General features: G+C 45.1%; 44 protein-coding genes and 1 pseudogene. 27 read left to right on the top strand and 18 right to left on the bottom strand.

The features are described from left to right. Positions 1-310: 310 nt before the first annotated feature. Positions 311-1717 carry a TldD/PmbA family protein gene (locus QUB61_RS07685; protein ID WP_333125818.1) on the bottom strand — a complete coding sequence of 469 codons (1407 nt, stop codon included), beginning with the start codon at positions 1715-1717 and terminating at the stop codon, positions 311-313. A gap of 271 nt (positions 1718-1988) precedes the next feature. On the opposite strand from QUB61_RS07685, the gene QUB61_RS07680 reads away from it, so the two are divergent. Next, positions 1989-3605 (top strand): HAMP domain-containing sensor histidine kinase, encoded by a 1617-nt coding sequence (locus QUB61_RS07680; RefSeq protein ID WP_333125711.1) that lies wholly within the window; start codon positions 1989-1991, stop codon positions 3603-3605. Positions 3606-4781: 1176 nt separating this feature from the next. Beyond that, on the top strand, positions 4782-5984 hold the full coding sequence (locus QUB61_RS07675; protein WP_333125713.1) for a glycosyltransferase family 4 protein: 1203 nt from the start codon (positions 4782-4784) through the stop codon (positions 5982-5984). Positions 5985-5986: 2 nt separating this feature from the next. Here the strand turns inward: QUB61_RS07675 and QUB61_RS07670 are convergent, their stop codons facing one another. The 5 genes from QUB61_RS07670 to QUB61_RS07650 all read right to left on the bottom strand — a co-directional run bounded on the left by QUB61_RS07670 (position 5987) and on the right by QUB61_RS07650 (position 11513). Next, positions 5987-6628, bottom strand: coding sequence for a histidine phosphatase family protein (locus QUB61_RS07670; RefSeq protein WP_333125715.1), 642 nt, complete (start codon positions 6626-6628; stop codon positions 5987-5989). A 165-nt stretch (positions 6629-6793) separates the two neighbouring features. Beyond that, positions 6794-7483: a TylF/MycF/NovP-related O-methyltransferase gene (locus QUB61_RS07665; protein WP_333125717.1), complete on the bottom strand. Its 690-nt coding sequence runs from the start codon at positions 7481-7483 to the stop codon at positions 6794-6796. Between the two features lie 140 nt (positions 7484-7623). Continuing rightward, positions 7624-8307, bottom strand: coding sequence for a TylF/MycF/NovP-related O-methyltransferase (locus tag QUB61_RS07660; RefSeq protein WP_333189890.1), 684 nt, complete (start codon positions 8305-8307; stop codon positions 7624-7626). 243 nt (positions 8308-8550) lie between these two features. Continuing rightward, positions 8551-10197: an alpha-amylase family glycosyl hydrolase gene (locus QUB61_RS07655; protein ID WP_333125721.1), complete on the bottom strand. Its 1647-nt coding sequence runs from the start codon at positions 10195-10197 to the stop codon at positions 8551-8553. A gap of 161 nt (positions 10198-10358) precedes the next feature. Further along, positions 10359-11513 carry a transposase gene (locus QUB61_RS07650; protein WP_333125724.1) on the bottom strand — a complete coding sequence of 385 codons (1155 nt, stop codon included), beginning with the start codon at positions 11511-11513 and terminating at the stop codon, positions 10359-10361. 54 nt (positions 11514-11567) lie between these two features. Between QUB61_RS07650 and QUB61_RS07645 the strand changes: the two genes are divergently transcribed. The 4 genes from QUB61_RS07645 (at position 11568) to QUB61_RS07630 (ending at position 14903) form a co-directional block, all read left to right on the top strand. Continuing rightward, entirely contained in the window at positions 11568-11714 is a 147-nt protein-coding gene (locus QUB61_RS07645) for a CopG family transcriptional regulator (RefSeq protein WP_333125726.1), read from the top strand. A gap of 513 nt (positions 11715-12227) precedes the next feature. Next, on the top strand, positions 12228-13337 hold the full coding sequence (locus QUB61_RS07640) for a DegT/DnrJ/EryC1/StrS family aminotransferase (protein ID WP_333125728.1): 1110 nt from the start codon (positions 12228-12230) through the stop codon (positions 13335-13337). Further along, entirely contained in the window at positions 13330-14301 is a 972-nt protein-coding gene (locus QUB61_RS07635) for a hypothetical protein (RefSeq protein ID WP_333125731.1), read from the top strand. The genes QUB61_RS07640 and QUB61_RS07635 overlap by 8 nt, the downstream gene beginning before the upstream one ends. Before the next feature lie 62 nt (positions 14302-14363). Further along, positions 14364-14903 (top strand): DUF1349 domain-containing protein, encoded by a 540-nt coding sequence (locus QUB61_RS07630; RefSeq protein WP_333125734.1) that lies wholly within the window; start codon positions 14364-14366, stop codon positions 14901-14903. Positions 14904-14998: 95 nt separating this feature from the next. Here QUB61_RS07630 and QUB61_RS07625 read toward each other — a convergent pair whose 3' ends face one another. Beyond that, on the bottom strand, positions 14999-16648 hold the full coding sequence (locus QUB61_RS07625) for a glycosyltransferase family 39 protein (protein ID WP_333125737.1): 1650 nt from the start codon (positions 16646-16648) through the stop codon (positions 14999-15001). Positions 16649-16692: 44 nt separating this feature from the next. Then, complete coding sequence (locus QUB61_RS07620) at positions 16693-17103, bottom strand: ester cyclase (RefSeq protein ID WP_333125740.1); 411 nt, start codon at positions 17101-17103, stop codon at positions 16693-16695. Positions 17104-17416: 313 nt separating this feature from the next. On the opposite strand from QUB61_RS07620, the pseudogene QUB61_RS07615 reads away from it, so the two are divergent. From QUB61_RS07615 to QUB61_RS07585, 7 genes and pseudogenes are all read left to right on the top strand, one after another. Further along, positions 17417-17728: pseudogene (locus QUB61_RS07615) on the top strand (helix-turn-helix domain-containing protein); the annotation flags it as partial. Positions 17729-18071: 343 nt separating this feature from the next. After that, complete coding sequence (locus tag QUB61_RS07610) at positions 18072-19253, top strand: transposase (protein ID WP_333125744.1); 1182 nt, start codon at positions 18072-18074, stop codon at positions 19251-19253. A 138-nt stretch (positions 19254-19391) separates the two neighbouring features. Then, positions 19392-21230, top strand: coding sequence for a carbamoyltransferase (locus tag QUB61_RS07605; protein ID WP_333125747.1), 1839 nt, complete (start codon positions 19392-19394; stop codon positions 21228-21230). Between the two features lies 1 nt (position 21231). Continuing rightward, the gene (locus QUB61_RS07600; RefSeq protein WP_333125749.1) at positions 21232-21636 is read left to right on the top strand and encodes an SxtJ family membrane protein; all 405 of its coding nucleotides are present in this window, start codon (positions 21232-21234) and stop codon (positions 21634-21636) included. After that, positions 21636-21800, top strand: coding sequence for a DUF5989 family protein (locus tag QUB61_RS07595; protein WP_333125752.1), 165 nt, complete (start codon positions 21636-21638; stop codon positions 21798-21800). Before QUB61_RS07600 ends, QUB61_RS07595 begins: the two co-directional genes overlap by 1 nt. A 15-nt stretch (positions 21801-21815) precedes the next feature. Then, a complete protein-coding gene (locus QUB61_RS07590; RefSeq protein ID WP_333125754.1) occupies positions 21816-22934 on the top strand; it encodes an alginate O-acetyltransferase AlgX-related protein in 1119 nt (372 codons plus the stop codon). A gap of 151 nt (positions 22935-23085) precedes the next feature. Next, entirely contained in the window at positions 23086-24576 is a 1491-nt protein-coding gene (locus QUB61_RS07585) for a transposase (RefSeq protein ID WP_333125756.1), read from the top strand. On the opposite strand, the gene QUB61_RS07580 is transcribed toward QUB61_RS07585, so the two are convergent. From QUB61_RS07580 to QUB61_RS07550, 7 genes are all read right to left on the bottom strand, one after another. Further along, positions 24463-25224 (bottom strand): transposase, encoded by a 762-nt coding sequence (locus QUB61_RS07580; protein ID WP_333125759.1) that lies wholly within the window; start codon positions 25222-25224, stop codon positions 24463-24465. The genes QUB61_RS07585 and QUB61_RS07580 overlap by 114 nt on opposite strands. Continuing rightward, positions 25178-25657, bottom strand: coding sequence for a transposase (locus tag QUB61_RS07575; protein WP_333125761.1), 480 nt, complete (start codon positions 25655-25657; stop codon positions 25178-25180). Before QUB61_RS07575 ends, QUB61_RS07580 begins: the two co-directional genes overlap by 47 nt. A 171-nt stretch (positions 25658-25828) precedes the next feature. Continuing rightward, entirely contained in the window at positions 25829-26776 is a 948-nt protein-coding gene (locus QUB61_RS07570) for an aldo/keto reductase family protein (protein WP_333125764.1), read from the bottom strand. A 133-nt stretch (positions 26777-26909) separates the two neighbouring features. Next, a complete protein-coding gene (gene gntT / locus QUB61_RS07565) occupies positions 26910-28247 on the bottom strand; it encodes a guanitoxin biosynthesis MATE family efflux transporter GntT (RefSeq protein WP_333189888.1) in 1338 nt (445 codons plus the stop codon). A gap of 387 nt (positions 28248-28634) precedes the next feature. Further along, the gene (locus QUB61_RS07560; protein WP_333125769.1) at positions 28635-34163 is read right to left on the bottom strand and encodes an AAA family ATPase; all 5529 of its coding nucleotides are present in this window, start codon (positions 34161-34163) and stop codon (positions 28635-28637) included. 194 nt (positions 34164-34357) lie between these two features. After that, positions 34358-35917, bottom strand: a complete 1560-nt coding sequence (locus QUB61_RS07555) for a UDP-N-acetylmuramoyl-L-alanyl-D-glutamate--2,6-diaminopimelate ligase (RefSeq protein ID WP_333125771.1) — start codon at positions 35915-35917, stop codon at positions 34358-34360. Positions 35918-36117: 200 nt separating this feature from the next. Beyond that, positions 36118-36423 (bottom strand): glutaredoxin family protein, encoded by a 306-nt coding sequence (locus QUB61_RS07550; protein WP_333125820.1) that lies wholly within the window; start codon positions 36421-36423, stop codon positions 36118-36120. Between the two features lie 594 nt (positions 36424-37017). Between QUB61_RS07550 and QUB61_RS07545 the strand changes: the two genes are divergently transcribed. From QUB61_RS07545 to QUB61_RS07520, 6 genes are all read left to right on the top strand, one after another. Further along, the gene (locus QUB61_RS07545) at positions 37018-38295 is read left to right on the top strand and encodes an ATP-dependent DNA ligase (RefSeq protein WP_333125773.1); all 1278 of its coding nucleotides are present in this window, start codon (positions 37018-37020) and stop codon (positions 38293-38295) included. Between the two features lie 88 nt (positions 38296-38383). After that, positions 38384-38959: a Uma2 family endonuclease gene (locus QUB61_RS07540; RefSeq protein WP_333125776.1), complete on the top strand. Its 576-nt coding sequence runs from the start codon at positions 38384-38386 to the stop codon at positions 38957-38959. 3 nt (positions 38960-38962) lie between these two features. Further along, on the top strand, positions 38963-39601 hold the full coding sequence (locus QUB61_RS07535; RefSeq protein ID WP_333125779.1) for an SMI1/KNR4 family protein: 639 nt from the start codon (positions 38963-38965) through the stop codon (positions 39599-39601). A 73-nt stretch (positions 39602-39674) separates the two neighbouring features. Continuing rightward, positions 39675-40916, top strand: coding sequence for an exonuclease SbcCD subunit D (locus QUB61_RS07530; protein WP_333125782.1), 1242 nt, complete (start codon positions 39675-39677; stop codon positions 40914-40916). Positions 40917-41073: 157 nt separating this feature from the next. Then, positions 41074-42390 carry an AAA family ATPase gene (locus tag QUB61_RS07525; RefSeq protein WP_333125784.1) on the top strand — a complete coding sequence of 439 codons (1317 nt, stop codon included), beginning with the start codon at positions 41074-41076 and terminating at the stop codon, positions 42388-42390. Then, the gene (locus QUB61_RS07520) at positions 42387-43274 is read left to right on the top strand and encodes a DUF4435 domain-containing protein (RefSeq protein ID WP_333125786.1); all 888 of its coding nucleotides are present in this window, start codon (positions 42387-42389) and stop codon (positions 43272-43274) included. The genes QUB61_RS07525 and QUB61_RS07520 overlap by 4 nt, the downstream gene beginning before the upstream one ends. On the opposite strand, the gene fmt is transcribed toward QUB61_RS07520, so the two are convergent. Both fmt and QUB61_RS07510 read right to left on the bottom strand, forming a co-directional pair. After that, a complete protein-coding gene (gene fmt, locus QUB61_RS07515) occupies positions 43264-44277 on the bottom strand; it encodes a methionyl-tRNA formyltransferase (RefSeq protein ID WP_333125788.1) in 1014 nt (337 codons plus the stop codon). The genes QUB61_RS07520 and fmt overlap by 11 nt on opposite strands. Before the next feature lie 37 nt (positions 44278-44314). Next, a complete protein-coding gene (locus tag QUB61_RS07510; protein WP_333125790.1) occupies positions 44315-44893 on the bottom strand; it encodes a Uma2 family endonuclease in 579 nt (192 codons plus the stop codon). A 189-nt stretch (positions 44894-45082) separates the two neighbouring features. Here QUB61_RS07510 and QUB61_RS07505 point away from each other — a divergent pair, with 189 nt between their 5' ends. After that, the gene (locus QUB61_RS07505; RefSeq protein ID WP_333125792.1) at positions 45083-46033 is read left to right on the top strand and encodes an RsmB/NOP family class I SAM-dependent RNA methyltransferase; all 951 of its coding nucleotides are present in this window, start codon (positions 45083-45085) and stop codon (positions 46031-46033) included. 56 nt (positions 46034-46089) lie between these two features. Beyond that, on the top strand, positions 46090-47430 hold the full coding sequence (locus tag QUB61_RS07500; protein WP_333125794.1) for an ABC transporter substrate-binding protein: 1341 nt from the start codon (positions 46090-46092) through the stop codon (positions 47428-47430). Positions 47431-47897: 467 nt separating this feature from the next. Here QUB61_RS07500 and QUB61_RS07495 read toward each other — a convergent pair whose 3' ends face one another. Then, positions 47898-48083, bottom strand: coding sequence for a hypothetical protein (locus QUB61_RS07495; protein ID WP_333125826.1), 186 nt, complete (start codon positions 48081-48083; stop codon positions 47898-47900). Here QUB61_RS07495 and QUB61_RS07490 point away from each other — a divergent pair. From QUB61_RS07490 to QUB61_RS07465, 6 genes are all read left to right on the top strand, one after another. Then, a complete protein-coding gene (locus QUB61_RS07490; RefSeq protein ID WP_333125823.1) occupies positions 48012-50126 on the top strand; it encodes an MASE1 domain-containing protein in 2115 nt (704 codons plus the stop codon). The genes QUB61_RS07495 and QUB61_RS07490 overlap by 72 nt on opposite strands. 545 nt (positions 50127-50671) lie before the next feature. Next, complete coding sequence (locus tag QUB61_RS07485; RefSeq protein WP_333125796.1) at positions 50672-50842, top strand: hypothetical protein; 171 nt, start codon at positions 50672-50674, stop codon at positions 50840-50842. Between the two features lie 583 nt (positions 50843-51425). After that, entirely contained in the window at positions 51426-55160 is a 3735-nt protein-coding gene (locus tag QUB61_RS07480; RefSeq protein WP_333125799.1) for a response regulator, read from the top strand. Next, positions 55153-55527 carry a response regulator gene (locus QUB61_RS07475; RefSeq protein ID WP_332953312.1) on the top strand — a complete coding sequence of 125 codons (375 nt, stop codon included), beginning with the start codon at positions 55153-55155 and terminating at the stop codon, positions 55525-55527. The genes QUB61_RS07480 and QUB61_RS07475 overlap by 8 nt, the downstream gene beginning before the upstream one ends. Then, on the top strand, positions 55524-56582 hold the full coding sequence (locus tag QUB61_RS07470; protein ID WP_333125802.1) for an adenylate/guanylate cyclase domain-containing protein: 1059 nt from the start codon (positions 55524-55526) through the stop codon (positions 56580-56582). The genes QUB61_RS07475 and QUB61_RS07470 overlap by 4 nt, the downstream gene beginning before the upstream one ends. 153 nt (positions 56583-56735) lie before the next feature. Beyond that, positions 56736-57254: a Ycf51 family protein gene (locus QUB61_RS07465; protein WP_333125805.1), complete on the top strand. Its 519-nt coding sequence runs from the start codon at positions 56736-56738 to the stop codon at positions 57252-57254. Positions 57255-57671 lie beyond the last annotated feature (417 nt).

Genomic DNA, 57671 nt, shown 5'->3' with positions numbered 1-57671 from the left:
AATCGATAGTTGTCTGTTGCGAATTAGGGAGAGGGTGAGAGAATGGCAGAATCGAAAATTGTGATAGGAGGAGAAAAGTTGAGGATTTCGATCCATTAATGGCGGACTTACGTACTGCGTACCAAAAAACCGATTTTTTAGCGGTATTGGACGACTCAACAAATAAATTTTGGCGATCGGGGTTTTTTCGCCAAGGGTCCTCAAGATATCAGATGCCACAAACGGGCGCTCCATGTTGCACTCAAAAAATAAAGGTAAAGCGCGAGTAGGAATCTGGCGCTTTACCTTTATTTTTTAAACTTTTGGAGCTTTAATCTTCTTCCGCAGCTTCACCGCCAACAACGACATTGCGAATCCGCAAACTGGGGCCGCCGCAGCCCACGGGCAAACCGCTTTGTCCTGCCTTGCCACAGCCGCCGGATTCATCCCAGTAGAAATCGTCGCCGATCGCCTCAATATCGGCTAAAGTGCTGAAAACATTACCCGAAAGAGTAACATCCCGCACCGGATTGTCTAGTTTTCCGTCGCGGATCATCCAAGCTTCGCCGGCACTGAAAGTAAACATTTCGCCGTTAGTCATGCCGCCTTGCCAATTGCGCGCATAAACTCCTTCTTTGATACCAGAAAATAGGTCAGCAACTGGCGTGTCACCCCGTTCGATCCAAGTATTCGTCATACGGACGATCGGCGGATAGTGATAATTCAAACAGCGAGCATTGCCAGTAGGCGTTTCTCCCAATTTGCCCGCAGTTTCCCGCGAGTGCAGCCGCCCGACTAAAGCGCCGTCTTTAATTAACTGAGTAGTAGTCGCGGGAGTACCTTCGTCGTCGTAGAAATAGCTGCCCCGGTGTCCCTCGGGCGCTGCACCGTCGAAAATTTGCAAGTTTTCTGGGCCGAACTGGCGGCCGAGGGTCATAATTTCCAAAATGTCGGGATTTTCGTAGGCCATGTCGGCTTCGGAAAGATGCCCGAAGGCTTCGTGGACGAACAATCCGGTCAGAATTGGGTCGATGACGACGGTGTAGCTGTTGCCTTGGACGGGGGGTAAGGCTAAGGAATCTACGGCGCGCTGGGCAGCGCTGCGAACTTGAACATCGAGCTCGGTTAAGTCTTCGTAGGCTTTGCGCGAACCGGTGGTTTCGCGGCCGGTTTGTACGGTTTCTCCGCTGCGGGCTGTGGCGGCAAAGCGCATTTCCATGTCTGCCCAACCTTGTTCGAGCATGGTGCCTTCGGAGGTGGCGAGGATGATGCGCTGGGTGCTGTCGCCGTAGCGCACGGAGATGGTGGCGATGCGGGGGTCAATGCTGCGGAGAATGGCCGCGTACCGATCGCACAATTGCTTTTTGTCAATTAGGGGAACCAGACGCGGGTCTGTTCCTGTCAGCGGCAGCAAGCAAATGTCTTGTACTGGGGTAACAGGTGCCAGGATCGTTTCTTCTTCGCCAATGAGTTTAGCCGCGGCGATGGCTTCTTCGATTCTTTCGGCGAGGGTGGAAAGTCGGTTAAAACTGGCAAAGCCCCAGCCGCCTTTGTGACAAGCTCGGACTTGACCACCAATAGAGACTCCTTCGCTGAGGGTTTCAATTTTTTCGCCTCGCAGCAGGATGTCGGTGCCTTCGGCTTCTTCGAGTCGAATTGCCAGATAATCTACTTGGTTGCGATAGCGTGCCATTAAGTCTGACAGCAGATTTTTCGAGTCGGCGATCGAGGTAGGCATAAGGAAAGCACGGTGTTTAACTGACTTCATTTTGCACTTTTGTCAGGGCGATCGTGTAAAATATCGCCCCAAGCGCGGAGATTGCGGCTTATTGGTACGGTTCTGCCAATATCGTTAGTTGACAAATGTGGCTATCCTGTGAGTTAGGAGGAAGGCGCCAGAAATTATGCGGGATTTTTTCATCTTGCTGGTGCTTGACTCCTAGCTCCTGAACTTTCCTATACATAAATACTTCATCCTTCATGCCTGTGAAGGTTGGTTTATAACTACTATGAATACTTACTTTTTACCGACAATAAGCGACATTTTAGCCTCCGAAGGCCAAGAAAATGACCTGAGTCTGTTTGATGCTAAGTTGGCCGGAGAAAACAACCGCCCGAGGTGTCCTGGCAGCCGTGGGGCTTCTCGGCTGAAAGCTGAACAGGAATGGTACGGGGCGATCGCAACTTTGAATCAAATGCTCGACCGGCAAAAACCCGGACAAAAAACAGATGCCGATCGAGCAAATTCCCGATCCACATTCCCCAATTCCTGTCAGGGATTGGTTTTGTCCGGCCCATCTTCCGTTTTGACTGACCCTGCTTTAGCCAACGGCTTTGCCAATTGGATTTTTACCAGTATTCCCGACAACGATGCAGCTTTGTGGTCTTTTCGTGCTAGACAAACTTTAGCTCTACTGCCGGCGGCCCAGGGGCAAACATCAGCGCCTGCGGCGGCCCCGGCTTTGGCTTTGGCGATCGGCGATCCTTTGGCGAACGAGCAGTTTTGTTTGGTTTTAACTGCTAGTTTTAGCCTGGTGATGGTTTTGGGTGAAAATTCTGCGGGAATTCCGGCTTTTCTATTTTCTTTCGACCCGCAAGTAGTCGCCAAAGCTTGGGAAGTTTTGCGGCGCCGGGTGACTGAAAGCGACTGTTTGCTTGCTCATTCTGACGGCGGCTTCAATTTGCCAGTTAACCAATTAACTAATAATTCTACTAAATTAGACGCGCTGTTCCAGCAGTTTTCGCCTGTGGCTCCAAACTATCAAACAGTGATGCAGTTCAGCCGCTTGCTGTTGCATAATTTGCCGCTCAAGATCGAGGAACCCGGTCGGGTGAAAGATGAAAGAATTGATGAGGGTTTGAACCAGAGACATCACAAGTTATCGGCTACAGATATCAACTGCAAATCTCCAATTCCTCTGGCTACTAAAGAGGTGGAATTGCTACAGGCGATCGCCCACGAAGTCCGCACACCTTTGGCTACCATTCGCACGCTGACTCGATTGTTGCTGAAACGTCCCAAACTAGATCCGGTGGTAGTCAAGCGTTTGGAAATGATTGATGCTGAGTGTACCGCTCAGATCGATCGCTTCGGTTTAATTTTCCGCGCCGTAGAATTGGAAATGTCGCAAGCTAAAAATTCTGGGGTGCAGCTAACAGCAATGTCTCTCGGTGAAGTGCTGCAAAATAGCATTCCCCGCTGGCAAAAACAGGCCGCTGTTCGCAACCACACTTTGGAAGTTATTGTGCCGAAAAAATTGCCTGCTGTAGTCAGCGATCCGACGATGTTGGATCAGGTTTTAACTAATTTGATTGAGAATTTTACTCGAACATTGCCCTCGGGGAGTCGCATTCAGGTGGAGGTGACATTGGCCGGCGATCAGTTAAAGTTGCAGTTGGAATCGGAACACCTACCTGAAGATAATGGCGGATCGGCTTGTGCAGCTAAGGCGAATGGTCCTTTGCGCTCGATCGGGCCTTTGTTGATGGTGCAGCCGGAGACCGGAAGTTTGAGTTTAAATTTGAGCGTCACTAAGAATTTATTTCGGGCGGCTGGCGGGAAGTTGGTAATTAGGCAGCGGCCCCAAAAGGGCGAGGTGATGACGGTATTTTTGCCCCTGCAATAGTTATTAATTATTGGCCAAATCTGTAGGGGCGGGTTTAACCAACCATCTATGTCAGAAACAAACAATATAATAAACCCGCCCCAGCCCAATGACAAATCCGAATTGATATTTTTTGAATGGGCTCGAACCTCATGTTAATCTGGGTTATTGGTTGGGTGGGGGCGGGTTTTTATAGATTGTTTGTGAGCCTCAAATATTGTTGGTAAAACCCGCCCCTACAGCACGGTCGCATTAATCAATTAAAATCTCGCTGAGGGGGGGGCGGGTTTTTATAGATTGTTTGTGAGCCTCAAATATTATTGGTAAAACCCGCCCCTACTTAATAATTGCCTCATCGACCCTTCACAAATCAAACATCGTATCGGCTTGATATAACTTTCCCCAAATAAACTGCCGCAAAAACGACCGTTTTTGCAACACCCCATCCAACCAGAAACAGGCTTAACGCCACCACAAAATGTTACAAAACTTATCTCAAAATCTGTGTCTCAAAAACGTACACTGATAGTTGTTGGACTTTGGATAAGAATGAAACTAAAAAAGGATGAACGCGAAGTAAGAAGGGATAATTACGGTTTCAATAACGATACAGGTCATCATCCCAAAATTAATTATGCCAATAATTATAACCGAGACTGAATTCCAAAAGTTCCGAGGTGAGTTGCACAGCCAGTTCAAAAAACGAGCAGACAGGACAATGGACTTGTTGGATGCGCTGTGTAGCAATAATCATGCGCCAAGTGTAGCCAATTTAAGCCTCAATCCCTTGTTTAGGGGGAAGTACAGTAGGGAATCTACACATCTCTAAGCTTGATTCGCAGCAGCACAAAGATTGGATCGCTTCTATCTGTACCTCAAGAGAGGGAGTCGATCCCAAATCCTCCTGGAACCCTTCAATTATTCTACCTGAATACCCGGCAGATATTCTTTTACTATTTCCCAAGATGCCGAAAATATATTTCTTTTAAACAACAATGTCGATTTCAATGGAAATTTAACTTCACATTGTGCATCTTTTGGTAAAATTCAGTATAACTAGATTGTCCCGTGACTGAACGGCTTCCGTAGATTGCAAGAGGAAGACTTTGGCTAGATATCGCTCCTATTTCCGCCTGAGTTCGCTAGAGAATCCCAATATACCTAATCCCCTATACAAAGACTACCAGTTCCACAGTTATGACCAGAGCCGAGCAGAGAATTAAAATTACCTATATCTTCACGCACCATATTCGTTGGGTTCCCTTTGAATTGGTCGCCAAATGTATCGATAAGAGTAAATTCGCAATTGACTATATCATTCTTAATGAAGGCGATCCTATGATCTCCTTTTTAAGCCAGATTGATGTTCCTTGCACTGTTGCTTCCTATCAGGATTATAGCAATACCCCAGAGATCGTCAAATTTATCTATGAACACTTGATAAAAAATCAGACCGATATTGTTCAAACTCATTGGTTCGCGGGAAGCTTAGCTGGAATGCAAGCTGCTTATTACGCCCATGTTCCAGTACGAATCTTCTCTAGAGAACATCCTTCAATTAAATACTACTCGCGTCATGCTCCAAGCAAGCATCGCTTGATATGGGAATGTGCCACCAATATTATTGGTGCTACCAACTCATGCAAGCAAGGGATGATAGAAGACGGCATCCCCGAGCATAAAATCAAAGTTATACCGCTGGGATTTGATATCAGTGAATTTGAGAATGTAGAGACTTCGCGTATTGAGCAATTGCGCTCTAAGTATCTAGCAAATCATCACGGCCCTGTTATTGGTGTAGCTGCGAGGTATGTCAGATGGAAAGGAGTTGAATACGTCATTGAAGCACACAAGAAGGTTCTCGAAGTTTATCCCAATGCAATCTTAGTTCTTTCAGGGACACATACAAATCGTCCCAACCTGGAAAAGCAAATTCTTAATGCGCGTAAAGAAGACATCGTTGCGCCTCAATACCAGGATATTATCAGCATCACAGACAAGCTCTCGCAATTACCCGAGCATAGCTATGTTGAAATCCCATTTGAAGACGATCTTTTTGCTCTGTTCAAATTGTTTGATGTTTTTGTCCATGTGCCTACGGATCCTTTTCAAGAGACCTTCGGCCTGGTCTATGTAGAAGCAATGCTTTCTAGAGTTCCATCTGTGATTACGCTTGCAGGTTGTGCTCTGGATCGTGCTGTACACAAAAAGAATGCCTGGGTTGTTGATTACAAGAACAGCGATCAAATTGCCCAGGGGATATTAGCACTCTTAAGCAATTCGTGCCTTAGAGAAACGATCGTTAACAACGCTTTTCTCTGTGCCCAACGATACGACATAAAGAATCAGATCCAACAACTTGAGGAGTTTTACATCCGCGAGCTTCAAAACCGATTATAAAGTCAAACAAGACTAATGCTGGTGTTTTTGAGGGTTTCCATATTTTCGAGATGACTCAGATCGTTCCAGACAACAAGGCTCCATTGCTCACCAACATACTCAAAAGTACAGAAGTTCCCATGATCTACCTTAAAGGGACAAGTATTTCCTGTGGGAAGGCCAAGCACTTCTTGAAAAAAAACCGTCAAGACAGTACCATGAGTGACCACCACAACATTGTCCTCTAAATGTAGTTTGGCGATCGCAGTAAGAACACGAAAACTTCTTTGTCTAAGTTGCCTTAAACTTTCTCCTTCAGGGATGGTATATTCAAAGCAAATCCGTTCGTAATCTTGGCGCTCCTTGGGAAACTTTTCGTGCATTTCCGAAACTGTCAATCCTTGAAAGACTCCCATATTCCATTCTCGTAATTCTGAGTCAAAAATAACTTTCTTTCCACAGATTGAAGCAATGATATTGGCTGTTTGAGCAGCACGACCCAGGTCACTGCTGTATAAAGTGGTGAATGAAAGACGCCGTAAGCGATCGGCAATGGCATAGGCTTGCCAGATTCCTTTGGGTGTCAAAGGACTATCTAGTTGCCCTATTGCCCTGTTCTGTAAATTCCACTCGGTTTCTCCATGACGTATAATAATAAGTTTCATTGTTTGTTATCCTTTGAATGCAGTTTTAAATGATTATTTACAAATAATGGTTTAATATTGTGTTGAACACTAAAAGCCTTTTTTAACGCTCCTAAGTCTGGTATATCGATGACTAAGGTTTATATTGTAGCAAGTTGGTTTTGATTATTTTCTTGAGACATCAGTCTAAATCTTGATTCCAAGGCGCACTTCCTTATCAATGCGTTTCAGCATTGGTGCTGGCACCTGGCTAAAGTATTCATCAGTGGCTTTGCGCGATCCAGCCCAAGCACCATAGTCATCAATAATCAGCACACCTCCTGTCGATAGCCGAGGGTAGAAATGCTGCAATTCAGCGGCTGTGGATTCATACCAGTCGGTATCTAGACGCAGCACAGAGATAGTTTCGGGCTTACTCGTTTTCGATGTCTCAACAACATCGCCTTGAACAAAATGAATCTCAAACTCAAAATTATGGACGGAGAAAGTAGCTTGAACCTCTTCCAATAAAGCGTAGCACCAGCCAATGTCGTCCGCATATTTCTCCATCATTTCAAAGCCGGTATTTCCACGTTTGTCCACATCAAATTCGGTGGGGGCTGGCATACCCTGAAACGTGTCATACAGATATAGCTTACGATCGCTGACTTTTCGCGCCTTCATAATCAAGGCTGCAAGTAAAGAGCTTCCTCCTCTCCAAACTCCGCACTCCACAAGATCGCCAGGTATCTCGCGATCGAGGACATAGTTCACCGATGTGTAAAGTGCAAAGAGTGCTTCTTTACTGGTCATTGTGTAAGGCAAGACTTGCTCAAATAGAGCCATGAAGACCGGATCTTTGTCAATATCTGGTGTGACCCGATCTTTTATGGTCATTTGATGCTTTGTGGAGAAAACGATCGTGCGCTCAATACTCATGACAATAAGGAGGAGTGGGAATAGTTTGGCAGGATGATGGGGGCTGCAAAGCTTTTAGAGTTCACTAAATCCCCAGGATTTAGTGGGAAATCATCAGTCTAGATCTTAATCCCAAGGCGCACTTCCTTATCAATACGTGTCAGCATTGGCCCAGGCACCTCACGGAAGTAGTCATCCGTCGCTTTGCGCGATCCAGCCCAACAACCATAGTCATCAACGATCAGAACGCCCCCTGTCGAGAGCCGAGGGTAGAGCAGCTGAAACTCAACGGCTGTGGATTCATACCAATCGGTATCTAGACGCAGAACAGAGATGGTTTCTGGCTTAATTCTTTCCAATGTCTCAATGACATCTCCTTGAACAAAATGAATCTCAAAATCAAAATTATGGACCCAGAAAGCTGCTTGAACATCTTCCAATGAAGCGTAACACCAACCAGTGTCGTCCCCATATTGCTCCATCATTTCAAAGCCGGTACGTCCATATTTGTCCACATCAAATTCAGTGGGGGTTGGCATACCCTGAAATGTGTCGTACAGATATAGCTGGCGATCGCTAACGTTTCGCGCTTTCATAATCAAGGCAGCAAGTAAAGCACTTCCTCCTCTCCAAACTCCGCACTCCAGAATATCACCGGGGATCTCGCGATCGAGTACATAGTTCACCGATGTATAAAGCGCAAAGAGTGCCTCTACGCTGGTCATTGTGTAGGGTTTTACCTGCTCAAATAAATCCATGAACACCGAATCTTTGCCAATATCTGGCGTGACCTGATCTTTCATGGTCACTTGATGCTTTGTGGAGAAAACGATCGTGCGCTCAGTATTCATGATCACAAGGAGGAGTGGGGATAGTTTAGGTGGATGGGAGCTGCAAAGCTTTGATGATTATACATTAGCAATACATTAATATAGCCTTTCTCAGTAACATGTTCCGACGTGCATAGGCCTCCGTGGCCTCCGTGGCCTCCGTGGCCTCCGTGGCCTCCGTGGGCATACCTCACCACGCGATCGAACCGCTATAGATCATCTTTTCTCCTCGGTATGAGGTGATTGCGATTGGTGGCTGCGCTGGACGATCAGACCTTCATTTCCTCGTAGCTCAAGGGTGTGTCCCAGTTGCCCTCCCTGGCGATCCATGAATGTAGAGAGGAGAACTTTTGACTGGTTGCGAAACTCGATCGGTAATGTCCATTCCCGGTATTCAGAACTGAAGTTCAAGGCCACAAGGAGATCCGATTCCTCGTCAAAGCGTCGATAGCAGAAAAGCTGTGAAGGTGAGTATAAAGAAATGTAGTCACCAAGCTGCAGTGCCGGTTGTTGCCGACGCAAGCGCAACAGTGCGCGGGTCAGTGAGAGACATGACCGAGAGTCATGCTTCTGTGCCTTGACATTGATATTGCTGTAGTCATGAGTGATGGGTAACCAGGGCTGGACTGATTCTGAACAGAAGCCCGCATTAGCAGAGCCATCCCAGAGCATCGGTGTGCGCTCAGGATCGCGTCCAACCCCAATACCGGGAGATTTTTTTTCCCAAGGATCTTGGATATGCTCGGAGGGAATCCAGCCGTCCTCCATTCCCAGTTCTTCACCGTAGTAGATCGTTGGTGTACCGCGAAGGGTGAGCAATAACATCATGCCGATTTTGGCTTGAGAAATCCCAATTCTGCTGGCGACGCGATGCTTGTCATGATTGCCCAATGTCCAATTGGGCCATGCACCTTCGGGCAGCAGTCTCTCGTAACGAGAGACAACTTCTCGGACGGACTCTGCGTTCCACTGACATGACATCAATTCCGAATTGAGCGGTAAATGAAGTTCGTCATTTAGTCCATAGTGCTTGACAATTTCTTCTAGTGACTTATACAGTTCACCAATCAAAAGACGATCGTCATACCCATCTACAAGCGTCCGCAGTATGCGATTGAAATCGTGAATTTCCGGTATATTCTTACTGAAGACTTCAAACAGGCGATCCGATGGTTCCATGCCGGGATGCCAGTCGGGATTCACCGGATTATCTCGAAACTGCAAATCCTTGAAGGCGCGATAGGCGGCATCAACTCGAATTCCATCCACGCCTCGCTGCAACCAAAAATGTAGTACATCCAACATCGCCTGTTTAGCATCGGGGTTGCGCCAATTTATATCTGGCTGCTCCTTGAGAAACGAGTGTAGATAGTATTGCTCTGTTAGATCGTCCCATTCCCAGCCAGAAAGCCCATCAAAACGTCCTAGCCAATTATTGGGAGGACTACCGTCTGGCTTTGGATCTTTCCAAATGTACCAGTCTCGCTTGGGATGAGAACGCGAACTGCGGGATTCAATAAACCACTGATGCCGATCGGAACTATGCGCGGCAACAAAGTCAATCAAGACCTTGAGATTGCGATCGTGCAAATGTCCTATCAAGCTATCTATATCTGAAAGGGTTCCAAAGACAGGGTCAATATTTGTATGGTCGCTAACATCATAACCAAAATCGGCCATGGGAGAGGGATAGTATGGTGTCACCCAGATGGCATCTATCCCAAGCCATTCTAAATAATCCAGTCGCTGGATAATGCCAGGGATATCACCGATGCCATCTCCGTTCGAGTCCTGAAAGCTGCGTAGATAAGTCTGATAAATAACAGCAGACTTCCACCAAGGAGAATGAGACTTTACGGTCATTGGTAATTAGAATCAATAAAAAGAGGAAGATTTCGTCGCTCGGGAATTGGTATAGTACCTAAACCACCACGCTCCCGGCGTATCGTGAAAAGACTTGCCAGGATGGATGGATGCTACTTTGACATACTCACCGCTCTAAAGAGACGGTGATTCTTGACACTTCACTGACTGACGCGACCGTTGCTAGTCTTACTCTGTCTCTGCGTCCGTTTAGAGTCGTGGCAATGCCCTATCCCGACTTTGTTTATATTTTTGGCCGCGTTCTCGTCTCGATCGTGTTCTGTTCCACAATTCAAGCATTTAACCGTCCGAACCTTTAGATCGAGTTTTCCCCACCTATAGCCACACTCAGAACACACTTGGCTGGTTGGTTCCCATGGGCTTATAACGTGAAAATCTCTTCCTAATTTTTCCGATTTTCCTTCACACAAAATTCTAAACTGTCTCCAACCTTGCAAGCCGATCGCTCTTGACAGTTTGCGGTTTTTAACCATACCTGAGACGTTTAAATCTTCTAAGACGATAGTTTGGTTTTCACTAAGGACTTTAGTTGATAGCTTGTGCAGAAAGTCTTGACGGGTATCTGCGATTCGATTGTGTAGCTTAGCAATTTGTAGTCGAGTTTTATTTCTGCGTTTTGAGTCTTTTTGTTGCCGTGCTAGCTTCTTTTGAAGTTTGCGAACTTTCTTGTCTAACCTTGAATAATCAGGACTTTCAACTTGGTCGCCATTGCTCATCACAGCAAAAGTCTTAATACCCAAATCAATCCCGATGCTTGGGTTTTTAGCTTCAACATTGACAGGTTCAATATCTACTACAAAAGTTAGGAAATATCTATCTGCACAGTCTTTAATTACTGTTACAGAGCTAGGTGCTGATGGCAAGTCTCTAGACCAAATTGGTTTAACATTGCCAATTTTTGCTAAATAAACCTCTTTCCCTTTAAGGGAAAATCCACCAATCCTAAACCTTGCTGCCTGTCGATTAACTTTTTTTTTGAACTTCGGACTGCCTACTTTTTTCCCATTTCTCTTCCCTTTGAGTGAGTCGAAAAAATTCTTGTAGGCAATACCTAGATCGGCGACAGACTGCTGTAATGGAATGTTAGAGACTTCGGACAGCCATTGACGCTCTAAGGTTTTCTTTGCTTGGGTAATGACTAACTTTTGCAACTCATTACTACTTGGCAACTTCTCAGATTGCTTGCAAATAGCTAGCGCATCATTCCAGACTACCCGACAGCAGCCAAACAACTGAGCTAAACTCTGTTGCTGTTGATTAGTTGGGTAAAATCTGTACTGATATCTAGCTTTCATTTGCTTACCTCCTTTATCTATTATACTAGATGTATTGCCATTTGACCGGACAAAATGAAAACAAAAAGAATTGATATTCGGATGACTGAGTATGAATTTAGACAGTTAGAAAAGGAGGCAGAACGCAGAGGAATGACTCGAACGGAATTGATTGGAAGCATAGTTGCTAGGCTGCCAGAGTTAAATATAAAGCCGTCCTAAAAGGACGGGGCTTGTACCCAAGTTTTCGGTCAGTGTGGAACGGCTGATGAGATAATAGCATAATCCCTAGTATGTCACTTCGATCGTAAAAAAAGGCTTTCGCCTTGCGGGTTCGGGATTTTAGCCATTCTCAATAATTTATTCTTCGCCAGGCGAAAGCCTTACAAACGAATAGTCCGGACAAAATCTTGGGGGGTTTTAGGGGCCCAAAGCCAGAGCCTTCATAACTGCAACCATTTTAATCAAAGTCTGCTCAGGAGCTAACAAGCAAATAAATCGGCGAATACTAGGATTACCGCCCTGTAAGGCTTACGGCTTCGTAGGACCAACATTTGGGAGTACATATCAACCATTAGTTCCAAAAAAACATCTACCGAAAGTGACAAAAGAGGGATTATGATTGCCTAAATGATTTAGCGTAGATCCCTTCTCGCATATCCCTGTTTCATCCTTTAAGGAAGTAGGACTGAGAAGATTTACTTCAAAAAATATACTCTCAAGAGAGACAAGTGTATGATCCCTCAAATTCAACCTTGGATTGACGATAGTGAATGGCAAGAAGTTAAGCGGGTGATGGAATCAACCTACTTAACCGAGAATCAGGTGACAGAGGAGTTTGAAGCTGGCATTAAAGCTTTAACGGGGGCAAAGCACGCAATTGCTGTTTGCAACGGTACTGCTGCCTTATACTGCATTCTCAAGGCTTTGAATATTGGTCATGGAGATGAGGTGATTGTTCCCAACCTGACCTTTGTTGCTTCCTCGAATGCGGTGATTATGGCAGGGGCTAAGCCCGTCTTTTGCCCAGTTAGACCAGATACCCTGTGCATTGATGTAGAAGCAGCCGCAGCGCTGGTCAATGACAGGACCAAAGGGATTATGCCTGTCCATTTGTACGGTCAAAGTGCAGATATGGATGCGGTACTCGCCTTTGCTAAGCGCTTTGAGTTGAAGGTGATTGAAGATGCAGCACAGGCGATTGGAGTGGAGTTTAACGATCGTCATGTCGGCTATTACGGAGACGCAGGTGCCATTTCCTTCTATGGCAACAAAACGATTACCTGTGGTGAAGGTGGGATTATTCTCACCGACTGTGATATTATTGCCCAGACTTGCCGTCGGCTTAAGAATCATGGGCGATCGCGTCGCGGCACCTTTGTCCACGAACATATTGGCTTTAATTTTTCCATGACAGAAATGCAGGCAGCCATTGGTGTTGCCCAGCTCAGAAAGCTACCTGCAATTATTAAGCGCAAACAGCAAATTTATGAAGCTTACATCGCTGGTTTAGCAGATGTGCCCGAGTTGAAGCCGATCTTTATGGACCCGCGGTGTAAGCCCGTCCACTGGTTTACCTCTTTCTTTGCGGAAAACAGGGCTGAACTGGCTGACTATTTAGCAAATCGGGGAATTCAAACCCGACTATTTTTCTGTCCGCTTCATCTTCAACCTTGCTATCAAGACTGGATCGATCCCAGCATGAGCTATCCCGTCAGTACATCTGCTTATGAGCGAGGAATTTCTTTGCCATCATCTTATAGTTTGACTGATGAAGAACTAGATTTTATCATCGGCGAAATTCACCAGTTTTATCAGCTTTGCGAGCGATTGGAAAGTGCTTGAATCTCCCCTCTCCCAAACCTCCGAATATCTTGCCTGCCGTGAGGAGGTAATTGCGGCTATAGCAGATTTGCCCCAGGGTAAAGCCTTATCTGAGGCGCTCATTGCAGGTCGCGACTTTCTTCACTGGATCCATCCCGATGAGGTTGCAGGCGTAACCAGAATTAAGGTGCGGGAGGGGCACGGTCCTCAAAATCTCAATGATGAGCCGCTTGACACGCAGTTCCATGCTTATTTGGAAGCGGTGATTAATCCCCAGATTCGTCTTGGTCTACTCGCAGATGGCACTAAACCCAGCAGCTATGACGATCGCAAAGTCCGCTGGTCTGGGGTTGGAGTGGCTGGATTCTGGTCTCTGTGTCAAGACACGCTCACCCTGGAAGTTGGGCCCACTAGCTACCCGCGCTGTCGTCTGGATTTGACTCGTCCTTCGTTGGAATCGCTAAAGCTGATGATGCGCGGACTGACAACTTACCAAGATCCCTACGCCTATTTTGCTAGGGGAATTGGGGTTGCGGTGGTTCCTCTGACGGAGGATGGTAATGTCTACATTGGTAAGCGATCGACTTCATTGGATTACACAGGCGTTCTCAATTTTGTGGCGGGTTGGGCTACATTTTCTCCTAGAGTTCAAGACATCAATTTTTATCAAGATGCTCAACGGGAATTGTGGGAAGAAGTGAATGTTGCCATGACCTTAAATGACACGAATACTCGGTTTATTGGCATCTCTGGCAACCCGCTCACGGGGGAAGTTGATTTGGTCTTTGTGGTGCAAACAGAAATGCCCGATCGCCATTTTCTATCTGGTCAGTGGGACGAGCATTCTTGTTTGGTTGGCATTTGCAGTAAAGCTGAAGCTGAAGTTCTGCTGGAACATGGACTGTTACCCGGAGAGCAAGAACCTTGCGCTCTGATGTTTTCCTCTCGCTTGGGCTTAGAATACTTAGTTCAACACCATTGGTGAACGGTAGATAGAAAACACCTGACACCGCTGGCCATCAAATATTTTGAACAGGATGAAACTCTATGCAATGGCTCAATGAACCCTCCCAATGGACTGACTCAGGCGATCGCTTGACTGTCAAAACTTCTCCCAAAACAGATTTCTGGCGAATTACCCATTATGGGTTTATTCGTGACACCGGACATTTTTACTTTGATTCCATCAGCACTGATTTTGTTGTGGATGTCAAAATACGCGGCAATTACAAGGATCTCTACGACCAGGCCGGCCTCATGCTGCGTGTCGATGAAAAGCATTGGATCAAGACAGGCATTGAATATGTTGATGGCGTACAAAATCTGAGTGCTGTCGTTACCCATGACTATTCAGATTGGTCAATCATTCCCTTGCCGAATCCCCCTGATGTTTTACACTTGCGCGTTGAACGCTCTAAAGAAGCTATCCAAATTTTCTACTTAAATGAAGCTTCTAACTATGCAATGCTCAGAATGACGTATTTACCCTATGAAACGCTTCAAGTAGGGGTTATGTGTGCCTCCCCAGACGGAGATGGATTCGAGGTGACGTTTGAGGATTATCAGGTCACTGCTAGAGCGTCATAATCTTCCTTTTACTTCTATAATTTCACTCCCCTGATGTTCTTGACACATTTAACTTACTTCTCCAAGTTCAAAAACATTTTCTATTCTTTCTGTTTCTATTCTTTCTGAATTTTTTCGACTTGCCACAGTTCTGTGAGTGGCTCGTCAATTAACCTAACTGAATAGGTTTTATTTTCCTTAAATCGAGCAAGCAAGTTTTGGCTATGCGTCATATCAGAATCAAACAAAAAGATATTGCCGATTTCTTGGGGAAGCCGTGGCAGGCGGTCATCTTGCACAATTAGTAAATTGATGTTTGAATTGAGAAGATGGTTTAAGATTAGCAAGCTTCCGATATTATAAATGTGGTTGCTACTTAATAATAAAGAATTCTCAAATTTATTGATGTATCTAGCCGTTGCCATAGAATACTGATTACCGATTTGTAGCCACCAAGTATCAGCTTTAAAGAGCATTACATCTGATCCTAGTCCAGCCAACAGAAATCCAACCATTAAACATTGCCAGATTTTTTTCTGCCAGTGCTTCTCCGAGAATATATAGACAGCTAAAACGTAAGCAACAGCAATTTGAATGCTGAGGTATAAAGGCAACTGATACCGAAAAACAGTGGAGCGAATTCCTCCCAAAATCAGATCTGGTAACAGCAAGCAGACAGATGGGACTACCCCTAAAAGAATTAGAAAAAAACTAAATTTAGTAAACCTTTCTTTGCCCAAAAAATACAAAATATAAAATATTAAAATTGCAGAAAATATTCCAGCTATTATATTGTAATTTACATGACCTATTTCCCAAAAAGATTTATTCACTAAAGGGGTATAACTACTATAGTTAAAGTCAAAAAATATTCGAGCAATTTGAGTCAGTAAAATGACAATTAAATCGAATGGATTATCTAATTTGTAGAAGGATAAATGAGACGTTAGTTGTTTGGCTGTGCTGATATGAGCGATAAATACAAATATCCAAGGAAGAAAAATAAATAGCCCAACTGTAGTTCCGAACAGATAATTGGCAAGAGTTTTGTTAAAGCGAAAGCGTTGTTGAGAAGCCACGTAAATGCCATGAGCTATTGCTACTAAAGCAGTAAATAAATGAGTATACAGTCCCACAGCTAGGGTCAAGCCATATATTGCCCAGTTCAAGAAAGTTTCCCGTCGGAGAGTCCTCAACAAGGCAGCACTGCATACTAGAATTGTTACCATCCACAAACCGTACTGGCGTGCATCTTGAGCTAAGAAAATCTGCAAGGGAGAAACAGCCATTAGAGCGATCGCCACCCATCCCACAGCTTTTGACTCGAATAACTCTAAACACAGCCAATACACGCTGGGAAATATCAATAGACTCATCGCCGCTGAGAAACTCCTCACCCCAGCTGTTGAATCCCCAAATACTTGCGCCCACAATCTCACCATCGTATAGTACAAGGGAGGATGCTGTGGGTCTGAGGTCATTAGATAGCGAACAGTATTACTGACGCCTCGGTCTGCGTTAATGTGTTGATATCTATCCAAGGCCGCCACAGGAACTACGCCCTCATTAAGAACTTCTTGTTGTACTTCAGTGACAGTATGACCAGAAATCGCTAGGAGGGTAAAAGCTTCATCGTACCAGATCGCCTTTCGATCCAAATGGGCAAAGCGAAAGAAGATCCCTACCCCAATTAGGAAAATTACTAATACTTTTAACCAAATTGGGGGATCTTGCTTAGCTATGGGAGTTTGTTTTTCTAAATTCATTCTCAAGCTTCCGAATCAAATGTATTACACACATAGAATTACGGCTAAAACTTCTCAGAAGCCCGAATCTGGCTTACAATTGCCGAAAGGGGCCAATATCCCCAAGATTCCGTAATCTTCTGGTTCTCAATCTTGAAGATCTCTAACGCCTCAAATTCTACTTTCACTCTACTGGAAGCCATACCAACAAACTCACCTAGGTGCGTACCTGTAAAGTGACCTCGAAATACAACTTTGTCATTTTCCTCAATCAGATCGTCAATCACCACTTTGATATCTGGAAAGGCTTTGTGAGTTGCCTTCAATATCTCAATCGCATCCTCGACGCTTCGCACTTGAGGTAGCCCACGATCTATATAATTCGGCGCAATATATTTGTACGCCGCTTCGTAATCTTGATTGTTATAGATTTCAAAAAACTGTCTAACCACTTCCTTATTAGTCAGGCTATCCATAGAAGCTCATTTCTATCTTGACGAGTAAATCATACACGAACGCTATTACATTGTAAACTTGTCTAAGTAGGTAGGCGGTGTAAAAAGCAACTATGTAAACGATTGTAAAGTCTCCTTAGCCCTAAGCGTGGCTGACAGAGGAATATTTACATACTGTTACATGGTTCAGTTTAATCCCGCCTACCTACTTATCTTCTTGAGTTTCCAGGGAGAACGCCTAAGTCTAAAATAGTTCTTAAGTAGGTCGGGCTGAAAAGACTGAAGTATGTAAAGATAGGTAAACTAGGCAACAGTTGTAGCTAGGTAATGAGTCATGGGTGCGCGACTGAGAATTTTCCTCAAAGCAGAAGAAGACAGAACGTTATTTGAGATGAGGAAGGCGAGTACAGTACCGCAAAGGGTAAAAGATAGAGCCGGAGCACTAAGGCTCATTGCTCAAGGATGGTACGTGGAGAAAATCGTCAACTACTTCAATTGGCATCCGCAAACGGTGCGCGAGGCGATTCATCGGTGGGAAAAGAAGGGACTCGGAGGATTATGGGAGGATCCAGGGCGTGGAGGAAAAGCGCGTTGGCAAGCCGTTGATATTGAGTACCTGGAAACGTGCCTGCCGCAAGAGAATCGTATTGGTGATTGGCTCTTTTACCAGTGAAAGCTACATCAAAATCATAGATAAGCAAGCTCGTCTTGTTGCACAAGAGTTTGCCAAGACTCGACGGATTCGTGTCCGAGTCCAAGATAACGGAGCGATTCATAAGCTGTTAGTCATTTAAATTTATTGCCTCAACCCCTTGCAGTATGGGGTCTGGCCCACAAATAGTGCAGTTTGAATGTCGAACAGCTTACCAAGAAACTGGGTCTAAAGCCCCGTCCTTCTAGGACGGCTTTAATTTCCTTTATAACTGTAAAAATTTATTAAATAAACACATAAATAAGAAAAGCATTCGTAGGTGTGGTAAACTAATTGCATGATAACACTAGAGTTCAAATTGACAGGCAAAGTAGAGCAATATCGGGTCATCGACGAGATGATCCGAACAGCTCAATTTGTCCGAAATAAAACTCTTAGATATTGGATGGACAATCAAGGAGTTAAACTCGTTGATTTGTACAAACAATGTGCTGTTATGGCGAAGGAGTTTGAGTGGGCAGGCAAGCTTAACTCGATGGCACGTCAAGCGATGGCCCAGCGTGCCATTTTTGCTATCCAACGTTTCTTTGCTAATTGCAAGGCGAAGAAGCCAGGAAAAAAGGGATACCTGCAGTTTAAAAAACACACTAGATCCGTCGAATACAAAACTTCTGGTTGGGCGCTTTCTGCCGATAAAAGATGTTTGACTCTCAAAGACGGTTTCGCAGCGGGAAAGTTTAAACTAATCGGCAATCGGGATTTGCATTTTTATGCACCCGATGAGATAAAACGGATCAGAATTGTGTGTCGTGCTGATGGATACTACGCCCAATTTTGTATCAACGTGGAGCGAAAAGAGGAACCTATTATTACTGGTAAAGCTATTGGAATAGACGTGGGACTCAACCATTTTTATACCGATAGCGATGGTGAAACGGTTACAAACCCTCGGCATTTCCGAAAAAGCGAAAAAGCTTTGAAAAGATTGCAGAGACGAGTTTCTCGAAAAAAGAAAGGCTCTAGCAATCGGAAAAAAGCTATCAACAAGTTAGGAAGAAAGTACCTGAAGGTCGCTAGGCAGCGTAAAGACTTCGCCATTAAGACGGCGCTGTGCGCGGTAAAATCTAACGATTTTGTAGCCTACGAAGACCTTCAGGTTAAGAATATGGTCAAGAACCACAAGCTTGCTAAATCAATTAGCGATGCAGCTTGGAATCAGTTTGCTCAGTGGCTGGAATATTTTGGGAAAATATACGGAAAAACAGTAATTGCTGTTGCACCTCAGTACACTTCTCAAATGTGTTCAAATTGTGGCAATTTGGTTAAAAAAACGCTGTCAACTCGCACTCATATTTGTGGTTGCGGTACAACGTTAGATCGCGATCGTAATGCTGGAATCAATATTTTGCAGAAAGGATTAAAGCAGGCAGGAATCCTTTTAAATACGGCGGGGCACGCCGAAATAAACGCTTGGGGACAGACCGATCTCTACTCGCTGGTGGTGACAAAACAGAGATAAGTTCGACTGGCCGATCCAAGAATCCTCCCGCCTTCAGGCGCCCGGAGTGTCAACTACTTAAATCATTACCATTTCAGCAACGCCTTTATTTTTTCCCTGTCCACCTACTTAGACTTGTTTAAATTTAAAGTTATTGAGATGCACATTTTAGGAATTTCAGCTTACTATCACGACAGCGCCGCCGCTTTAGTGGTTGATGGAGAAATTGTTGCCGCTGCTCAACAAGAACGCTTTTCGCGAAAAAAGCATGATGCTGGTTTTCCTGGACAGGCGATCGCCTACTGTTTAAAACAGGCAGCGCTCTCCTTAAAAGAGGTAGAGCAAATTGTTTTTTATGACAAGCCATTAATCAAGTTTGAGCGTCTGTTGGAAACCTATTTAGCCTATGCGCCAGAGGGGATAGGCTCTTTTATTACTGCGATGCCAATTTGGCTCAAAGAAAAGCTGTATCTCAAGATAGTCCTCAAAAAAGAGTTAGCAAAACTAGCAGGATGCACAAGCGCTGAATTACCCCCTCTCTTGTTTACCGAACACCATCAAGCCCATGCGGCTTCAGCATTTTTTCCCAGTCCATATCAACGTGCTGGTGTACTTTGCTTGGACGGTGTAGGTGAGTGGGCAACTACCTCGGTTTGGTTGGGTGAAGGAAATCAACTCACACCCCAATGGGAAATTCGTTTTCCTCACTCCCTTGGTTTGCTCTATTCAGCCTTCACGTACTACACAGGTTTTAAAGTTAATTCAGGAGAGTACAAACTCATGGGTTTAGCTCCCTACGGTGAACCAAAATATGTAGACCACATCTTGAACAATCTAATAGATATCAAAGATAATGGTACTTTTCGGTTGAATATGGATTACTTCAACTACACAGTTGGATTAACCATGACTAATCATAAGTTTCATACTCTATTTGGCGCACCACCCCGTCAACCCGAGGGCAAAATTACTCAAAAAGAAATGGATTTGGCCAGTTCCATTCAACGAGTAACTGAAGAAGTGGTTCTCCGTCTAGCCAGAAATATTAAACAAGAACTAAATACTGATTATCTCTGTTTAGCCGGTGGTGTTGCCCTGAATTGCGTCGCTAACGGACGAATTTTGCGAGAAACGCACTACAAAGATATTTGGATTCAACCGGCGGCTGGAGACGCCGGTGGTGCAGTAGGAGCCGCCTTAGCTGTTTGGCATCAGTACCATGAAAAAGCACGCCTCCCCAAAGATGGTGATTCCATGCGGGGTAGCTATCTCGGTCCTAGCTTTAGTGAAGCCGAGATTCTTTCGTATCTCAATTCAGTTAATGCGCGTTATCAACAACTTGACGATCGCGAACTCATGCCTCACCTAGCCACAATTTTAGAGCAGGGTAAGGTCGTCGGTTGGTTCTCTGGACGGATGGAGTTTGGACCCCGTGCTTTGGGGAGTCGTTCGATTATTGGCGATCCTCGCAATCCTAAAATGCAGTCTGTGATGAACCTGAAAATTAAATATCGAGAATCTTTCCGTCCTTTTGCTCCTTCAGTCTTAGCCGAAAAAGTAGGATACTACTTTAACATTGACCGTCCTAGCCCCTATATGTTGCTGGTAGCACCAATCAAAGAAGAATTTCGTTTTCCCATGACCCAACAGCAGGAACAACTGTTTGGGATCGATAAGTTAAACATCAAGCGTTCTCAGATTCCAGCAGTTACTCACGTTGATTATTCGGCTCGGATTCAAACAGTTCACCAGGAAACGAATCCCCGTTACTACGAGTTAATTCGCCATTTTCAGGCACGAACTGGGTGTGGTATGCTCATAAACACTTCTTTTAATATTCGTGGTGAGCCGATTGTTTGTACTCCAGAAGATGCCTATCGGTGTTTTCTGAGAACTGAGATGGACTATTTAGTTCTAGAAAATTTCTTATTAGCCAAATCAGAACAGCCAACTCAGACACAGGATGATTCTTGGAAAAAGGAGTTTGAATTAGATTAATATGGAGCAAATCAAAGAACTTGACAACAAAGGATTACGTGAATTTGGACTTATTGGGGGTGCAATTGTAGCGGTTATATTTGGTCTTATCTTACCCGTTTTCCGCCATCATTCTCTGCCAGTATTGCCGTGGATTATTGGTATATTTCTCGGTATTTGGGCTATCGTGGCCCCAGCAACTTTAAATTTTGTTTACCAAATCTGGATGAGGATTGGACTGGTTTTAGGATGGATACAAACGCGGTTGATTCTTGGCATAGTTTTCTATGTGATTATCTGCCCTATGGCACTAATCAAGCGGCTGCTCAATCAAGACACAATGAGGCGGAGTTTCGAGCCGAACTTATCTAGTTATGCGTTGACCAGCCAAATCAAAACTAAAGAAAGTATGGAGAAGCCCTTCTAATGCTAAAAGACACTTTGGATTTTCTCAAAGACTTGGGTGGATTTCTCAACCAGCAAAGAAATTACTGGCTAATCCCCTTGATTGTCACCTTAGTTTCCTTAGGAGCATTGATTGTTTTTGCTCAATCTTCTGCGATCGCACCATTTATCTACACCTTGTTCTAAATCCGGGAGCAATTCATGAAAAGGCTCAAGTCTTGGTTGCAAAACCTGCTACTCATTCTAGCTGGAGTTCTAGTTGGGCTGTTGATAGTTGAAGGGTTTGCTGTTGCCACAGGAGTTGCTGTTCCTAAAACTCTTGTTTTTATGCATGATTTTCATCATGGTTTTTTGGAGCCTGATGCACAGCTTGGTTTCAAAGCTAAACCAAACAATTTGCGAAGTATGCATAATTTTTGGGAGGAAGGAGGTGGAGCAAATGTAGCCATTAATACCGATAAATATGGGTTTCGTAATCGCAACAAAGATTATGCTGAGTCTGATATTTATTTTTTGGGAGATTCCTTTACTTGGGGGCTATTCTTAGAACAAGAAAAAACTTTTCCTTCACTTGTAGAAGCAGGACTTGAGCAATCTGTAATTAATTTAGGAATACCTGGTTATGGAATTGAACAATACGAAATATTGTTTCGCAACTGGGTGATAAAATATCAACCTAAGATGGCAATTTTATCTTTATATTCTAATGATTTTAAAAATTTAAATTCTTCAGAAGAATTGAAAAATTTCTATGAGCTTAGTGGTGTGAATAAATATGAGTCATTAGCATGGTATAAGAAAACATTTTTATATCAACTTATAGGTTTTTATAAAGAAACGAGAAATAAATCTAACAATCAATCCGACGGAAAAATGTCTGAAAAAGGTTTCTTTTTTTACAATCCGGAGAGACTTGGTTTAGAGGGTTATTACATGGGTGGTATTGGTGTGAGTAGCGACTATCTGACATCAACGGCTAAAACCCAGGTGGAGTCAGCGATTTTACGGTTGATAGAAATCGCAAATTCAACTAACACTCAACTCTTTATTTTTTTGATTCCTACAAAAGAATCAGCTAATATCAAGGAGTACATAAAACTATTTCCCAGCGGCATTGACTATCTTGATATAGAACACAATGCTTATCAGCAATTATGTCAACTAGCAAAGTCAAAGAATACTGTCTGTGTCGATTTAACGGAAGCATTTAGACATCACAGTGAAAATGAGAAACTCTATTTTGATATAGATTCTCATTGGAATGTTGCTGGACACAAGCTGGCGGCTCAATTAATTATGGAGACGCTAGTAAAAGAATAAAACCTATCGAAACATCGCAGAAGTTGAGAACCCCTGTGCTTTTAGCTAGGGGATGAAAATGACTTATAGGCTTTAGCCTAATGTCTCCATTATTTGCTACGTTGATTTTCAATAGCAGATCAGATACTTAACTACAGGAGGTGATGACAGGTTGTATAGAACAATTCCAATCGAAGCTAAGTTCAACGAAGAAGAAAAAGCCTTTTGGGTTGACCAGTGCGAACACGCTAACAGCCTAATCAATTGTGCTGTTTACCATACCCGTCAAAGCCACTACGCACAACTCGAACAACAAGAGAATGCGTTCAGGACTTACTGGCGTGAAGACGAACTTTGCTACGGTTGGAAAACCTACAAGTGCCAGACTTTTTATCCTGAACTGGACAAGGTTCTTAAGGAGAATCCTCACTACAAGGCGATGGCGGCTCAGTCAGCACAGCAAACCCTCAAGACTATTGGTGAGTCGATTGTGAGCTACAACGGTTTAGTTAATCTCTACTACAGAGGAGAAGTTGACAGACCTTCGTTGCTAAAATATAGAAAGAAAGGCGGCTTAGGGATTGTTACTTTTCCCCGTCAAGCTTTGAATTACAAAGATGGATGTTTTTACCCATCAATTAGCAGACAAACCAAGCCACATCTAATTACTGATATTGCATTGCCTCTGCCAGAGTTCATTGATTCGGACTGGGTCAAGGAAGTAACAATTCGTCCCAGTTATGGCGAACTGTGGATTGATTGGGTGATAGATGACGAAAAGACAGTAATTACCAGCAATCCCAACCTTGACTACTCACAGGCTTGGAGTTTTGATCGCGGAGGAACAAACTGGTTAACAGGTATTTCAACTCGCGGCAAGAGCCTCATTATTGATGGGCGTAAGCTCAAGTCAATGAATCAAGGTTATTGCCGCCTAGTTGCCAAGTATAAGCAAGGAAAGTCGGATTTTTACTGGGACTCTAACCTTGACCGGGTACAGCGCCAGCGTAATAACCAGATGCGTGACGCTGTCAACAAAACAGCAAGATTTATCATTAACGGGTGTCTTAGCGACCGCATTGGCAATCTTGTTATTGGTTGGAACGAGGGACAGAAACAGCGTTCTGACATGGGAAAACGCAACAATCATAATTTTGTTGTTATTCCCACGGGGCGATTAATTGAGCGCCTAAAACAACTTGGCTTGGAGTACGGAATAATCCTCACAATTACTGAGGAAGCTAACACAAGTAAAGCCTCATTTCTGGATGGTGATTCTCTGCCGAGACATGGTGAAAAACCCAAAGGATGGAGAGCGTCAGGTGTCAGAGTTGAGCGCGGTATGTACAAAACATCTCAAGGAATTTTGGTTGACGCTGACTGTAATGGCGCTGCCAACATTATGAGAAAAGTAGCGACACAGCTAGGTATTAACCTAGCCGAGGTGGGTAGGGAAGCCTTGACACTTCCACAACGATTTGATTTGTTTAGACGACTAGATAAATCATATCTTGACACTCTCCGGCGTAAACGCACGGAGATTCTTGGTTCAACCAGTCGGCTTGCCCGTTGGTGTCACCACCAACGAGTAGAGGTCGGTCTGTCCCCAAGCGTTAATTCCGGCGTGCCCCGCCGTATTTATTTCAATTCCTGTTTGCCGTAGAGCCTTCGCTAAAATATTCAGCGCGGCATTGTGGTCGCGGTCTAATACGGTTCCGCAATTACAGATATGAGTCCTAACCGATAACGACTTTTTAACCGCGCTGCCACAACCCGAACAGTCTTGGGATGTATATTGAGGAGCGACAGCAACAACCGTCTTTCCGTACACTTTCCCTAAATATTGCAACCACTGAGCAAACTGATTCCAAGCTGCATCGCTGATTGACTTAGCAAGTTTGCGGTTTTTCACCATGTTTTTAACCTGCAAATTTTCGTAGGCGATGAAATCGCTAGATTTCACTACGCACAACGCCGTCTTGATGGCGAAGTCTTTACGCTGCCTACTGACTTTGAGGTGTTTTCTCCCTAGTTTGTTGATAGCCTTCTTGCGATTGGCTGACCCCTTCTTCTTTTTAGAGACTTTTCGCGCGGCTCTCCGAAGTGCCTTCTCGCTTTTACGCAGATGGCGAGGATTAGGAACGGTTGCTCCGTTACTGTCAGTCAGAAAGTGATTCAACCCAACGTCGATACCTATAGCCTTACCTGTTGGATTAACTTCCTCTGTCCGTTTTACGTTGACGCAAAACTGGGCGTAGTAGCCATCAGCCCGACGGACAACCCGAACTCGCTCGCATCTCGTCAGGAGCATAGAAGTGCAAGTTGCGAGAACCGACTAATTTAAAAGTACCTGCTGCAAAACCGTCGGTAAAAGTCAGACTTCTTTTGTCAGAAGAAAGCTTCCATCCTGATGTTTTGTACTCCACAGAGCGCGCGCACTTCTTAAATCGCGGATATCCTTTCTTTCCAGGTTTATTGGCTTTGCAATTAGCGAAGAAACGTTGGATAGCAAAAATGGCACATTCAGCCGAAGCCTGACGTGCCATTGAGTTAAGTTTTCGGGCCCATGCAAACTCACACGCCAATATGGCGCATTGTTTGTAGAGGTCTGACAGCTTAACGTTTTGATTATCCATCCAATAGCGTAGAGCCTTGTTTCGGATAAACTGAGCGGTTCGGATCATGTCGTCGATGACCCGATATTGTGCTGGCTTACCGTTTAACTTGTACTCTAGTGCTATCATGCAAACATTCTAGCACTTTATAGCAGTTTGTGGCTATAAAAAGAAAAGCCGTCCTAAAAGGACGGGGCTTTAAACCCAGGTTTTCGGTAATCGTTGCGTAGCGGGTCTTCTAGACCCGCTACGCAACATCCGCTTAAATCCCCTTGCTTCCAGCGAGGGGAGATGTCAACCTTACTTGTGAACCACTGATACCAGTACCTGGTCAATTGCTGCCAATACGTCCGCATCCAGTTGTACTCCTGATGCAGCAGCGTTATCAACAATTTGTTCCGGACGACTAGCACCGATAATGGCTGAAGATACGTACTCAGACCGCAGTACCCAAGCCAGGGCTAACTGTGGCATACTCAACCCTAAGTCTTGGGCAATGGGTTTCAGTTTCTCTACTGCTGTTAGAATGCGATCGCTAAACAACTCCTCCAGCAAAAACCAATTCATTTTTTCATTTGCAGCGCGAGAATTTTGAGGTGGAACTTGTCCTGGCTGGTATTTGCCTGTAAGTACACCTTGAGCTAATGGCGACCAAACAATCTGACCAATACCATTAGCTGCACACAATGGAAAGACTTCAGCTTCCGGTGTGCGCCACAGCATAGAATACTGAGGCTGACTGGAAACAAAGCGTTCAACACCAGCAATATTGAACGCAGATTGAATTTGCTCTGGACTCCACTCGCTAAAGCCGATGTAACGAGCTTTTCCCTGACGCACTACCTCAGTGAGTGCCGTCATTGTTTCCTCCAAAGGTGTGTTCGGATCGTAGCGATGACATTGATACAGGTCAACATAATCGGTACGCAATCGATTTAAAGAAGCATCGATTTGTTTTCCGATCTGGGCTGCGGACAGTCCTTGGTCAGTAGGTGATGTGGGAAAGAAGACCTTGGTCCCTAGGATATACGACGATCGCTCAATTCCTTGTAATACTTCCCCTAGAAATGACTCAGCGCCACCAGCCGCATAAGAATTAGAAGTGTCAATGAAGTTAATACCAACGTCAAAGGCTTTGTAAATGCAAGCCTCTGCATTTTGCTGTTCTACACCCTCACCAATACCCCAGGAACCCAGACTGATTTCAGAAATATGCAATTCGCTGTTACCCAATTTTCTGTATTTCATTTGTATTTCTTATTTCACAGTTTTTTTTATATTCATTTACGAAAAAATGAATATAATTCGTCACAATAATTGTAACAGTCCAAGATACTACAGGGCAATGATAGTTTTGGCGGTCTTTTCAAGATAAATTAAATTATGAGTTGGCGACAGGCTCCTTTTCCTCATTTGATTGCAATGTCATAGGTATCTGTATTCCCGAAACTAACGTGCAAGATAACATAAATACGGATAAAGCTAACCATAAATAATGATTGCTATGAAAATAAAATGTTGATAAACATAGAAAGATAAGTCCCAGTAAGCCACTGACCAAGTACGTATTGCGTACAGCAGAACCCTCACCCAAGCCAGAAAAATATCCATCTAGAACATAAGCAACTCCCGCGCCCGCTACAACAACGGGTATCCAAAGGATATAAATTTTAATTGCTTCTATCAATTCTGAATGGCTAGTGAACAGATGAAATATAGGGTCAGTAAAAAAGACAGCAGCTAGCCCAACTACTAAACTAATCACCAGATTAGTTGCTAATGCAATTTGCAAAAGTGGCACAAATTTATCTGTTGTTCCTTGACCTTGAAAGTTACCGATTAAAGTTACAGTAGCGTATTCTACTCCATCACACATATACATACTTAATGCTACTATTTGGAGGAGTAAAACATTTTCAGCCAGAACCTCAGTCCCCAATGTTGCACTAAAAGCATTGAAAAGGATAAAAATAGATACGATAACTATAGACCTAACAGATAGATTGCCATTCAGAACAAAAGCAGTTTGCAATGCGGAGAAATTTAGGACTTTTCCTGTTAAACTACCTATTTCTTTTAAGGAAAATTCACGACCAATCATCACAAGCGCTACAAATAAGGTTATATACTGGCTAATAGCCTGCGACAATCCCGCCCCCATGCTTGACCAATCCCAAAGGACAATGTAAAGGTAATTCAGTGCAACATTAGCAACATTCCCAATAATAGTGAGGAAAAGAACTTTGCGGTTTTGTTCTCTTCCAAGAAACCATCCAACTAACACTAAGTTGAGGAAAGCCGCGGGCGCTCCCCAAATCCGACTATTAAAATAAGTAATACCGGCAAGTTGCACATCGGGAGTAGCGTTCAACAACATAAAGCCTAGCTTCCCCAAAGGGTATTGCAGCAGCAGAAAAAGCATACCCAATCCCAAAGCGATTAAACCATTTTGTAGCCCTGCTAGAAGTATGGCTTCTCGGTCATCTCGTCCAACTGCTTGAGATGTAATTGCAGTTGTTCCTGACTTGATAAAAGAACAACTTTCGTAGAGAAAATCAAACAAAATAGCACCTAATGCCACCCCTGCTAAATAACTAATGTTTGACAGGTGTCCCAGGAAAGCTACGCTGATTGCACCCGATAAGGGTATTGTAATATTCGAGACTACATTGATAGCAGCCATTTTCAGAAAGCGATATATAAAGTCGTATTGATGCAATGTCAAAGTCCCTTGGTATAGATACTGGAGTCTAGTTTATCAGTATTTTTTGCCTAATGTCAACTTGAAATGAAGTCAAGCAGAATAAACGGAGGAGAATCAGGGAGCTAGCTCCCTAGGTGTAGTGGCCCGCAATCATAAACAGTCCGGCCTGCAATCAAATAGGACTTACGCATTGACAAAATAGCCTAAATATGTATCAGGTGCTAAAATTATGGAATGCCTTCGGCAAAAGAAGTTTCCGCCATCACAAACAGTTGCAAAAGCCCGATAAATGCTGAGTTTTTGCCTGTAAATTAATGTTGAATTTAGCTGTTAGTTAATTTTCCGCTTTCCGACCTACTTTTTGATATCGCAAGATAGACTTTTGCACGATGTCTATTAGTTTTAATCAATTAAAATCTCAATGACAAACTCCGTTCCTTCTCCCAGTACAGAAATACAACTCAGTTTTCCGCCGTGTTTTTCTTCTACAATTTGACGCGCGATCGCCAGTCCCAGCCCAGTCCCTTGGCCCACGTCTTTAGTGGTAAATAGATGGTCGAAGATACGATTTTTTACCTCTTCCGACATTCCGTTTCCGTTATCGGCGATGGAAATTTTTACCCGTTCACCTTCCACTTTCGTCCGAATAGTGATTTGATTGGGATGGGCTTGAAGATAGGCAAAATTTCGTCCTTGATTGGATTGTTCTAAGGCATCGATCGCATTTGCCAGCAAATTCATAAATACCTGGTTTAATTGTCCCAAATAACATTTGACTTTGGGAATATTGCCGTACTCTTTAATGATTTGAATTTCAGGATACTTGTCGTTAGCTTTCAGGCGATGACGTAAAATCATTAAAGTGCTATTGAGTCCTTCGTGGATATTTGCCTCAACTTTATGTGCTGTATCGGCGCGAGAGAAAGTGCGGAGGGAGGTGCTGATGTTTTTGATGCGCTCGCACCCTATTTTCATGGAACTCAACATCTTGGGTAAATCTTGTACTAGATAATCTAAATCTATTTCCTCTGCTTTCTCAATCAATTCTGCTCCTGGTTGAGGAAACTTTTCTTGATAGAGACGCAAATAATCAATTAAATCTTGGACTCCAGCATTAGCTTCATTAAGGTTCCCGGCAATAAAACCAACGGGGTTGTTGATTTCATGGGCCACCCCGGCCACTAGATTACCTAATGCTGACATCTTTTCACTTTGGATCATTTGCATCTGAGCTTGCTGAAGTTCATTCAAAGTCTGCTGCACTTGATGATAAAGGCGGGCATTCTCCAGAGCGATCGCCGCTTGGCTAGAGAGAAAATTCAGCACTAGGAGGCGATCGTGACTAAACACCCCACTGGTTATGCGATTTTCTAGATACAAAATGCCGATCAAATTCCCCTGATTTAGAATTGGCAAGCCCAGCAAACTCTCCGGTTGGTGGTGCTCTAAATAATCGTCAATCACAGGCAGATCGGTTTTGAGGTGATCGATGGCAACTGTTGCTAGGGTGTTTTTGACATACTGAATTAATTTAACCGGAACAGTGGGATTGTTCTCTAGGGGTGACCTTTGCAGGCTAATGTGTTCCCAGGTAGCCATCGCCCGCACTTGCCATTGTCGATCTCGGTAGAGCATGAGTACACAGCGATCGGCTCCGGAGTTTTGTAGCATGGTTTGGGTAAGAATTTGCACCAATTCATCCATGTCGATCGTGCTAGAGATGACTTGAGAGATTTGCAGCAGGGTCGAAAAATCTAGAGCATGGTTGATGGAGGTGCTTGAGGTAATTTGCTGGCTGCTCGAAGAAATAGAGGAGGTGGTATTGGTGAGCGTGGAGAGGGTTTCAAAAATAGTGAGGGGCACGGCTGCCTCTTGTAAGATGGGGCGCAGCAGATGGGGATAACGTTTTTCTAGGTCATCGGTTTTCGCTTTTGCTCGCCAGCGGGCGTAACAATAGTAGGCTTCCTGCATATAGCCGGCAGCGACTTTTTCTTTGCCCCAGTCGAGGTAGAATTTAGCGGCGAGTTCGTGGGCGAGGGCTTCTTCGTTGAGAAATTGGTTTTCTTGAGCGAGTTGAATGGCGCGATCGTACAACTCAGCAGCCTGCCATTTTTCTTGAGCAACACGAGCCATCTCCGCCTCTAAAAGCAGAAATTTGGACAGACAGTTTTCAGGACTGTTGTCTGCCCAAACTTGAAGTTGTTCCCGATTCTTCTGAATAACTTGTTGATAATCTTTTGGTTGTTTCTGGGCTGCTACCCCATAAAGTTGCAATAGACTCAAAGACTGATAAAAACAATGCAGGACAGGTTGAAATTGCCCATAGAGTGTATTAGAAAACTCGGCCGCCGCTACTAACATTTCATAAGCCTTAGCATACTCACAATAGGTGAAAAACAAAAAGGCTTTAGCGAAATAGTAAGTGCTACTGCCATAGCCATAGCCAATTTCATTGAACGTTGCTAGCGCAGACTCTTCATCAAATGTTTCAGAGCTAAGGCTGTACTTCCCTATCGTTAGCCCTTGCAAATTCTCTAGCAGCTTGCACTGAAGAATTAGGGCAAAGGCTGTCGTAATCTCCGTCCGTTCGGCAAAGCTGATGTACTTTTCATGTCGGGCCAGCAAACTGTGAATATCGCTGGAGACGATCGCCTGTTGCCAGAAACTGAACAGAGCACTGTGATGACACCAAGAAAAATCGCCTACCTCCATTGCCCCCTGATAAGCAGCTTGTTGCAGAGCAAGATTAGAACTAACGTGCTTGCGCCAATGGTTGATAAAGTTGCCGAAGGACATATAAATTTTGCCATTCAGGGTGGTGTTATTAAATTTTTCATTCACCTTCAACCCTAAAAGTCCAAACTCATAGCCCAATTCATAGTCTTGAAAGCGTTGGCAAAGAATTGTCCCATACCAAACATAAACAAAACCCGCCACATTGGTATTCCCGTATTGCAAACAGAGATTGGTCATGTGTAAAACAACCAACACTAATAACTCCTGATTAGTCAGGTAAGTGGGCGGTACCATGTTCATTAGCAGTTTGATCTGCATCTGGCGTTCTTCATCGACAATGAGCGGTGCGTCGATCAGTCCTGCAACGGCGCGCTGATTTAAGGTTTTTTTAACTGCCAGAGCCATCGCTTCTAACTCCGCTTCGTTTGGCATAATCGACAGTTCTAAGCCTAACAGTCTCAGCCCTTCAATTCCTACCTGGATAGCCTTTTGATAAAGTGCCTTATTTTGATAATGAGTTAGCTGAATAGCAATAATTTTTGCTCGATCGAGACTAGATTTAGCATTGCTAAAACATATTTTTACTAAATTTTCAGCTCGGTCAAAGCTGCCACCCAAAAACTCAGTCTCAATACTTTCCAAGTAGACAATAAATGTCAATTCATAAGCAGATTCCCATTTATTACTGGGTAGGAAACTTAAACCGAACGCTAAATATTTTATCGCCGATTCATAAGCAGTTGAGAGTTTTGCTCTCTGCCCGGCAAAGAGACTAATCTTAGCTAACTTAGTTCGTTCTTCCTGCTGCGTTATTAACTCAGAGGCAATGATAAAATGATTAATAATATCGAATACTTCTTCTCCTCTTTCAACTTCGGAGAAATTCGGTAGAAGCAACTCTCCTATTTTGAGATGGGTTGCTTGCTTTTGGTCATCGGGAATTAATGAATAAGCAGCTTGCTGAACCCGATCGTGTAGAAATTTGTAGTGAGGTAATTGAGCGGTGGTATTTGGCAAGGTGGGGGTGCTTTTCCGCTCTTCTTTCCCTAGATAAAACTTGTAAATTTCACTGGTTGGTAAGATGAATCCTTCTTGCAATGATTTCCACAAATCTGCAGCAGTTTCTTCTGGCGACTTCTCGCTGACTACCGCCAATGTATTCAAATCAAAATGCGCTCCAATGCACGCAGCCAACTTCAGCACTTCCTGAGTTTCTGGCGGCAACTTCTGCAATTGCACCGCCATAAACTCCACCACATCCGAGGCGATAGTTAGGGCTTTGACTTTGGCAATATCGCACTGCCACCCTCCTGTTACCCCCCTCTGTCCCCCCTTGGTAAGGGGGGATGAAAGGGGGGTGGGGTTAAACACAATCAGCCCATCTTCCTGTAGCGCTTTGAGAAATTGCGTGGCAAAAAATGGATTGCCTTTGGTTTTGTGATAAACTAACTCGGTTAATGGCTGAGCAAGAATGCGATCGCACGAGAGCGTATCTGCTATCAAATCGTTAATATCGACTTGACTCAGAGGTTCCAAGGTAATAGTATTTACCGTTACTTGGGATTTTTCCATCTCTGCTACTGCCAACATAAATGGATGAGCCGGGGATACTTCGTTATCTCGATATGCCCCAATTACCAGCAAATTCTGACTATCTTTTTCACTCATCAACACTTGCAACAGCTTCAGGGATGCTGAATCTGACCATTGCAAATCATCCAAAAAAATCACTAAGGGATGTTCTTGTGTAGCAAACACAGAGATAAATTTTTGGAAAAGTAAATTAAAACGGTTTTCTGCGGCACTTCCCGAAAGTTCAGAGACAGGCTGTTGTTTGCCAATAATTCGTTCGAGTTCGGGAATTACTTCTACAATAACTTGACCGTTTTCGCCAACAGCAGTGATAATTTTTCTTTGCCATTGTTCGAGTTCAGCGTCACTTTCTGAGAGTAATTGCTCCATTAAATCTCGGAATGCTTGCACAAAAGCACTAAAGGGAATGTTGCGTTGGAATTGGTCGTATTTGCCTTTGATGAAATAACCGCGTTGGCGAACTATGGGTTTGTGGATTTCGTTGACTACAGCGGTTTTCCCAATGCCAGAAAATCCGGCAACTAGCATCATTTCGCTGCGGGATAAATTCGAGTCACCCGAGCTCCCCTCAATCAAGGGAGAGTCTTCTTTTGAACCGTTTCTATCGTTCCCCAGAAGAGCCTGGGAACGAGAGCTAGAGGGGTTTGCTACTCGATCGAATGCTGCTAATAATGCAGCGACTTCGGTTGCTCTGCCGTAGAGTTTTTCTGGTATGATAAAGCGCTCGCAAAAATCCTGCCTCCCAATGGCAAAACTCTCTATTTTACCTGTCTCATTGATTTGCTGCAAACAATTTTCTAAATCGGCTTTCAGCCCTAATGCACTCTGATACCGAGATTCGGCACTTTTGGCTATCAATTTGCTGACAATTGCCGAGAGGACAAGGGGAATTTGGGGATTAATTTCACGTACCGATGGCGGGTGGTGGGCAATATGACAGTGGATCACTTCCATCGGATCGCTGGATTGAAATGGCAATTTTCCTGTCAGCAACTCGTAAAAGGTGACACCGAGAGAATAGAAATCTGTGCGGTAGTCGAGGCCGCGATTCATTCTTCCTGTTTGTTCGGGAGATAAATAGCTGAGTGTTCCTTCCATCACTTTGGGACTCATCAGCATTTGAGTCTCTCGCGGCAGCAATGATGCAATACTAAAGTCAATGAGTTTGACCTGTTTAGTCTCAGGATTAATGAGGATGTTGGTGGGTTTAATGTCTTTGTGAATGATGCGGTGGCGGTAAAGTAGATCTAATGTATTGCTCAGGTCGATCGCAATTTGGAAAAACTCAACCAGAGAAGGAACGGTTTTCCCTTTCCCCGTCCATTCCTTCAGAGAAATTCCCCCGAAGTCTTCCACAATCAGCGCATAGCCGTTCCGGTAGGCTTCCAAGCTGTAGGTTTGGATGATTCCGGGCAAATTCAGGTTTTTGGCGATCGTGTATTGATTGCGAAAATGCAAGAGTTGGCTGAAGCTGGGATACTCGTTGCGCAAGACTTTGATGGCTACAGGTTTTTGGTCCCAGAGGCGAGTTCCGCGATAAACTAGGGTGCGAGTGCCTGAGTAAACTCGAGCGAGAATTTGATAGCCAGTTAGTTCTATCATAGCAATAATTATTTTTTTATTAGAAATTTTTGTCTTACTATTTATTATAATCTAGTGCAAATTCTTATAATAAGAGTGCAAATCAGATTCTACCTTAGTAGAAATACTGAAAAATAAAACAAATTTCGCACCCAGGGAACAGCTAACCGTTAACAGTTAACCGACTTCAGTTAACCGTTAACAGTTAACCGACTTCAGTTAAGCGAATTCATCCTGGCTTTCAAGGCATCTCGCGCTTGTTCTCGATCGTCAAAATGGACTTTTTCGGTACCAAAAATTTGATAATCTTCGTGTCCCTTTCCGGCAATCAGCACGCCATCTCCCGGTTTAGCGTCCATAATAGCAGTGCGAATTGCAGAGGCTCGATCGCAGATCGCGATCGGCTTTACGGCAGCGGGAATTCCTGCTAAAATATCCTCCAAAATGCGATCGGGATTTTCGGTGCGCGGATTGTCGGAAGTAACAACAGTTAAATCGGCTAATTCTGCAACGATTTTACCCATGATCGGGCGCTTAGTGCGATCGCGATCGCCGCCGCAGCCAAACACGCAAATCATCTGACCCGGAATAAACGGCCGCGACGCCTTCAACAAGTTCTCCAAACTGTCTGGAGTGTGGGCGTAATCCACAATCACGCTAATATCTTGGTCGGGACTAATTTGCACCCGTTCCATCCGTCCCGGAACTCCCGAAAACTGAGATAATTTGTCCACAACTGCGGACAAATCTAAACCCAATCCTAAAACAGCACCGACAGCAGCCAACATATTTGATAAATTGAACTGACCGACTAAAGGCAAAGAAAAAGCTGTTTCGCCCTTGGGAGTGTGCAGCATTCCCTTAACTCCATTGGGCTGATACTGCAAATCAAAAGCATACAAATCTGCCGTTTTCAGAACTGTGCTGTAACTCCAAACTCGGTCGGGATTGAAAGTTTCAAATATCCGCTGGCCGTAGGGGTCGTCAATATTAATTACAGCGCGATTTTTGAGGTAATCCGAACCAAACAAAAGGGCTTTTGCCTCAAAATAATCTTCCATATCGCGGTGATAATCGAGATGGTCTTGAGTCAAATTTGTAAAGACAGCAACTTCAAAAGAACACCCCAAAACTCGCTGCTGTGCTAAAGCGTGGGAACTGACTTCCATCACGCCATATTTGCATCCGGCGACTACAGCTTCTGCTAATTGCTTTTGCAGGTCAACCGCAAAAGGTGTGGTGTAAAGTGCAGTTTGTTGGAAGCCCGGCCAGCGAGTATAAAGCGTGCCGAAAATCGCCGTCGGCAACTGTATTTGATTGAGCAGAAATTCGATTAAATGAGTTGTTGTAGTTTTGCCGTTAGTCCCGGTAACGCCGACAAGTTTTAATTTGCTAGCTGGATTGTCGTAAAATGCGGTTGCTATTTGACCGCAAACTTGAGCCATATCGGCTGCTGCTATGACGCAGGGAACCTCTTCTAGCCCCTTGCTAAGGGGGGAAGGAAGCTCTTCTAGCCCCCCCTTGCTAAGGGGGGGTTGGGGGGGTGTTTTCTCGGCTGCTTGGGTGGAAATTATGGCGGCAAGTGCACCAGATTCGATCGCACTTTGCCAAAAATCTCCCCCGTCTACCCGCGTTCCCGGCATTCCCAAAAATAAATCCCCCGACTTACAAGCGTGGGAATTAGTGGATAAACCCTTGACTTCGGCATCGAGGGCGGGATGTTTGGCGTCAAAGGAAATGCTGGGAACTGCTGCTAATAATTCTCTCAATTTCATCTGAAAAACTCCTCACTTGGATGTCTTGAATATGACTTGCGCAACACATTTTTTGAGCCGCTATCTACAAGTCTTTGCTGTGCGCGGTGCAAACCCTATGGGTTTTGCTGTGCCCGGTGCAAACCCTATGGACCTAGAGTAAAGTGCGCACCGCGCACCCCGAGGCCAGGATTAAGACCTGAGTTTTTGCGTAAATCGTATTATTGTGACGGATCGATTTGCAAATATTTCTGTAACATTTGCTCCAATTGGACTACACTGCAGCGGGGAGAAGGACGGGGTAACAGTTCTTCAGGAGAGAATGCAGCCTCGCCAGCAGAATTTATTGGCTGGGGCTGGACTTTAAACAAAACTGGAACTTCGTACTGATAAGCTTGAAACCAGTCATCGCGTTCGGTAATATCTCTGACTTCGAGTTGAAACTTGAGGCTTTCAATCTGTTCGAGTTTTTCTTGCAACCCTTGGCACAAGTGGCATCCGGGTTTGCTGTACAAAATCAATCGCATCATAACAGTAAGATTAAACTCGATCTTAAATTCTCAAACCTGCGATCGCAAGTTGGCGAACCCGACTTTGCAATAAGCAAGCCGTGGCATCATTGACCTCAAGGCGCGATCGAGGTTATCTTAGCATTTGCGGCGAACAGATTACTGCGCTTGACCTCAAAACACGACTACAACCCCCTCTCTCTTTCTTCTCTTCCTCTGTGCCCTCTGCGCCTCTGCGGTAAAAAAATAAATCTAGTTCACCAATGAAATATTTAGGTTTATTCACAACCACCTATTTAGATTTTAGATTTTAGATTTTAGATTTTAGATTGGGAAGGGATGACTATCATGGTTTGGATCTTGCCTGCAGTAGCATTTTTTTTTGCGAACTGGTATCAATTTGAGATTGGGGATTGGAGATTTTAGATTACTCTCTTTCTTCTCTTCCTCTGTGCTCTCTGCGCCCTCTGCGGTAAAAAAATAAATCTACTTCACAAAGGAAATACTTAGGTTTATTCACAACCACCTAGTTGTAAACTTAGTTCTAATTAACTTGACTAATGAATCAAGTTAAAGTATATTGTCAAAATAGCCCTACAGCAAGGAGGCAGTATGGACTGCACCGAATACGCCGAAGCAAAGCGAAAAGCAGCTAAAAAAATTAGCGCCGACATTCGAGAACGCTGGAACAATCGCATCGTCACGCGAGGATTGCACTTGATGGGTGAAGCGGGGGCCGTGCAGTATTTGGCTGATTACGGGCGCGGCATCGGTACGGCAAAAGTTATTGGTTTTGCACTGTGCGCGGAGTCGGAAGGATACCCCGAAATGGCGATCGGCTTTTGGAAAAGAGCGTTTGAATTAGAAACCGGAGAAAAGCCGATCGCCCTGAATCCTCCAAACAAATCTAGCACCAATCTTGCTCCGGCTGCAAAATCAACGACGGCTGCCAAAATAGAGACTGTTTACAATCCGATTGTTCCCGAATTACCACCGCATTTGCAGCCGGGAAGGATTGTCACGATGCAGCCGGTGGACGCGCCGAGTGAACGTTCTTATTACATCGAAAATCCCGATTATTGGGGACAGCCAAAACGCGACGGCAATCGAGTAGTTGTCATTGCGACGCCAGATCGAGTATACTACCAATCGCGATCGACTAACCTGCGGCAACAGGCATCGGTTGAGATCGATCGCGCATTAATCGACACAGCCGCTAAAATTGGCACCTTTGTTTTAGACGGCGAACTGTATTACAAAAGCTGTACGGGCAGCGAACACCGCACCGGGGCGCAAGCTGCTACAGTTAATATTGAAAGCGGTTTTCCGACCGCCCAGCCAACCGCAGTTTATGCCATTTTTAAATGTTTGTTTTCCCACGGCAAAGACCTCACTCAAATCGCCGAATCAGAACGCATTGCTGGGGGAGTAGCCCTTGGCGAAATGCTGGCTAGTTTGTCGAAAGAATTTGAAATTATACCGACCTATCGCACCGCAGCAGAAAAAGTTTTACTAGCCCAGAAGCAGGAAGCTGAAAACAGAGAAGGAGAAGTTTGGGTTCTGCACGACTGCCACTATGTCGGCGGCAAAGATGTTAAGAAATATCCGATGGTGAGGACTAAATACTGTCAGGAAAACGATTTGTTTATTGTCGGGCTGACGCCGACAAAAGTTGCGGGGCGGCCTTTCAGCGCGATCGAAGTCGCGCAAGAAATTGAGGGCAAATTAGTGCCAGTAGGAACAGTAGGAACGGGTTTTAGCGCCGGGGAAATGCAGGAAATTGCCCGACTCTACGAGGCTAACCCTCGGGGAGTCAAAATTAAAGTGCGATCGCAGGGTTTGACGGAAAGTGGCAAATTGTGGCACGCCAGATTTTTAGAGTTGTGTTAAATTTGTAGGGAAACGGCAGTGCAGTTTCCAACCCGGGTCTGCGAAATTTAACAAATAGTATCAAATAAAATCAGCGGAGGAAATATCAATGTTTGTCAGCAAAAATAATTTCTACATCTCCCCAGAAGATTACCTAGAAGGCGAACGAGTAAGCCCCATCAAACACGAGTACAGGCGCGGACAGGTTTATGCAATGACTGGGGCAAAAAAGCCCCATATCATTATTTCAGTAAATTTAGCAAGTTTGCTTAACAATCATCTCCGCGAGAGTTCCTGCTTAGTTCTTTCATCAGATATAAAAGTCCGACTGGAAGAGGCTAATTGTTATTACTACCCTGATGTAGCGGTGACTTGCGACGAAAGAGATACAGGTTCTACTGAAGATTTCATTCTCTATCCATCTTTAGTAGTTGAGGTATTGTCGCCCTCAACGGCAGCTTTCGACAGAGGCGATAAATTTGCAGATTACCAAACTGCATCGAGTTTGCAGGAATACGTACTCATCACTCAATCCGAAATCAAAATTGAATGTTTTCGACTCAATGCTGAAGGAAATTGGGTTTCTCAAACTTACCGACAAGGAGATGAGTTAGAGTTAATGAGTATAGATTTTAGCTGCCCGATCGCCCAAGTTTACCAAAAAGTCCCCGGCCTTATATTGTGATGTATGAAACTACACTTTCACCCCCTAACTCCTCTCGTCCGCACCTTCGCCAAAACCTTAAAACGCTGCTGTCCTGACGCTCTAGATTTGCTCAATCCCGGTGTAGCAGAACCGGAAATAAAATTATTCAAAAATCGTTACAAACAATCGCTTCCAGAAACATTTTACGATTTTTATCGCTGGTGTAACGGTTCGGCTTATGAGAGTTTAGAGGATGACTGGCTGTTTCCTTTTGAACACGGCAGGAGTATTTTACCTTTGGAATCTATTGGGAAGGAGAAAGATTTTTGGGACGCCCAGAGCAAAATTTATTTTCAAGAATGGCAGCCAGGAGAATATTGGAACGAAGCATGGATTCCGTTTATGAAATTAGATGATGTGTGGCTGCGGGTTGTGGATACAAAAGGCTGTTTCGGCGGTATGCCGGGACAAATTATCAGTTTCGACTGCAAAAGCGAACCTTTTAGAAGTATTGAATGCGATTCATTTGATAAGTGGCTGGAAACTGTTATTGCAAAAATTGAGGTAGAATGTTTATTTAAAGAGTTTCACGAACTCGGCTTTGAGGAAGAGAAGAAAATATTTGCGATCGAGAAACGCATCAATCCAAATCGGCGCAGCGTCGAATTAGAACCACGTTGAGGCACGGGTACGGACAGGGCAATGCCTTGTCGGTACAGATGTTTAGGTATAACAACTCACAAAAAAAAGAACAATGATTAAAATTCTTCACCTTTCAGACATTCACATGGGAAGCGGCTTTTCTCACGGCCGCATTAATCCAGAAACTGGTTTAAATACGCGACTGGAAGACTTCGCGGCGACGCTGAGTAAATGTATGGATAGAGCAATTTCTGAACCCGTAGATTTAGTCATATTCGGCGGCGATGCTTTCCCGGATTCGACGCCTCCACCGTTTGTCAAAGAGGCTTTTGCTCGCCAATTCAGCCGCTTGGTTGACGCGCAAATTCCGACGGTTTTGCTGGTAGGAAATCACGACCAACATTCTCAAGGACAAGGCGGCGCGAGTTTGGGAATTTACCGGACTTTGGGGATACCTAAGTTTATTGTAGGCGATCGCCTGGACACTCACCTCATTCAAACCCGCAGCGGGTCCGTACAGGTGGTTACTTTGCCTTGGTTGACTCGATCGACTCTCATGACGCGATCCGAGACTGAAAGCCTTTCTATGGGTGATGTTAACCAATTATTAACCGAAAAACTGACGATCGCAATGGAAGGCGAAATCCGCCGCCTCAACCCGGACATACCAACCGTACTTTTAGCGCACTTAATGGCCGATAAAGCAAGTCTGGGCGCCGAACGTTTTTTAGCCGTTGGTAAAGGTTTTAACATACCCGTTTCCATGCTAACTCGCCCTTGTTTTGATTACGTTGCTCTCGGGCACGTTCACAAACACCAAAATCTCAATGCTTCCAACAATCCGCCCGTAATTTATCCGGGAAGTATCGAACGAGTTGATTTTAGCGAAGAGAAAGAAGATAAAGGTTTTGTGTTAGTTAATTTGGAACGGGGGAAAGCTGAGTGGGAATTTTGCGCTTTGCCAGTGCGGGTGTTTCAGACTATTAAAGTGAATGTTTCCGAATCGGAAAACCCGCAAGCCGAGTTAGTTAAAGCTATTGGCAAGAAGCAGATCGAAGACGCGGTTGTGAGATTGATTTACCAATTGCGATCGGAACAATTAGATTTAATCGACAACGGAGAATTGCATACACTTTTGGGCGAAGCGCACAGCTACACAATCCAGCCGGAATTAGTCAGTCAGCTAGCGAGGCCGCGGTTGCCCGAATTGAATGCTAATAATAGTATAGAACCCTTAGAAGCTTTGAAAACTTATTTAGCAAGTCGGGAAGATTTGAAAGATGTTGCAGAGAGTATGTTGGAGGCGGCGCAGGGTTTGTTGGGCGGCGCGGAGGAAGTTTTGGTAGAATTTTAAACAAGCTATTGCTAATCATTTATGTGTGGCGCTGTAGGGGCGGGTTCGCCAATGTCTCTCATACAAGTCCAATAACTCGTCAACCCGCCCCGATCGAGATATTATGAGCGATCGAACCCGATAAGTTCTGTCTTGCAATGTTTAACAAGAGGCAAAAATGAGAATAAGTAAAATTTCTGTTACCAAACTTTTTGGGATTTTCAATCATCCGGTTTCCTTGAACATGGAAGATAGAATCACGATTATTCACGGAATGAATGGGATCGGTAAAACAACCTTACTTAGGTTGATTAATGGATTTTTTAATTCACAATACTCAGAAATTCTCAGCATTCCTTTTGAAGAATTTCGACTAGACTTTGATAATGGCAGTCACCTGCAAATAACTAAAGTTATTGGCAAAGTAAGCAAGAAAAAAAAAGAAATTAAATTAATATTCCATGCTAATACTTTGGATATTGAGCCACCTGAATTTACACTAAATTTATCATTGGATTCAAATAGTAGTGTTAGGTCTTCTGATAGAACAAACTTACCGATGCTCATTCAACAATTAGAGAGACTTCAGAAAAAAGACTCAGGAAAATCAGAAGATTTTCAAGATATATTCGATTCCTGGCTGGATAAAAGTTCAGAAAACTTAAAACAAGAGCCAAAGTGGTTGTCCGAATTAAAAAGCTCGATCGATGTTCGCTTCATAGAATCTCAGCGTTTATTACATCTCTCAGATATCTCTCAAAGACGGTTAAGTTGGGAAAACCCATCAATGATTTTGTCAGTTGATAAATATTCTCAAGAAATGGCGAAAAATATTCAAATAAAACTAGCTGAATATGCTGCATTTTCTCAATCTCTTGACAGAACGTTTCTGGCAAGAGTTGTCAACAACAAAGCACCCTCCAATTTAACAGAAGAAGCACTGCGAAACAAATCAAATGAAATTGAGGAACAACGTTCTCGTCTTATAAAAACTGGTCTTTTAGATAAAGACGAAAATCCCGATTTTCAAGTTCCGCAAAACATTGATGAAACCATAAAAAATATTTTGTATTTTTATCTTGAAGATGTAGATAAAAAAAATACTTTTTTCAACGAAATATCTACTAAAATAGAGCTTTTTCAAAGAATTATCACAGAGCGATTTCGTTATAAAACTATTAGAATTGACAAAGACAAGGGTTTTATATTTACCACTCCCGACGGTAAGCCTTTGTCGCCTACTGATTTATCCTCCGGCGAACAGCACGAATTAGTGATGCTTTATGAGTTGCTATTCAAGGTCAAGCCTAACTCTCTGATTCTCATTGACGAACCAGAACTTTCGCTACACTTAGCGTGGCAAGTGCAGTTTCTCAAAGATTTACAAGCAATAATTAAATTGGCAGACTTTGATGTGCTGATCGCTACTCATGCTCCAGGTATTATAGACGATCGCTGGGATTTGACAGTGGAATTGAAAGGACCAGTGGCATGATAGAACCTACTTCTTCTTCAAGCTTGCAAGATTTGAAGTTTTCTCCCAACTACATTGCCACCGAGATTCGTATGTTACGTACCGATAAACAATACAGTGGTTCTTTTTTAATCGCTGAGGGAGATACAGATGCGCGGGTATGGAAAAACTTGGTAGACTGCACAAAGTGTCGTGTAGAGAATGCCTCTAACAAGGATAATGCTGTGAAAGTGCTAAATATCCTTGAAAAAGATAACTTTGCTGGCGTTTTAGCTGTTGTTGATGCTGACTTTGACCTATTAGAAGAAACTGTTCTACTCAGTCAAAACTTGCTTTTAACAGATACTCACGATCTTGAAACTATGCTGCTGAAGTCGCCAGCACTGGAAAAGGTGCTTAGGGAACACGGTTCAACAGAAAAACTTGAGCGTTTTGCTCAAGATATCCGCCAGACTTTATTGCAGAGTGCCAAAATTCTTGGTTATTTGCGATGGGCTTCGCTAAAGTTTAATTATTGTTTAAACTTTCAAAATTTAGCTTTTAATAAATTTGTGGACGATCGCACATTAATATTAAATGAATCGAAGTTGATTCAAACTGTAAAAAACAAGTCTCAAATGCCGGGACTTGACGAGCAAGAAATTAGAGCAAATATGGAGAACTTAAAAACAGATACTCAAGATATGTGGCACGTTTGTTGCGGTCACGATATGATTTCTATTTTGTCGATCGCACTTTGCAAAGCATTAGGTTCGTGCAACCCCCAAAAAGTTGAGGCCAATGTACTCGAACAAGACTTAAGACTTGCCTACGAATCTTCTTATTTCTGCAAAACACAACTTTATGCAGCTATTCAACAGTGGGAAAAAAACAATCAACCGTTTCAGGTGCTACCTAATCCGTAACTTCAACTTTCCCAAAAACCTCACCCGCCGCCAACCGAGTTCCGTTCGCAAAATCTACCCCAGACTGCACCTTTTTCCCCGGTAACTGCACCTCCCGCAACAATAATAAACCATCACCGGTTTGGACGATCGCCCCCAAGCCCTTCACAACCTTAACAACTTCCCCATTCGCGCCCGACAACTCGGTTAAAACAGGCCATTCGCGTTCCAAAACTCTCAACTCCGGCGGTAATTGCAGCCAATATTCCGGCCCGACGGGTACTGTGGCCATCACCTTCAAAGAATTGCCGCGAAAAGTCGTCGTGCAATCCGGGAAAAAGCCCCTAACTTGATTGTGAAGGGCGATCGCACTTTTCGACCAATCCAGCACATAATCGGCACTCTTAATCATCGGCGCGTAAGTCGCCTCAGCATCATTTTGAACAACAGCTTTAACCTTATCGTCTCTCAATTTTACCAAAGTTTCCACCAACAAATCCGCCCCAATTTCCGCCAACCTATCCGCCAAAGAATCAGCATTATCCAACAGCGAAATACCAGCAAAAGCCTTCAACAGCATCGCCCCAGTATCCATGCCAGCATCCATCAGCATAGTAGTAATTCCTGTTGTCTTTTCCCCCTCAAAAAGACAGCGCTGAATCGGCGCCGCACCGCGATACTTCGGCAAAATTGAACCGTGAACGTTAACGCAAGCCAAACTAGGAATATCCAGAATTTCTTGAGAAAGAATTTGGCCGTAAGCCACCACCACAAACACATCCGCCTCCGCTTCCCGCAACTTAGCAAGCGTTTCCGCATCCTTCTTAATTCGGGGCGGCTGCCAAACCGGGAGACTGTGATTTAAAGCCACTTCTTTTACAGGTGGAGGCATCAATTTATTGCCCCTTCCCCGGCGTTTGTCCGGCTGAGTCACCACACCCACCACCTCAAATTCTGGGTGACTTAGCAAACTGGATAAAGTAGGAACAGCAAAATCGGGAGTGCCAAAAAAGACTATTTTCATAGATTTTTAGTTAGTTTTTATAATAATAACCACAAAACTACGCCATTAACTCATCCACCGCCACGCTAAATCCGGGCAACACAACCTGAGTTTTAGCCACCTCACCAGGCTTAAATAAAACTACCTCACCTTGAGTAATTACTAACACCCAACTGCTTTTAGGAAACAGCAGCCAAACTTCCAGACAACCAGAATCCAAATACTCTTGTGCCTTAGCAAAAACATCATCAGCAAAATCGCTAGGCGAAACAATCTCAGCTAGCAGCGGAAAACTCTGCGACAAAACAGAAAACTCCCCAACTTGCGCCAATAGTTCAGGAGTAATATAAGATACATCCGGTATTCGTCCTTTTTTCAGAGTTTGACAAGTGACTTCCACATAAACCTCGCCGCCTTGGCCGCTTGATTCCATGTAAATGCCCCAATATCGTACTAATCTAGCTTGAAGGCGGCGAGTCTTTGCAGTCATTCCCGGTTTCCCTACTACTTCTCCATTGACAAATTCTACAGGATGTTTAACTATAACTTTACCGTCCACCCACTCCGTCCCGTCAGGAGGATTTTGCATCCATTCTTCCCAAGTTAAATCTAACTGTTCTACACTAGGAATTATCATTTGATTAACCTTTGTTACTGCTCATCTCAATCTTATCATACAATACTGTTCAGTTAACACTGTTTATCGGCCGGATATCCCCCTAAATCCCCCTTAAGAAGGGGGAATTTAAGAATTTTCTTGTCCCCCCCTTTTTTAGGGGGGATCGAGCTTAACCTAAACGTATTGTCTTATCATATCTCCCCCAACATGGAAAAATCGTCGAATCTCCTGCTTAAACTCAGCCGCAGCTTATTTGCAGACACCGCCGAACAAGAAAAATTTATTCAGGCTGTTATCAATCCCCAAGCTTTTAATCCTGCCATCTTGTGGCTGCAACCAAAACCAACAGAAAACCCCTTTACTGTCGAAATTCCCGTCTCTTGGCAACCGGAATTTGTAGATAGACTGGCCTTAGAATCAAAGCCGGGAAAACATTCCTTACATCAAGCAGGACATTACTACTGTCTCGACTTTTCCTCAATCTTCGCCGCCTCCACCTTATTAACAATACCGCAGCCAATCAAACTAATCTTAGATATGTGCGCCGCCCCCGGAGGTAAGAGTGTATTTTCCTGGAAAACCTTAAACCCAGAATTGCTGTTGTGCAACGAAGTCATAGGCAAACGCATGGGAATGCTTATCTCGAATTTAAGACGCTGCCAGATTCAACCATCCGCCGCCGCTAACGTCGATTCAAAAATACTTGCCGAAAAAATACCACAAACTGCTAATTTAGTAATAGTAGATGCTCCTTGTACTGGTCAATCACTCTTAGCAAAAGGAGACAAAGCACCCGGCTGCTTTCATCATGTCACCATCAACAGCAATGCCAACCGCCAAAAAAGAATCTTAGCCAATTCTGCTAAAATTGTAGCGCCGCAAGGTTATCTTGCATACATGACCTGCACTTATTCAACCGCAGAAAACGAACAAGTCAGCGAATGGCTGTTAAGCAAATTCCCCGAATTTGGGCCAGTCACTGTTCCTCATTTAGAAAAATATCGATCGCACCTGACAGAAATTCCTTGCTATCGGATGTGGCCGCAAGATAGACTAGGAGCAGGAGCTTTCACCGTTTTGTTTCAAAATACCTCGGATGGAGAGACAAATCAGTTACCAGCAGATTTTCTAGATTTAGCTCGTTTTACCAACCTCTGACTATCCGCCGACCTCTGCGGTTAAAAAAAATATTCTTCCCTGAATGCAACTAAAAAATGATTTTATCCAAGTTCTCCAAAGCAATTAAAAGGCCAATAAAACTAGCGATCGGCATTTTACTAACCTTAAATTTGCTAATATTAAGCGGCTGTCAAAACAGCACAACACCCGCATCCCAAAACGGCGAACCGCTCAAACTCACACTGTGGCACGGCATCAATCCCCCGCCAAATCGCGACGTATTTCAAACCCTCACAGACAAATTCAACAAAACACATCCCAACATCCAGATCGAACCACTTTACATCGGCCAGCCCGACCAACAACTGCCAAAAATACTAACAGCAATAGTTGGAAATGCACCGCCGGATTTGCTGTGGAATAGTGCCATAATTTCAGGAAAACTAGCAGAACTAAACGCAATTGTACCCTTAGAAAACTGGCTCGACAAATCGCCCCGGAAAGCCGAAATCTACCCCGCACTCTTCGAGTCAATGGAACTCGGCGAACACACTTGGTCAGTTCCCCTAGCCACAAATAACACCGCCATATTTTACCGTCCCAGCTTATTTGCAGCAGCAGGAATCAAAAAAGTGCCGCAGAATTGGGCGCAATTAAAGCAAGTAGCCCGATCGCTCACGCGAGACACCAACGGAGACGGTCGCACAGACCAACACGGCATAGTGCTCTCCCTAGGCAAAGGAGAATGGACAGTATTTACCTGGCTGCCATTCATGTTCAGCGCAGGCGGCGAACTCATGCCCGAAACACCTCAAACTCCCGTACCCCAAATAGACAGTCCGGGCTCTCGCGCCGCCTTAGAATTGTGGAGAGACTTGTTAAAAGAAGGTTCAGCAATACTGTCAGCACCCGAACGCGGTTACGAACTCGACAACTTCATTGCAGGCAAAGTCGCCATGCAAATCAGCGGGCCGTGGACGCTAGCACAGTTGCAGCAAAGCGGTATCGACTACGCCGCCATGCCTTTACCGCTCCTCAAACGCCCCGCAGCCGTCCTAGGGGGTGAAAACCTATTTTTAATGAAAACCTCGCCAGAACGAGAGCGAGCAGCCCTAGTATTCTTAGAATATGTTATAGGTGAAGAATTCCAAACAGCATGGGCATTGGGGACAGGTTACTTGCCAATTAACTTAAAATCGAGACAGAGCCAAGCTTATCAAAGCTTTGTGGAAAAAAACCCTGTTTTGCGAGTATTTTTAGAGCAAATGAACTCAGCCAGAGCGCGACCCATTATTTCAGGTTACTCCCGCCTGTCAGAAAATCTCGGTCGCGCCATAGAGGCAACCCTTCTCGGGCGCAACCCCCAAGACGCCCTTAGAGAATCTCAAGAGCGTTTGACACTAACCTTAGATATTGCAAGAGCCAAAGGGAAATAGAGAAGAAAAAATATTTTTTTGTCCTGTAAATTATCCACTTCCACTGTATTCGATGAAAGACTTGAAGCCTCGATTAATTGGTTTAAAATGATCGTAAAATTACTTCTGCCAGCAATTCTAGTCAGAAACCGGGTTTTTTGCTCCGGGCTTACCTGAAAGTTGATATTTTGTGTCGCGGTTATCGGTGCCTTAGGTATTATTGAGAATGGTGCAAGATTTTAGGTTAAATCGAGTTGCGATCGCCCGACACGAAAAGACGTCGGCTATCGCTCTGTAATAAATTATTAACAAAAACCAAAAATTTACAAACTAAATGCTTAGTCATTAGAGATATATTGGCAAAAAACCGATACTCCCGCAATTTATGCGCAGATTCGATCGAACAGCAAAAAAAACCGAACCCTCAACGGCGCCACAAAAAGTTAGCTCAAAAAATTCTCCCCCTACCTACCACCCATGACCTACCATCACTTAATAGAAACATTTTCCCTACCCTGTGCCCGTCCCGTGCCATTTACTAAAACCCCAACAACCGTCCACCTTTTCCCCAAACGACAATGCAGACAAAGTTCCTTAATGCCATCAAAGGACATTCCTGGCGGTACTTCCTCGCGGTAGGCGCGATCGCCCTGAGCTACTATTGGGCGTCGCAATTCGCAATTTCCCACCTCAACCTGAGTTCAGCAATCTACCCCATGTGGCCTGCTGCAGGAATTGCCCAAGCCGCCCTGCTGGTGTTCGGGCGGCAACTGTGGCCGGGAATCGCTCTTGGAGGCTTTGTGTTCAGCATGAGCGTACCGTCGGCAAACATCGCCACGGCCTTGATCTCGGCGGCCGCCAGAACCCTGCAAGCGTGGGCGGGAACTTATCTTCTGCAGCGCATTAACTTTAGCGCACGGCTCGATCGGCTCAAAGACGTTTTAGCAATAGTCGGACTAGCAGCCTTGGGATCTACCCTGATCAACTCCACCATCGGCAGCATCGTCGTATGTCTGACCGATTTATCTAGCTGGAGCAATTTTGGCAGGATTTGGGGGACTTGGTGGATGGGAGACGCTATGGGAATTTTGCTCGTCGCCCCGCTGCTGCTGACGTGGCAACAATTGCCCAAAGTCCCCAGCCATCGCAAAAAGGTAGCTGAACGAGCGATTTGGCTGCTGCTGCTGCTAGCAATCGGCTGGCTCGTCTTCTGCTCCCGCACCCGCGCCGCCTACGCCCGCTATCCCCTCGAATACTTACCATTTCCCCTAGTAGTTTGGGCTGCCTTTCGATTCGGCCAGCGCTACACGGCCCTCTCCAACTTCGTCCTCTGCGGCTTCGCCATCTGGGGCATAGCCCGAGGCAGCGGCCCCTTTCTCAAACACGCCAGCAGCATCCCCCAAGCACTGTTATCCCTGCAAGCCTTCATCGCCGTCATCGCCGTCACCGGCTTAGTCTTAGCCGCCACCGTCGCCGAACGCCACCAAGCAGAAGCCTCCCTGCGTTCTTCTGAAGAAAGATTTTCCAAGGCCTTTCACGCCTCCCCAGTCGGCATCAGCATTTGCACCCTCACAGACGGATGCTTCCTCGATGCCAACGAAAGCTTTTTGCGCTCATTACGCTGGCCGCGGCACGAATTGATCGGCCGCACCGCCAGGGACTTAGGAATGTGGGTCAATTCAGAAGACGAGCCGCGGCTCGCCCAGATTTTGCACACACAAAATTCGACCGGCAACCAAGAAATCAAAATTCGCACCAAAGACGGCGAAGTGCGCGACTGGCTGCTGTCGGAGGAACTCATCGACCTCGGCAGCACCGAGTGTGTTTTAATCATGACCAGCGACATCACCGAACGCTTGCGTTCCGAAGAATTCCGCCGGGCCGCATTAGTAGCCGAAGCTGCAAATCGATCGAAAAGCATTTTTCTCGCCAACATGAGTCACGAACTCAGAACCCCCCTGAACCACATTATCGGCTTCAGTCAGACCCTGCAAGAGGAGGCCCGAGACCTCGGTGCCGAAGAGTTAATAGACGACCTCAAGATTATTACCTCGTCCGGCCGGGACCTACTAACCCTGATTGAAGGTATTCTCGACTTGACCAACATTGAAGCAGGCGACATCGAATTACACCTCGAAACCTTCACCATTTTAAATGTGGTTGAGCAAGTAGTCGCTACGATCGAGCCGATCGCAGAAAGAAAAAATAATATCCTAGAAATACAATGCCCGTCAGATATTGGCTTGATGCACACCGACAAAACTAAACTCCGGCAGTCTCTGGTCAACCTCCTGAGCAATGCCTCGAAGTTTACTTCCCAGGGCACGATTACTTTTGCCGTTACCCGCTCCCTCGAAACCCCCGCCGAGGCTGCCTCGAAAGGCAAAAGACTTGGAGCATATAGAGGAGATGGCAAAGCTGAAAATACCTTGTCTGCCTCTCAAGAATGGATCGTTTTTACAATCAAAGATACCGGCATTGGCATGAGTCCCGAACAGTTACCCAGAATCTTCGATCCTTTCATGCAAGCCGATTCCTCAAGTACTAAGAGGTACGGCGGCACTGGTTTGGGGCTGACGATTACTAAGGAATTCTGCGAAATGATGGGCGGAGACATTACCGCATTCAGCGAGTTGGACAAAGGTTCTACTTTTACAATTCGGCTGCCAGCTATTTTGACTGACTTTTCGCAATCAACCGAAAACTCCGATCAATAATAATTTGTTGACAGTTATTTTCGCTCGCTGCCAATTTTATTAGCATCGGCAATTTGCTGATTCTTTCGCTAGCAGGTAGAAAGATTTTGAACATAATTTATCACTTGGCTCAACCGATTTATTTTTTTATTATTTCGGTATTATCGATGTATAATAGGATATTTAGTTATCTAAGCTAATTAACTTCGCAGTAACTACCAAATCCTGATTCATGCAGAGAGGAAGAGGGCTTTAGTCCTGACTATAAACTTATAAATTATATTGTTTGGGCGCGAACGGCGCTAATAAAATAGTTTCTCCCTCAGGGGACGCAGATTCCTCTGTTGTCTGGGAACGAACGGCGCTAATAAAATAGGTTATTTTACCGGACACGATCGGCAGCATCTGAGCTCCGAGTAAAAAGCACAACAGAGAGGCTCCCACAGGATCTCATTCGGATTCCCTGGTTGATGGCTGGAAAATTCGTTAAAATAAGTTATACCATTTTTGATTTTAGACTTCGGCGTGAGCGATCGGTCGAAGGATTGTAGATTAAAGAATTGGGAATGACTGACTCGATATGGGTTTGCAGCACGGGCCTACAGTTGCATTCTTTTGTGAAGTCGGTGTTAAAAAAGTGCGTTAGCGAAGCCCTCGAAGAGGATCGCACTCGCTCGCGACATATCGGTAACAATAAACCAGGTACTCTCATCCTGAGTGTCGATCGCCCAGCTTAATCAAGCAAGATGGCCCCATCAGGCGATCGAGTGTCAAAACGCAGCTAAAACCGTCCACTAATTTTGTCATGACGCTCAGCACTCTCGATCCCGACACCCGGTTTCTTCACCTCAGTCGGGCAGTCAAAAAAGCGAGTTTTGGCAGAAACCGGGTTTGAGAGCGTAAGTTCAGTATCATAAGATGATATCATTTTTAAGGGTGCAACCGAGATTCAGAGCATTAGTTTGTTGACAATCGAAAAATTTTTGAGAATATACCAACCACCAAGAGGGTGAGGACGTTCTTAATTGCTAAAATCCTTGCGTTCGATTGTTTCTTCTTTATTTGTTGCTTCTTTTTACCCGCTCGCGACAAGCCAGCGAAGAAAGCCGAAGGGTGCCGCAGGGCCTTCTTCCTTCTGCTATAAATATAATCAGCGCAGTTTGAAAGATTGTGGATAGCAGAGATGCTCGATCGGCTTCTCGATAAAACCTATGATTTGCTCGCGGCTCGCGTACCTTTCCAGTAACTGTATAGCTGGGTATATATACAATTAATTAAAAAGATATACTGTAGAAAGTTGCCTACAAAGCGCCAGAAATTATGCATCCCCACCTCCAGCGCCAACTCGAACAGCTCGGTTTAGCCGGCGAGTCCCCCCCTCCCACTGCCGAGCAGTGGCAGCTATTGTTAGAGCAGGTAAGTTGTAGCTATGACTGCGCTGTTTGGCAGCAGAAACCGCTGCTGCAGGTTTGTGCGATCGTAGGGCCAGTGGCGCTACAGGACTTGGCCGCCTTGCCCCAGTCGCCTCAAGACTCTCCAACAGATTCATCCATCGATCGACTGCAGGCGACTGTCAACAGTTTGGGGACCCGATTGTGTATCATTGACGCGAAGGGGTTTGTTATCTCGGTCAATCCAGAGGCCGAACCCTTGCTGGGATGTGGAGAGTCGGAACTTGCAGCTGTTTCCCTGCTAGAGCGCATCGCCAAAAGGCAAAATCCAAGCAAGAAATGCCAAGTTTTGACGGCTCCGAAACAGCCGCCAAGCAAGAGTGAAGATGCAGCGATCGCACCTACACTAGGTTTACAAGAGGCGAGAGCCTCCGGTCAACCCAACAGCAATTGGGAGGACAAGTTTCGGAGCCACGACGGCAAGATTTTACCAGTTTCCTATTTTTTTTATCCCGCAGTTGAGGGCGGCGAAATCTCAGTCTTGGTGTTTTTTGACATTTTTGACATTAACATTATTAGAGAACACAAGCAATTGCTCTCGATGCTGCAAGCAGTTCTAGAATCTACAGATGCGGGAATTCTGGCGGTTGACAGCAACGGCAATATATGCAATTACAATCAGAAATTTGTCGAGATGTGGGGTTTGTCCGCAAGCCAAGGAAAGTTGAGCCGATCGACCTTCGACCGTGTCAAAAAAACTATCTTCACAGGATTCCCCTTCGCCGCGGAACAATTAAAAGACCCCCAAGGATTTATCGAAAACGTGATAAAAGAGTCGGCAGATCCAGATACTCAAATCTGCGAATTATTAGAATTTAAAGACGGAAAAATTATCGAATTAACTTCGTTACCATCAAAAAAAGTTGGAGCGAACCGAGTCGGGAGAGTCTGGAGCTTTCGAGACGTTACCGATCGCAAAAAAGTAGAAAAATCTTGGCAGTATCGAGTAGAATTCGCTCAGTTGATTGCCAGTTTGTCAACCCATTTCATCAGCGGGTCCTTATCAGAAATAGACAAAGGCATCGATCGAACTCTGGAAGCGGTCGCCACCTCGAGCGGGTTTGACCGCAGTTACATCTACCTGTTATCTGAAGACAAAACCCGCGCCGAAAAAACCTACGAGTGGTGCGCCGCCGGCATTCCGGCAATAAAAGACAGCAGCGACAAACAAATAGACATCGCACAAATCCCTTGGATCGCAGAAAAACTCGCTCGTGCCGAAAGCCTCTACATTCCAGAAATCGGCGAACTCACGCCCCCAGCAATCGCCGAAATTGCCTATTTTATCGGTCAAAATCCAGCAGAATTCCAGACAGACTCCCCATCCCAAACAGCCAATCAAACAGCAATCCCCTCCATACCCTCGATTGGCGCTTCCATTAATAATGTAGAATCAAAAAACCCGCAAAAAAATATCCAATCGCTGATAATTATTCCCCTAATTTGCAGTAAAATTTTAGTAGGATTTCTCGGATTCGATGCCTTAAAGCAAAGAGCAGGTCAATCGCCCGAAATATCCACACAGCTAAAAATGGTAGGAGAAATGCTCGCCAATGCCCTAGAGCGCAAGCGAGCAGAAATTGCCTTGATCCAAGAGAAATTAAGCTACCGCAGCATCTTTGAAAACGCAGTCGAAGGCATATTCCAGACAACGCCTTCAGGCCGGTACCTCCGCGCCAATCGCGCACTAGCCGAGATTTACGGCTACGAATCCTCTGCCCAAATGCTAGCCGAACTCACAGATATCAACCGCCAAATTTACGTTGACCCTCAGCGGCGCGCCGAGTTTGTGGCCCAATTGGGCGCGGTCCGCCAAGTGTCAAAATTTGAATCCCAAGTATACCGCCGAGACGGCAGCACAATCTGGATTTCTGAAAACGCCCGCAGCATCTGCGACGAAAGCGGTAGCGTTTTGTACTACGAAGGCACAGTCCAAGACATCACCGCTGGCAAACTTGCAGAATCCGCCTTGCATCAGGCTCTAGAAGCAGCAGAATCAGCCAACCGGGCAAAAAGCACATTTCTGGCCAACATGAGCCACGAACTGCGCACACCCCTCAACGCCATCATCGGCTACAGCGAAATGCTCGCAGAAGAAGCCGAAGAGTTGGGCGATGAAGCTTTTGTCCCCGACCTCGAAAAAATCCGCAGCGCCGGCAAACACCTGCTGTCGATGATCGACGACATCCTAGATATCTCTAAAATTGAAGCAGGTCGAATGGATCTCTACTTAGAAACCTTCGACATCCATGCCTTAATTGAAAGCGCTGTCGCCACGGCGAGACCGCTGGTCGAGAAAAACGGCAACACCGTAGAAGTGTACTGTCGAAACAACCTCGACACCATGCACGCCGACATGACCAAAGTTCGGCAAGTGCTGCTGAACCTGCTCAGCAACGCTGCCAAGTTCACGCAAAATGGGAAAATTGCGATCGGAGTGGAAAGGATTAAAAATGAACAATTAAAAATGATAAATCAAGAGGAATCTTCCCAAATTTTAATTTCCAACTCCGAGTTTTTAAGTTTCCGCGTCGCCGATACCGGTATCGGCATGACAAAAGAGCAATTGCAGCGAGTTTTCCAACCTTTCACCCAAGCTGACGCCTCGACTACCCGCAAATACGGTGGTACCGGTTTGGGACTAGCTATCAGCCAGCGCTTCTGTCAGATGATGGGCGGCAGCATTGAGGCCAGCAGCACCTTGGGCTCGGGCAGCACTTTCACCGTACTCTTGCCCAGCGCCATCCAACAGCCGGAAATCGCCAACAAAGTTCGCGACAGCGCTAGATATCCGGGATCCCCCGCTGCGGGCACGGTGCTGGTAGTTGACGACGACCCGATATCGCGGGATTTGATCGAGCGCGCCCTCTGTCGCCAAGGACTGCACATAGAAGTCGCCGACGGCGGCGAGCAAGCCCTCAGACTCGCTAAAAAACTGCGGCCTGATGTCATTACCCTCGACGTGATCATGCCGGGAATGGACGGCTGGACTGTACTTTCGGCCCTGAAGGCAGATCCTGAGCTTGCCTCCATTCCAGTAATCCTGCTATCCTTTGTGGGCAACAAAAGCCTCGGCTTTGCATTGGGGGCCTCGGACTACCTCACCAAACCAGTGGACGGCAAACGCCTGGCTGCTTTGTTGAACAAGTACCGACGGGACCAAAACTGCGTTGCAAGTAACAATTTGATCGGTCAGATTCTAATTGTGGAAGACGACGTTGCCAGCCGCAAAATACTGCGGCGCATACTAGAAAGACAAGGCTGGGCAGTAACGGAAGCTGATAGTGGGCGCGCTGCTCTCGAGAAGCTAGAAATTGCCCGGCCACATTTGATCCTGCTGGATTTGATGCTGCCAGACATGGATGGCTTTGAGTTGATCGGCGAACTTCGCAAATCGCATTCTCGAGATCCTATACCTATAGTAGCGATCACGGGTAAAGACCTAACTCCAGCCGAAAGCCAGCAGCTAAACGGCTACGTCGCTCGGGTGCTACAAAAGGGAGTCTACAGTTGCGATACTTTGTTGCGCGATGTTCGCTCTATAGTGAATGACAGGTTCGATCGCAGGTACGACTCGAAAGGCAAGGAGAAAACCAATGGCTAAAATCCTGTTGGTCGAAGATAACGAAATGAATAGGGATATGCTTTCCAGGCGTCTGGCCCGCAAGGGACACGAGGTATTTATTGCTGTTGACGGTGCTGAGGGGGTGTCGATGGCACTCGCGAAAGTACCAGATTTGATTCTGATGGATATGAGTCTGCCAGTGCTCGACGGGTGGCAAGCAACCCAGCAAATTAAGGCGACTCCTGAAACTAGCAGGATTCCGGTGATTGCGCTGACGGCTCACGCAATGGCGGGCGATCGCGAAAAGTGTTTGGCCGCCGGCTGCAACGACTACGATACCAAACCGGTCGAGTTTCCCCGACTTTTGGGTAAAATTGAAATGCTTCTGAAAGAGGCGATGACATGAAAGGTGACGAGGGCAGCGTACTGGTTGTTGACGACAATGAGGTAAACCGCGATTTGCTCGCCCGCCGACTTCAGCGTCAAGGCCACGTGGTGACTGTTGCTGAAGATGGTCTCCAAGCTCTGGAAATGTTGCGAAGAGATCCTTTTGATTTGGTGCTTCTAGACATTATGATGCCGCAAATGAACGGCTATCAAGTGCTCGAAAATCTGAAGGCGGACGAAAATTTGCGCCATATCCCAGTGATTATGATTTCGGCGGTAGACGATATCGATAGTGTCGTCCGGTGTATAGAGTTGGGGGCGGAGGATTATCTTTCTAAACCGTTCAATCCGGTATTGCTCAAGGCTCGGATTAGCGCTTGTCTGGAAAAGAAGCGGCTGCGGGATAAGGAGCAGGCGTATTTACAGGAGTTGGGCCTGGAAAAGGAAAAGTCGGAGCGTTTGCTGTTAAATATTTTACCGAAGGCGATCGCGCAGCGCCTCAAACACGGGGAAAGTACGATCGCAGACAGTTTCGCTGAGGTAACAGTGATGTTTGCCGATTTGGTCGGTTTTACTAAGCTTTCGGCTCATTTGTTGCCGGCCCAGTTGGTGGAGTTGCTCAACGAGATTTTTTCGGCTTTTGACGAGTTGGCCGATCGCTACGGACTTGAGAAAATTAAGACGATCGGCGATGCTTATATGGTAGTGGGCGGTTTGCCGACGCCCAGCGACAACCACGCCGACTCGATCGCCGAAATGGCGCTGGAAATTCAAGCAGCAATGACTAAGATACGTACCAAGGGAGGTCAGCCGCTCAGCATCCGCATCGGCATCCACACAGGCCCGGTGGAAGCTGGGGTAATCGGTACTAAAAAATTTACTTACGATTTGTGGGGAGATACGGTAAATACTGCTTCCCGGATGGAATCTCAAGGCGTCTCCGGCGCCATTCAGGTGACTGTTGCTACCTACGAGCGCCTGCGGGATAAGTACGTTTTTCAGGAGCGGGGCGTGATTCCGGTGAAAGGCAAAGGCGATATGATGACTTATCTGCTTGTGGCCCGAAACGCTTGATGATATCAATTCCGGTTACACCGGAATGATGGGGAGTCGGGAGTGGGGAGTCGGGAGTCGGGGAATCTGGAATTATTGACCTTGACTTTATCATTCCCATGCAACCGGAAACGATATGACTGATGACCAAATGACCAATTACCAAATTGACAAATGACCGTAAATTCTAGCCTTTTAATGTACGCCCAATGGGCGGGAATTCTGACTGTAGCTTTAGCTATTTTAACAGTTATAGCATTTATCTTCAAATGGGGTTTTCGCTTCCGATTGGTAGGAGTGACAAGCTTTATGGCCGTAATTGCTGCGGGTATATTCGGTCTGGGTTTGGGACTGTTTGCCCGTACTGAAATTCCTGGTGCGGTGCGCTATTCTTTAGTTTACGATACTGGCGGCGCTCAAACAGTAGTTTCTGTGCCGCCTTCGATCACGGAATCGGAATTAGAAGCAACGATGCAGCAAGTGGCTGCGGATTTGTACTCTCCAGGGCGATCGGGACGCGGCAGAGACTACTTGACAATCCGGGTTCGTACAATTATACATCCAGAGCCTGGAGTGTCGCAGCCGCTGTTTTTGGGCGAGGTGAGGCGATCGCTCGCGACTCGTTATGATGACAAAATGGCGATCGAAATCTTCCCGGAAAAAGTTGCTATTCTGAAAAAGTATCAAGCTTAAAAATAGAGTGCAGCAGCATTCTTAGGACTTAGGCATGGGGACCGGTGAAACCGGGTTTTTTACCAAAAGACTCGTTGTAACTTACATCTTGTGCCATTCTCAATAAGTCTGGGAAGGGCGGGCTCTCCTGCCCGCCCCACAAGAAAACTCACTCTTCGCTTCACAGGCATCTTGCCTGTTCATGATAATAGTGAAAAATCTCAGTATTCTTGGTTCGGGCGGGCTCTCCTGCCCATCCTACAAGAAAACTCACTCTTCGCTTCACAGGAATCTTGCCTGTTCATGATAATAGTGAAAAATCTCAGTATTCTTGGTTCGGGCGGGTTCTCCTGCCTACCCCACAAGAAAACTCACTCTTCGCTTCACAGGAATCTTGCCTGTTCATGATAATAGTGAAAAATCTCAGTATTCTTGGTT

Source organism: Microcoleus sp. C2D2, from assembly GCF_036702495.1.
Lineage (GTDB): Bacteria > Cyanobacteriota > Cyanobacteriia > Cyanobacteriales > Microcoleaceae > Microcoleus.
This window is presented reverse-complemented; position numbering and strand designations above follow the sequence as displayed.

Excerpts from the sequence above, each read along its gene's own strand:
- QUB61_RS07685 (WP_333125818.1), bottom strand. The coding sequence starts at position 1,717 with ATGCCTACCTCGATCGCCGACTCGAAAAATCTGCTGTCAGACTTAATG.
- QUB61_RS07680 (WP_333125711.1), top strand. The coding sequence starts at position 1,989 with ATGAATACTTACTTTTTACCGACAATAAGCGACATTTTAGCCTCCGAA.
- QUB61_RS07675 (WP_333125713.1), top strand. The coding sequence starts at position 4,782 with ATGACCAGAGCCGAGCAGAGAATTAAAATTACCTATATCTTCACGCAC.
- QUB61_RS07670 (WP_333125715.1), bottom strand. The coding sequence starts at position 6,628 with ATGAAACTTATTATTATACGTCATGGAGAAACCGAGTGGAATTTACAG.
- QUB61_RS07665 (WP_333125717.1), bottom strand. The coding sequence starts at position 7,483 with ATGACCATAAAAGATCGGGTCACACCAGATATTGACAAAGATCCGGTC.
- QUB61_RS07660 (WP_333189890.1), bottom strand. The coding sequence starts at position 8,307 with ATGAAAGATCAGGTCACGCCAGATATTGGCAAAGATTCGGTGTTCATG.
- QUB61_RS07655 (WP_333125721.1), bottom strand. The coding sequence starts at position 10,197 with ATGACCGTAAAGTCTCATTCTCCTTGGTGGAAGTCTGCTGTTATTTAT.
- QUB61_RS07650 (WP_333125724.1), bottom strand. The coding sequence starts at position 11,513 with ATGAAAGCTAGATATCAGTACAGATTTTACCCAACTAATCAACAGCAA.
- QUB61_RS07645 (WP_333125726.1), top strand. The coding sequence starts at position 11,568 with ATGAAAACAAAAAGAATTGATATTCGGATGACTGAGTATGAATTTAGA.
- QUB61_RS07640 (WP_333125728.1), top strand. The coding sequence starts at position 12,228 with ATGATCCCTCAAATTCAACCTTGGATTGACGATAGTGAATGGCAAGAA.
- QUB61_RS07630 (WP_333125734.1), top strand. The coding sequence starts at position 14,364 with ATGCAATGGCTCAATGAACCCTCCCAATGGACTGACTCAGGCGATCGC.
- QUB61_RS07625 (WP_333125737.1), bottom strand. The coding sequence starts at position 16,648 with ATGAATTTAGAAAAACAAACTCCCATAGCTAAGCAAGATCCCCCAATT.
- QUB61_RS07620 (WP_333125740.1), bottom strand. The coding sequence starts at position 17,103 with ATGGATAGCCTGACTAATAAGGAAGTGGTTAGACAGTTTTTTGAAATC.
- QUB61_RS07610 (WP_333125744.1), top strand. The coding sequence starts at position 18,072 with ATGATAACACTAGAGTTCAAATTGACAGGCAAAGTAGAGCAATATCGG.
- QUB61_RS07605 (WP_333125747.1), top strand. The coding sequence starts at position 19,392 with ATGCACATTTTAGGAATTTCAGCTTACTATCACGACAGCGCCGCCGCT.
- QUB61_RS07600 (WP_333125749.1), top strand. The coding sequence starts at position 21,232 with ATGGAGCAAATCAAAGAACTTGACAACAAAGGATTACGTGAATTTGGA.
- QUB61_RS07595 (WP_333125752.1), top strand. The coding sequence starts at position 21,636 with ATGCTAAAAGACACTTTGGATTTTCTCAAAGACTTGGGTGGATTTCTC.
- QUB61_RS07590 (WP_333125754.1), top strand. The coding sequence starts at position 21,816 with ATGAAAAGGCTCAAGTCTTGGTTGCAAAACCTGCTACTCATTCTAGCT.
- QUB61_RS07580 (WP_333125759.1), bottom strand. The coding sequence starts at position 25,224 with ATGCTCCTGACGAGATGCGAGCGAGTTCGGGTTGTCCGTCGGGCTGAT.
- QUB61_RS07575 (WP_333125761.1), bottom strand. The coding sequence starts at position 25,657 with ATGATAGCACTAGAGTACAAGTTAAACGGTAAGCCAGCACAATATCGG.
- QUB61_RS07570 (WP_333125764.1), bottom strand. The coding sequence starts at position 26,776 with ATGAAATACAGAAAATTGGGTAACAGCGAATTGCATATTTCTGAAATC.
- QUB61_RS07560 (WP_333125769.1), bottom strand. The coding sequence starts at position 34,163 with ATGATAGAACTAACTGGCTATCAAATTCTCGCTCGAGTTTACTCAGGC.
- QUB61_RS07555 (WP_333125771.1), bottom strand. The coding sequence starts at position 35,917 with ATGAAATTGAGAGAATTATTAGCAGCAGTTCCCAGCATTTCCTTTGAC.
- QUB61_RS07550 (WP_333125820.1), bottom strand. The coding sequence starts at position 36,423 with ATGCGATTGATTTTGTACAGCAAACCCGGATGCCACTTGTGCCAAGGG.
- QUB61_RS07545 (WP_333125773.1), top strand. The coding sequence starts at position 37,018 with ATGGACTGCACCGAATACGCCGAAGCAAAGCGAAAAGCAGCTAAAAAA.
- QUB61_RS07540 (WP_333125776.1), top strand. The coding sequence starts at position 38,384 with ATGTTTGTCAGCAAAAATAATTTCTACATCTCCCCAGAAGATTACCTA.
- QUB61_RS07535 (WP_333125779.1), top strand. The coding sequence starts at position 38,963 with ATGAAACTACACTTTCACCCCCTAACTCCTCTCGTCCGCACCTTCGCC.
- QUB61_RS07530 (WP_333125782.1), top strand. The coding sequence starts at position 39,675 with ATGATTAAAATTCTTCACCTTTCAGACATTCACATGGGAAGCGGCTTT.
- QUB61_RS07525 (WP_333125784.1), top strand. The coding sequence starts at position 41,074 with ATGAGAATAAGTAAAATTTCTGTTACCAAACTTTTTGGGATTTTCAAT.
- QUB61_RS07520 (WP_333125786.1), top strand. The coding sequence starts at position 42,387 with ATGATAGAACCTACTTCTTCTTCAAGCTTGCAAGATTTGAAGTTTTCT.
- fmt (WP_333125788.1), bottom strand. The coding sequence starts at position 44,277 with ATGAAAATAGTCTTTTTTGGCACTCCCGATTTTGCTGTTCCTACTTTA.
- QUB61_RS07510 (WP_333125790.1), bottom strand. The coding sequence starts at position 44,893 with ATGATAATTCCTAGTGTAGAACAGTTAGATTTAACTTGGGAAGAATGG.
- QUB61_RS07505 (WP_333125792.1), top strand. The coding sequence starts at position 45,083 with ATGGAAAAATCGTCGAATCTCCTGCTTAAACTCAGCCGCAGCTTATTT.
- QUB61_RS07500 (WP_333125794.1), top strand. The coding sequence starts at position 46,090 with ATGATTTTATCCAAGTTCTCCAAAGCAATTAAAAGGCCAATAAAACTA.
- QUB61_RS07485 (WP_333125796.1), top strand. The coding sequence starts at position 50,672 with ATGACTGACTCGATATGGGTTTGCAGCACGGGCCTACAGTTGCATTCT.
- QUB61_RS07480 (WP_333125799.1), top strand. The coding sequence starts at position 51,426 with ATGCATCCCCACCTCCAGCGCCAACTCGAACAGCTCGGTTTAGCCGGC.
- QUB61_RS07475 (WP_332953312.1), top strand. The coding sequence starts at position 55,153 with ATGGCTAAAATCCTGTTGGTCGAAGATAACGAAATGAATAGGGATATG.
- QUB61_RS07470 (WP_333125802.1), top strand. The coding sequence starts at position 55,524 with ATGAAAGGTGACGAGGGCAGCGTACTGGTTGTTGACGACAATGAGGTA.
- QUB61_RS07465 (WP_333125805.1), top strand. The coding sequence starts at position 56,736 with ATGACCGTAAATTCTAGCCTTTTAATGTACGCCCAATGGGCGGGAATT.